The following is a 57,671-nucleotide window of genomic DNA, read 5'->3' as shown; positions in this document are numbered from 1 at the left end:
AAAGTCCATTCACACCTAAACAATCACTTTCTGCCGCAGAAGCATACTCACCATACCCACGTCGAAGTGCACTTTTCACCTTAGCCATGACAATATCTAAATGGAATGGCTTTGTAATGTAATCATCTCCGCCATTTTCAATTGCCATTACTTGATCCATTTCCCCTGTTCTTGCAGAAACAAAAATAATCGGCGCATTCGATACAGTGCGGATTTGACGACACCAATAGAAACCATCAAAATATGGTAAATTGATATCCAGTAATACGAGATGTGGATTCACTTTTACGAATTCATCTTTTATATGACGTAAATCAATTGCTCTAAATGATTGATAGCCATACCTTTCTAAATGCTCCTCTAATATTCCCGCAATTTTCTCATCGTCTTCTACAATTAATATTTTATACATGTTATCTTTCTCCCCATAAATATTCTTCTAAAATTACTTCTTTTTCTATTATAAATTGAAAATTTAATTAGTGGGGATTTTTTCCTATCTTCGTAATTTTTAACTAGCAGCCTGATTCACACCTAACTTCTTTGCTTCAGCTGAATTTTGAGGCGGGAATCTTACTACTTGCAAATAGCAGAATAAAAAAAAAGACCGCCATACTTTGGCAGTCTTAATCGATAAATTCAAATTCATATTCAAGAATTTTTACAATATCTCCGTCTTTTGCACCACGTGCACGAAGCGCTTCATCAATACCCATTCCGCGCATTTGGCGAGCGAAACGACGTATAGATTCATCACGTGAGAAGTCAGTCATTTTGAATGTCTTCTCGATATCATAACCAGAAATAACAAACGTGCCGTCACTTTCACGTGTAATTTCAAATTTAAGACTTTCAGCATCAAATTTATACATTACACTTGCTTCAGACTCTTCAACAACATCGTACATTGGGAATTCTGGTGTTGTTTCTAATAAGTTCGCTACTTCAAATAGTAAATCACGAACACCTTGTTTCGTTACAGCTGAGATTGGGAAGATTTTTACTTCGTCTCCCACTTTCTCTTTAAATGCTTGTAAGTTTTCTTCTGCATCCGGCATATCCATTTTGTTTGCTACAACAACTTGTGGACGCTCTGTTAAACGCATATTATATTCTTTTAATTCATTATTAATTGTGACATAATCTTCATATGGCTCACGGCCTTCTAAACCAGACATATCGATAACATGTACAATTACACGTGTACGTTCGATATGACGTAAGAATTGGTGTCCAAGTCCGACGCCAGCATGTGCGCCTTCAATTAGTCCAGGAAGGTCAGCCATAACGAAGCTGCGGTTATCACCAGTTTCAACAACACCAAGATTAGGAACGATTGTTGTAAAGTGATACTCTGCAATTTTCGGACGCGCTGATGATACAACAGATAATAATGTAGATTTACCTACACTTGGGAATCCAACAAGTCCAACGTCTGCTAGCACTTTAAGTTCTAGAATGACATCACGTTCTTGACCTGGTTCTCCGTTCTCAGCGATTTCAGGTGCTGGATTCGTAGCTGTTGCGAAACGCGAGTTACCACGGCCACCTCGGCCACCTCTTGCGATTACAGCTGTTTGTTCATGCGTTACTAAATCGGCAAGAATTTGACCTGTTTTTTCATCTTTTACTATTGTTCCTGGTGGAACCTTTACGATTAAATCTTCAGATTTACGTCCGTGCTGACCTTTACTCATTCCGTGCTGACCACGATCAGCTTTGAAATGACGTTGGTAGCGGAAGTCCATTAATGTACGTAAGCCTTCCTCAACAACGAAAACAACATCTGCGCCTTTACCACCGTCGCCACCTGCTGGGCCACCTTTTGGAACATACTTCTCGCGACGATACGCAACCATTCCGTTACCACCGTCGCCACCTTTTACATATATCTTGACCTGATCTACAAACATTATTTCACCACACTTTTTTCGATTGGTTGTAATATTACTGAGACTTCTTCGTCTCGTACTGTATAAGAAATGGAATACCATTTATTGTTTTGGTTCGCAAGCCAATTCTGTAGTTCTTCTACACTCGTTAGCTTACCACGAAAATCAAAAAAGAAACGAGCATTCTCCGCGTCACATTCAATTGTGATACAAACATAATTTTCAACATATACGTCTAAACTATGCTGAAGCATTGAGAAGAATTGATTCGCCCATATACATACAGTCTCATCTAAGTGAGATAAGTTATGTAATTCTCCTAATACTTCGTACTCCAATAAGCACGGCTGCTGTTTCCAATTATATGTTAAAATCCACTCTGAAAATAAAGGCATTGATAACCCCATCAGATTGGATTCTTGTCTCGCTTCTTGGACAAAACGATCGATGAGCCGATGAATCTCTTCCACTTTTCCAAGGGAAAGGTTTCCTTTAACCATCTGCATACGATTGAGCCAATCATGTCTTGAATGACGCAACGCATCTATAATTGTCCATTTTTCATTCATTTAGATACCCCTTAATATAGAAAAACTCTAACCTGCACTCAGGTTAGAGTTTTCCGTGAGTTCTTATGCTTCTTGAGCAACAGGATATACGCTCACTTGTTTGCGGTCACGGCCAAGACGCTCGAAGCGTACTACGCCGTCAACTTTCGCGTATAAAGTGTCATCGCCACCACGACCAACGTTAACACCTGGATAAATTTTTGTACCGCGTTGACGGTAAAGAATTGAACCACCTGAAACCGTTTGACCATCTGCGCGTTTAGCACCAAGACGTTTTGACTGAGAGTCACGACCGTTCTTTGTACTACCTACACCTTTCTTAGATGCGAAAAACTGAAGATCTAATCTTAACATACGTTACACCTCCTGCACTTTTTCTATTAAACGGATATACTTTCCGTAATCAAGTTCGATCGTCTTTAGCGAAACAACTAATCCTTCTAAAAGCGTTTGAGCTTTTTCTGCTGCATGAACGTCTAAATCATTAGGCAATTCATACGTTAAGAATCCACCATTACTTCCGAGTTCAATAGTTGCCTGCACATTACAAAGCTCTTCCACTGCATTTATAGAACCAAACACAACCGCTGTAGTTCCCGCACAGACAAGGTCTTGTCCATGTGGCGCATAATCGGCATGTCCAGTCATTTTAAATGATTGGATACTTCCTAATTTCGTGCGACTTATCGTAATTTTAATCATGTTAACCTGAATTAAGCGTTGATAGCTTCAACAACTAGCTTAGTGTAAGGTTGACGATGACCTTGTTTCTTACGATTGTTCTTTTTCGCTTTGTATTTGAAAACGATGATTTTCTTAGCGCGACCTTGTTTTTCAACTTTAGCAGTCACTGTTGCGCCTTCTACAACTGGGCTACCAACTTTAACGTTTTCGCCACCAACGAAAAGAACTTTGTCAAAAGTAACAGTTTCACCAGCTTCAACATCTAATTTTTCAATGTAGATTGCTTGACCAGCTTCAACTTTAATTTGTTTTCCACCTGTTTCGATAATTGCGTACATACTTGCACCTCCTCTTAATTACTAAGACTCGCCAAAAACGAGGTAGACATAAATGCCTTTAGGGAACCTGTCTTGTGCGGTTGTAGCATATAGCCGTTTAGGTGCTATAAACTATAACATAAAGATGTTATCATGAATCATAGACGGTTGTCAATAAATGTTCTGCTAACTATTTTTTCCGTTCTACAATTTCTTTTTTACTTCCAAATCTTATAATAGCGTACTTTTCGATAGTATCATCTTTGAAATAAATTTCAAATGGAATATTTTTTTGTAATTCTTTTTGTAAAAATTGTTTTTGCAGATCTTGAGGTGCAGCAATTAATACTGCTTCATCCTCTATATTGCCATATGTAATGAGTTCTCGCTCTAACTCATAAGCAATCGTTTCATACGACATTACATACCCCGTCGCCTTACACGGTACACACTCTTCTAGCAATACGTCACGTAAAGAATGTTTTTTACGTTTACGTGTCATCTCTAGAATCCCTAACTCAGTAAACCCAAGTACTCTTGTATAAGTGCGATCATTTTGCATAGCAGCTATGAGACGTTCTCTTACCTTTTCTTTATCTTCTCGTTTTTTCATATTAATAAAGTCGATTAATATCATTCCACCAATATCACGAAGTCTTAATTGGCGAGCGATTTCGTCAGCGGCCATTTCATTTGTACGAAGTACTGTATCTTGTAAATTTTGTTTTCCGGTAAACTTCCCCGTATTCACATCTATTACAGTCATCGTCTCCATTTGTTCCACAATTAAATAAGCACCGTTTTGGAGCCACACAATTTTTTGAAGTGCTTTTTCAATTTCTCGCTCTATTCCGAAATGATTAAACATCGAAGATTTTTCATTATAAAAAGATACTTTTTCTTTTCCGACCTTGTCTTCTAATTGTTTTACTACACTTCTTGTATCTACAACTATTTTTTCGATCGTTTCAATTGGATTCTCTTGAAATACACGATCTAAAAAAGTCGCTGGTCGATGAAGTAATAGCGGTGCCTTTCCTTGGCCTTCTTTTCTTTTTAACTCTTCATATAACTGCTGTAACCTTTGCATTTCAGTTTGTATTTCTTCAATTTCTCCTTTTTCAGAAGCGGAGCGGAAAATATACCCTCCTGTCCCTTCTACTTCAATTTCGAGTAACTGCTGTCTTCTTTTATTATTTTTTATTTTCCGAGAAACAGCGCGCATTTCATCATATGGCATATAAACGACATATTTCCCGGTAAATTCTATATTCGCTGTTAATTTCGGTCCTTTCGTATCAATTGCCTCTTTCACAACTTGTACGAGTACTGCTTGTCCTTCATGTATACGATAAGAAGACGGTACATCATCATATGAAAGGTACGCATGTTTTTCTAAACCGATGTTTACAAATGCTGCATTCATTCCAGCAATTGTTCTTACGATACGTCCAACGTAAATATGCCCAACAATCTCTTGTTCTTCATTACGTTTCCATAAAAATTCAACAATTTTGTTCTTCTCTTCAATTGCAACGCGCTTTTCCGATCCAGCATAGTTCATGTATAAGGTTTTCAAATTTCTTTCCTCACTTTATAATCTTCTTTGTTTTTACAATAATAAAAGGTTAGTGCTATCGTCAACACTAACCGATTAATTCTTCAACAGATGAAGTTGTTCGTTTTTCAGTAAAATACGCATAGAGTAATTCATTTTCATCCAATGTGTAATGCTCTTTATATTCTCCATGGACGATAATAGAATGCTTATATCCTCTACGAAATTTGGTGAAAATCGTATATAAACGATCTTCTGATTGCACCTCTATAGGTGCAATCTTTTCAATCCCTCTTTTATTTCCGTAATAACGCTCTAATAAAAAGCGCATAAACGCATAACGTCTTTGCTTCCATTCTTGATATAACGATATTGCTAAAAATATGAGTAGTACCCACATCATAATATTGTTACTATTCCAAAGTAACTGCCACCCTAATATGACACTAAAAAAAACACATGACAATTGCATCATTTTTTCATGTGCTTGTAAATAAGGAAAACGATATGATAATACATTAAACAACACTTTCCCGCCATCAAGTGGCCAAATAGGGAGTAAATTAAAGGCTAAAATAATTATATTATTCCACATAAAAAAATAATATAATTCCGCATTCAGCCAGCCAATCTCAAACAATATATACCCTACTAGCATCATCCAAATATGTTGAATAGGTCCTGCAATTACGACAACAAGTTCCTCTTTCAATGATTTATTTCCATGTTCCTCAAGCTCAGCCACACCACCAAACGGTAACAGTTGAATTTTTTTAATACGCCAATTATAATGCGCTGCTGCAAAAGCGTGACCGAGTTCATGAATGAGTACGATACAAAACAACAATAGTAACTCTTTAAAACGCGCCGTAAAAATACCAATAACTATAATAACCCAAAACAACGGATGCACTGAAATTTTCGTTAAAACTTCCTTATATTTAATCAAATGAAATCACCTGAATCGGATCAACAAATTTTTCATTCTTTTTTATTGCGAAATAAAATTTCCCATTTTTATTATTTGCATCATTACTCACCGTTCCAATTTTTTGTTTCTTTGAAACGTAATCATATAACTTTACTGACATATCATTTAAATTTGCATACCACGACTCCGTGCCATCTGCATGTTGAATTTGAACTGTATTTCCAAGTTCTTCTTTCTTACCCGCAAAAACAACTAATCCTTCATTTACTGACTCAACTGTTGCATTTGTAGCCGTTTGGACAAATACACCTTGGCCATTTTTTTGAAATCCTTGCATTACCTTTCCTGAAGCAGGAATTGCATAGTCTTTTTGCTGAATAGTCCCTTCCTTTTTCTCGTTAGGCGAATAGAAGACGAGAGGTTTTCCAAACTGTTTTTCATACCATTTCGCTACAGTAGCAAACTGAAACTCCTCTTTCATCACTTTTTCTGTAACAGCTTTAGCACCATCGAAAGAAGAAGGCGCATTCTTATACAAAATAGCAATTGAAAGAACTAAGATTGCTGATAATAAAACTTTGAAGAAAAAGACTTCCTTTCGAAACAAAGGATGAATTTCCTTTTCTCCCTCTTCAATAAATACCCCTTCACTATCAAAATTCCCCCCGGCAAAATACTGCTCTTCCTCCATTCTTTCTTGCTCTGCCTTCCTTTTCGCAATCCGCTTTTTAATTTCTTCTACACTTCTATTCTTCATACTGTCTCCCTTCTTTCGCTAACCTTATTTAAATAGAAACAGTTGTATACAGTTTGTACATATGTATGAGCTAGGAAAGAAAGATATTCGTATGAAGAAAAAAAGAAAGCACTTCGCATATGTGCGAAGTGCTCTTAACGGATGCCAAAGAAGTTTTTCATCTTTGTAAATACCGATACCTTTTCTTGTTCAAATGCTTGTAATGGTACATTCTCACCCAACAAGCGTCTTGCAATATTACGATAAGCTAACGCTGCTTTTCCACTAGGTTGCAACGCTACAGGTTCACCTGTATTTGTAGCACGAATAACTTCATCATCGTCTTCAACAACACCAAGAAGCTCGATTGATAATGTACGTACGATTTCATCAACATCTAACATATCCTGTTCATGAAGCATATGACTACGCACACGGTTAATAACAAGTTTCGGTGGTTCAATATCCTCTTTTTCTAAAAGCCCAATAATACGATCTGCATCACGCATTGAGGATACTTCTGGCGTCGTAACAACGATTGCTTTATCCGCACCAGCTACCGCATTTTTAAATCCCTGCTCAATCCCCGCAGGACAATCAATTAATATGTAATCATAATCTTGACGTAATACTTGTATTAATTCATCCATTTGTTCAGGTGTTACCGCTGATTTATCACTCGTTTGTGCTGCAGGTAATAAATAAAGATCATCAAAACGTTTATCTTTAATAAGAGCCTGAGGTAAACGACAACGCCCTTCAACGACATCAACAAGATCAAATACAATACGATTTTCCAGCCCCATTACTACGTCTAAATTTCGAAGACCAATATCTGTGTCAATTAAGCACACTTTCTTTCCAGATAAGGCTAGGGCTGTACCAATGTTCGCAGACGTTGTAGTTTTACCTACTCCGCCCTTTCCAGATGTAATTACTATTGCCTCTCCCACAGCTATACAATTCCCCTTTCTAACTTTGTTAAATTAGGTCTAAGATGAGTGAGAAGTTGCAGGCGATCGACAACAATGTGATTGTCCTCATTAATATACGCACATTCTGCCGTCTCCGCTCCGTCTTCTTTCTCTTCCGGAGCCCGCATTGCCACATCACTAATTCGAAGTTGCATCGGGTTCATAACAGATGCAGCGATTACAGCCTCTGAATCCCCATAATACCCAGCATGTGCAATCCCTCTTAATGATCCTACGACAAAAATATTCCCCCCAGCGATAACCGTTCCGCCTGGATTAACATCTCCAATTAACAATAAATTTCCTTTTACATGTAAAACTTGTCCAGAGCGAACAATTTTGGAAATAGGGACAATCTCTGTTTCTTCTTTCCATGCTATTGCTTCCGATTTAGTTATAACATCACTTTCAATTGAATCCACAACAAGATTCTTTTTATTACGAATTAACGTACGAAGCTCTTCTTGGTGGACTTCTGTTAAATAACGATTTCCCACTTTCACATGCACTTCAATTAAAGAACGCCCATCGCCATCATAGTAATGTGTAGATAGTTTTTCGTCCAATTCTTTCAGTAATTCAGAGAATGAACAGCAGTCATCTAAATGAAGCGTTATCCCGTCTTTTGTCCCTTTTATCGTTACATTTTGTTGCTTTTTTTCTTCCACTAAAGTTCACCCCACCGATTCAATTCGACATAAAATTAGAAAATCCTTTTTTCTTTTTCTTCCATCGCTCTTGAAAGACGCACTAAATATCGTCTCAGTGGGAAACAAACTATTAATATGAAAATTCCATTCAGCAATAAAGTAGAAAGGAGACGATCCGTGAAAAAGACATACGCCGACATATGAGTACGTCCTAACAAAGTTAAAAATCCATACACATAATATTCTAATGCTACAATGCTAGCTAATACGATAGACACAACAATGAATAAATTCAATTGTAGTACCTTCATCACACTATAAACTAAATAAGCTAAAATTGGATAAGCAAATATATATATACCGACAAGTTCTGTGTATACGGTATCAAATAAGAAACCAAATAATAGCCCGTAATAAATCCCTTGGACCGGACCATAGTACACAGTAACAAAACATAACACAATGATAAAGAAATGCGGCGCTGCTATACTGTCTTTCCAAAAAACTTCTGTTGGAACAATAGTAGCAAACATATTTTCAAACAGAAAAACAAAAAGGAGCAAAAGAGGAAGAGCTGCTCTTTTTAAAATCTTCATCATCTCTTCTCCTCCTCCTATTCTAATGGCGCTGATTTCATATCACGTTTAGCTACTATAATATGCTCTACGTCATTTAAATCAGCGGCAGGTTTTACATAAGCTGTTTTTGTTAAACCGTATGCATCTGGTTGAACATCAACGATTTCCCCAATCTCAAGACCTTTCGGGAAAATCTCCCCACCAAGTCCAGACGTTACAACCATTTGACCTTTAGCTACTGGTGCATCAGAGCCAATCTTTGTGAAAAGTAACAATTTTTTTTCTTTGTCATAACCTTCGATTAAACCGAAGATATTTTCATTTCCATGTACAACAGCAGAAACACGATTTGTTCGACTCATAGAACTTAACAACTCTACTGATGCTGTAAATTGAGATACACTTTTCACGCGTCCAACTAAACCTTTTGAAGTCATAACAGCCATATCCTTTTTAATCCCTTGCTGTGCTCCTTTATCAATTCCAATTAAATCGTACCATTTATCTGGATTGCGAGAAACAACAGTAGCTGGAATTTCAGAAAAATCGCTCGGCAACTCTTTTTTTTCAGTTAGCTGTCTTAATTTATTGTTGTCTTCCTCTAATTGCTTCACTTTAACTGATAAACTCGCATAGTTATCTATTTTTGCTTTTAATTCTTTATTCTCTTCATACGTGCGCTTTACATCCTCTACATTTTCAAAGAATCCAGCTACATATTTCGCTGGCTTTTGGAATACACGTTCTACAACACCGACAGTGTCTTTAACAAACTGCTCTGGCCATGTTAAACTGTTCCGTTCTTTCAATGAGATTCCAATCAATGCCACGAGAAGAATAATACTAACTAACAAAACAATTAATCTTTTGTTTAAGAAAAACTGTGGCACGTTCACACCCTCTTAATTCCATTGATTTTTATTTTGCAATATTATCGAGCAGCCGTTTTGAAAAGATCGATATTATCTAATGCTTTTCCTGTTCCAATTGCTACGCAATCTAATGGATCTTCTGCAACAAGAACTGGCATATTTGTTTCTTCACTAATCACTTTATCTAAGTTACGTAGTAATGCACCACCGCCTGTTAATACAATACCGCGGTCCATAATATCTGCCGCTAATTCAGGTGGAGTTTTTTCCAACGTATTTTTAACTGATTCTACAATTGCATCTACTGTATCTTTTAATGCATCCGCAATTTCTTCTGGTTGAATTAGTACTGTTTTTGGTAAACCACTTACTAAATCACGACCACGAATTTCCATAGGCTCGATACCTTCTGGCTCGCCTGCAGAACCGATTTCTAATTTTAATGCCTCTGCTGTTCTTTCACCAATCATTAAGTTATAGCTTTTCTTAATGTACTGAATGATTGAATCATCCATATCATCACCAGCAACACGAACTGATTGACTTGTTACGATACCACCTAATGAGATGATTGCAACTTCTGTTGTACCACCACCGATATCAACAACCATACTACCAGTTGGTTCCCAAACAGGTAAGTTCGCACCAATTGCTGCTGCAAATGGTTCTTCGATTGGATATGCATCACGAGCACCCGCTTGACGAGTCGCATCAATTACTGCACGTCTTTCAACAGCTGTAATACCAGACGGTACACATACCATTACATACGGTTTACGTGAGAAGAAGCCGTTTGATTTTTGAGCTTGTTGAATGTAATATTTCATCATTGTTGCTGTTGTTTCGTAATCAGCAATTACACCGTCTTTCATCGGACGAAGTGCTACTACGTTTCCTGGTGTACGACCAATCATTTGTTTTGCATCACTACCTACAGCAACGATTTGTTTCGTATCAGTTTGTAATGCTACTACTGAAGGTTCACGTAAAACTACACCTTTTCCTTTTACATATACAAGCGTGTTCGCAGTTCCTAAATCTATTCCAAGATCGCGAGTAAAGCCACCAAATCCAAACATATTTTTTATCTTCCTTTCTTGTTTTCACGGACTCATTTTTTTCTTATTTTATATTATAAAAACAGTACGTTTTTTATATCTATATCCTTTTTGCAGATAATTTTCTACAAAAAACTCATAAATCACATTATAAAACAAAATAAGTAAAAAGCATAGTCTTAAATATGACCTTTTTCCTTTAAACTCACGAATTTATGGTCACCTATTATAATATGATCAAGCACTTCAATTCCGATAATCTGGCCGCATTCTACTAAACGTTTTGTTACTTCAATATCTTCTCGGCTCGGCGTAGGATCTCCTGAGGGATGGTTATGAAGACATATGATAGAGGCTGCTGCACGGCGGAACGCTTCTTTAAAGACTTCCCTTGGGTGTACAATTGACGTGTTTAAACTTCCAATGAATATCGTTTGCCTATGTATAACTTGATTTTTTGTATTTAAATATAAACAAACAAAATGCTCTTGTTGTAAAAAGCGCAGTTCTTCCATCATGTATTTCGCACAATCTTCTGGGCTTCGAATGCTATATCGATTTTGATACTCTAAACGTACCATTCTTCTACCTAGTTCAAAAGCAGCCATAAGCTGAGATGCCTTTGCAATCCCAACACCATGAATACTGATTAACTCTTCTAACGTTGCATCTTTCAACATACGTAAACCATCAAAGTGATGTAAAATTTTATCTGACAACTTTAAAACTGTCTCTTCTTTAGAACCTGTTCTGAGTAACACTGCAAGAAGCTCCCGATTTGATAAACTCCCTGTTCCTTCTAATAATAAACGCTCCCGTGGCTGTTCTTCTCTGACAACATCACGAATACCGTTCATCTCTCCACCCCTTTTACCTGTTCTCTCAAAGAAAACCCCATGCAATTTTACGCATGGGTTACATCAATATCAAATTGTTTTAATTCCCGAACAAGACGTGCAATTGGTAAGCCGACTACACTGTAGTAATCTCCTTGAATATGTTGAACAAAAATAGACCCTTTTCCTTGGATACCATAACTTCCTGCTTTATCAAGAGGTTCTTTCGATGCAACATATACGTCAATTTCCTCTTCTGTTAATTCCCAAAACGTAACTTCTGTACGCTCATAAAAAGTGACCGTTTTTTCTTTCGATATAATTGCCACACCTGTATACACTTCGTGTGTTTTTCCTGATAATAATTGTAACATTTCTTTCGCCTCAGCCTCATTAGAAGGCTTTCCAAGAATACGCGACTCATATGTAACGATTGTGTCTGCACCTAACACAATGTGATCACTATTATTTTCTGCTACCGCAGATGCTTTTTGCAGGGCAAGGGACATAACAATATCAGGAGGTGATGAATACGCACCAATCGTTTCTTCCACTTCACTTACAACGATTTCAAATGGTACGCCAGCTAACTCCAGCAATTCCTTCCTCCGAGGTGATCCTGAAGCTAAAATAATTTTTCTCATATTTTCTCCTTCCTTTCTCACATGAAGCAGAACAATTTACATCAATCGTATCAAAGGAATAGTTTATCCACAAATGAAAGAAATATTATTTTCTCTAAACAAAATAATATTTCTTTACTGCATACGATTATATTCCAGCCATAGAGAAAGCACTTTGCTCTAAATTTAAAAGAAAAGAAAGAAGTATCTATACTTCTTTCTTCGTCATTTCATTATCTTATCATTTCACTTTTTGCGAAACAATTTTTTCATACGAAAGTATACCATCAATAACAACTTGATTTAATTTCGCCAAAGATTCTTTATCGCCCTTTCCGTCCTTCACTGTTTGCACAGCTATTGACGTATACATATACAGTTTTTTTACCTCCTCCTGCTTCATACTTTTCCCTACTTTTTCAATCGCTTTCCATTCTTTCTCAATTACTTCTATATCTTTTGCATTACTTTTCCCACCAGCTTGTACGCTAGAAGCATATTTTGCTAAATGAGTATATAATGGCTGTACTTTTGTTAAGAATGCTCCTATTTCTTTATCATCTTTAAGCAACGCTTTATCCGTAATATCCCAGTTCTTTTTTAAAACGGAGACACCATCATTTTTATACTGCGTCATTAATTGATTTATAGCCTGTTCATCGCTAGCAATACCAACAATTAGTGCATACTTATCACCGCTCGGTTTCAAAGCAGCAACCCCTCCGTTACCTTTCCATTCTTCAAGAGCGGCCTGTCCCGTTTCTTTGGAAGAATAAAGCCCACCTTGAACAAAAAATAATTTCATTGGCTCTAATGACGTTCCTGTCTGCGCTTTTTGTTTTTCCTCTTTTGATGCTGGTGTTTGTTCTGCCGTTCCATCCACTTTTGATTCTTCATTTCCAGTCTGCTTCGAAGCCGTTACCGTACTTTCCCCTGTTGTCCCTTGTCCTGTGAGTAACTGCAGCATTCCCATTCCAAACGCCGTACCAATTATAATTGCAGTTGTAACAATTACAATTAATGTATTACTCCACTTCTTTCTGTATTTTTCCATGGACGCTGATTTCTTTTTTTGAAACGGAACAACGTTTTTCGGTCTTTCACTTTCCACTACCATCCATTCAAACTCATCTTTCTTCTTTTCTTCATACTTCGCTTCTGTTCCATTTACTTTCACCGAGATCGTTCGTGATTGCTTGTCCATACACTCACACCTCACCTCTTGTCGTTGTCCGCATCATATCATATTCATTTCACAAAAAAACGAGATATTTGTCAGAGAAATTCGCCAAATAACCCTATATAATTATCTTATATGTATGAATTTGACTTCATTTGTAGAACAAAAAAACTAGATAGCAAAGGCTATCTAGTTTTTCTCGCGAATATATTTTCTAACTTCAGAAATGAAATATAGAGAACCCGTTATGATAAAGACATCATTTCCCCCTATCATTTCAACCTTTGTATCAATTGCCTCTTTCCAATTTTCAAAGACTAATTTTGTTTTTTTTTGCGAATGCGCTGCAAGTTTGTCAGCGGAAATGGCACGATCAAAGGCGAATGTTGTAAAAATAATTTCATCGGCAATTGTTTCTAATTGACCTACCATATTATGCAACTGTTTATCACCAAGCGCAGTAAATAAAACTATTATATTTTTATCTTTATAATGTGCCTCTACTGTTTTCACAAGACTCTCAATACCTTCTGGATTGTGAGCACCATCTATTATAATATCAGGATTATTTTTCAGCTTTTCAAATCGGCCAATCCAATACGCTTCATGTAATCCAGCTCTTATTTCCTCTTCCTCAATTAAAAATGATACATATGTTTTTAAATACATAATTGCCATAAGTGCTAGTGAGGCATTTCCTACTTGGTGAACACCTTTCATTGACATTCGAACATCTTCAAAAGATGCGAAAGGACAAGCAAAATCAAAACGTTCCCCATCTTCGTTAGACTGTTTATGTAACGCTGTAAAATGTTTGCCCAGTTCATATAAGTTTGCATGATTTTCCTTTGCAACCTTTTGAATGACCTGCAATGCTTCATCATCTTGCACGCCTGTAATAACCGGAACACCCGACTTAATAATTCCTGCCTTCTCATACGCAATTTCTCCTAGTGTATCCCCTAAAATATGCATATGATCGTGACCGATATTTGTAATAATTGTGAGAACAGGATGAATAACATTCGTAGAGTCAAAGCGCCCTCCAAGCCCTGTTTCAAATAAAACAACATCACAGAAATTGATTTTACCGAAATAACAAATTGCCATAACAGTAATAATCTCAAACTCAGTCGCTTCCCCTAAATCCGTCTCGTCTAGTTTTTCAACGACTGGCTTTACCATGTTTACAAGTTCCGCAATCTCTTCATCTGCAATTGGCGTTCCGTTCACACTAATACGCTCATTAAATGTTTCAATGTAAGGAGAGGTAAATGTTCCAACCTTATATTTTGCGCCTTCTAGCATGTAGCGCATATACGTTAAAGTTGAACCTTTTCCATTTGTACCAGCAAGATGAACACATTTTATATGACGCTCTGGATTTCCGAGTTCTTCTAGCATCCAGCTCATTCTTTCTAATCCTGGTTTAATACCAAACTTCAATCGACTATGAATCCACCCTATCGCTTCTTCGTATGTATGTATCACGTATGTTTTCCCCTTTCAAAAGACAACCTTCATCATTCTATTATACGCAAAGAAAAGAGACTCACCAATATAGTGAGTCTCTAAAATACACTTTATTTCTCAAGATCTGCTAGACGTTGGCGAACTGCTTCGCGTTTTTCTAGGTAATCTTGCTCTTTCGCACGCTCTCCGTCAATAACTGCCGCAGGAGCTTTCGCTACGAAGCCTTGGTTTGAAAGTTTCTTCTGTACACGTTCTACCTCTTTATCGAACTTCTCAAGTTCTTTTTCAAGACGTGCTCTCTCTTCGTCAAGGTTGATAAGATCAGCTAACGGTAAGAATAACTCTGCACCTGATACGATTGCAGTCATCGCTTTTTCTGGCGCTTGTAAATTCGTTTGAATTGTTAATTCACTTGGGTTACAGAAACGCTCAATGTAAGAGCTGTTTTTCGTAAGTTGAGCAAGGATAGCCTCATCTTTTGCTTTAATTTGCATTTGAACTTTTTTGCTCATTGGCGTATTTACTTCTGCACGGATGTTACGAACAGAGCGAATGATATCAACTAGAAGGTGCATTTCTGCTGCCGCTTCTTTATCTTGTAAATCTTCGCGAACTGTTGGCCAAGCCGCTACTGTAATAGACTCGCCTTCATGCGGTAAATGTTGCCAAATCTTCTCTGTTACGAACGGCATGAATGGGTGTAATAGACGCATCGTTTGGTCTAATACGTAAGCTAAAATAGAACGAGTTGTTTTCTTAGCTGCTTCATCTTCACCGTATAGTGGAAGTTTCGCCATCTCAATGTACCAGTCACAGAAATCATCCCAAATGAAGTTGTATAATGAACGACCAGCTTCACCGAACTCATATTTATCCATGTTACGTGTTACACTTTCAATCGTTTCGTTTAAGCGAGTTAAAATCCACTTATCTGCAACTGATTTTTCACCAGTTAAATCGATTTCTTCATACTTCATATCATCCATGTTCATTAATACGAAACGTGATGCGTTCCAAATTTTATTAATGAAGTTCCAAGTAGATTCTACTTTTTCCATGCTGAAACGTAAATCTTGGCCTGGTGCACTTCCTGTTGATAAGAAGTAACGCATTGCATCTGCACCGTACTTCTCGATAACATCCATCGGGTCGATACCGTTACCAAGAGATTTACTCATTTTACGTCCCTGTTCATCACGAACTAAACCATGAATTAATACATCTTTAAATGGACGCTCTCCTGTAAACTCTAAACCTTGGAAAATCATACGAGATACCCAGAAGAAGATGATGTCATAACCAGTTACTAAAGCATCTGTTGAATAGAACTTTTTAAAGTCTACTGCCTCTTCATTTGGCCAACCAAGTGTTGAGAACGGCCATAACGCTGAGCTAAACCATGTATCAAGTACGTCGTTATCTTGATTCCAGTTTTCAATATCCGCTGGCGCTTCAGTACCTACGTATACTTCACCAGTTTCTTTATGATACCAAGCTGGAATTCGGTGTCCCCACCATAATTGACGAGAAATACACCAGTCATGAATGTTTTCCATCCAGCGTAAGTATGTGTTTTCAAAACGCTCTGGTACGAACGTTACTTTTTCTTCTTCTTTTTGTTGAAGTGCTACTGCTTTTTCTGCAAGTGGAGCCATTTTTACGAACCATTGTGTTGATAAATAAGGCTCAACAACTGCACCGCTACGCTCACTATGACCTACTGAATGCATATGAGGCTCAATTTCTACTAATACGCCCGCTTCTTGTAAGTCTTTCACTAACGCTTTACGGCATTCGAAACGGTCCATACCGTTATACTTACCAGCTTTTTCGTTCATCGTTCCATCTTCGTTCATTACTAAGATGCGTGGTAAGTCATGACGGTTACCTACTTCAAAGTCATTCGGGTCATGAGCTGGTGTAATTTTTACAACGCCTGTTCCAAAGTCTTTTTCTACGTACTCATCGGCAATAATCGGAATCTCACGGCCTACGATCGGAAGGGTAACTGTTTTTCCGATTAAATGTTTGTAACGATCGTCTTCTGGATGAACTGCTACAGCTGTATCACCAAGCATCGTTTCTGGACGAGTAGTTGCAAGACGAATGTGACCAGAACCATCTGTTAACGGATAGTTCATATGGTAGAATGCACCTTGAACCTCTTTATGAATTACTTCGATATCAGAAAGAGCTGTACGTGTTGCTGGGTCCCAGTTGATAATATATTCACCGCGGTAAATTAAGCCTTTTTCGTATAATTGAACGAATACTTTATTAACTGCATCAGATAAACCTTCGTCTAATGTGAAACGTTCACGAGAATAGTCTAGTCCTAAACCAACTTTCCCCCATTGTTGACGAATGTGAGAAGCGTACTCTTCTTTCCACTCCCAAGCTTTTTCAAGGAATTTCTCACGGCCAAGATCGTAACGTGAAATACCTTCTTCACGAAGTTTTCCTTCTACTTTCGCTTGTGTTGCGATACCCGCATGGTCCATTCCTGGAAGCCATAATACATCGTATCCTTGCATACGCTTCGTACGAGTTAAAATATCTTGAAGAGTTGTATCCCAAGCATGACCTAAGTGTAACTTACCAGTTACGTTCGGAGGTGGAATTACAATTGTATACGGTTGTTTCTTCTCGTCTCCTGTTGCTTCGAAATATTTGCCTTCAAGCCACCATTGATAAAGGCCTTCTTCAACGGACATATGATCATATTTAGTTGGTAAATTCTTTTCCGTGTTTGACATTATTTTCCCTCCTTAAAATAAAAAATGCCCCTCATCCAAAAAAGGACGAGGGACATCGCGGTACCACCTTTATTTACAAACAAATTCAGAATTTGCTTATACTCTTAATTTGATAACGGACAAATCCGTCTTTTCCTAATGAGAACTATTCCGTTCAGAAAAGATGCTCCAGGGCTACCTTCTAACATAACTATCTAGAGAATCTCCCAGCTAATGATTCTCCTCTCTGAAGACGTTTCATGTTATACTCTTCCCCTTCAAGGCATTTATATGATTGTTAATTATTATATACAATAGTGTAAAAAACGAAACCTTATTCGTCAAGATAAATTTAAGACTATCACTTTCCGGGCGAATATAAAAAAGATAAGTAGCATCCTCCACTTATCTTTTTTACTCCTCTATTTACGGGCGGTAAGACCCCCACCACTGATTAAAGTTTCACTTTATCCGTTCCCTTGCTGGGCAGCTTGTAATTGTGACAGGAAATATTCTACATTGCTAACGAGCCAATGTGATTGTTGCAAGCTCTTTACTCCGCGAATCTCATTTTCCTTATTGCGACTCTGCCTTCTTTTTTTATAAGACTCAATTTGCCGAATAAATTGCGATGGATAGGTCATGTAAGCATACATAAGCAGTTGCTCTTCTTTCGTAAACGGGAAGTTTTTTTGGTACATTTGATACCATTCAAAACGATCACTTCGCGCAATTGGATATGTGTTTAAAGACCGCGAATAAAACCCTACAATATCTTGCACAGGCGTTGCAAATTTCGATTTTTCTAAACTAATAAAATAGCCATTCCGTTCATAGTCAAATAAAAAATGATTAAGTGACACGTTACCATGCACAAAAGTAATGCGTGTTTTATCTTTTTCTTTCATCGCATCGTTCCACTCATTTAATTGCTTCGTTGCAAATTCACGCGCCCTCATTACATGATGATAGTACGTACAATATTGTAATTCAAACGGAGACATATACCACTTCGCTTCAGATTCTACAAGAAACTCTTCTAACATCTCACCATCATTTTCCCAACGATCGGATATACTTGTGTAATGTTTTTCTAAATCCTCTTCTGTATATGTTTCTTCTTTCACCGTTTTTTGGTGCAACGTTCCAAGTGTTTGAAACATTTTATGGTATTGATCATTATCCTCGCCGTTTCCTTCCGCGCGTTCTAACCAAGGCATTAAATAATAATTATAAGTCCCGTCACTTAAAATATAATTCCCATCCGTCGCATGGTATATAGGTACATAATTTGAAAAACCTTTCTCCTTCAAATATTGAATATGATGTAGAAAGTTATTCCGCTCTAACTTTCTATCTTCTATTTTCTTTAGCGCATATGGACCTTGATTCGTGTAAATTTTCGTTACACTTCCGTGCTCTTCCATATGCTGCGTATCCAATCTATATTGCCTTACAATGGGTTCATAGCGATTTCGTAATTCAATATCCATACGAATAACCCTTTCTATTCAAAACATAGCCTCTAGGACAATAGGGGAGCGAAAGCACTCCCCCCCTTATTTCGCCTTTGCTTTTGAAACGGGAATATAAATAATTTGTCCCGTAGTTAAATATATATCTTCTGTTTGATTAACACGGTATAAGTTTTGTACAGACGTGTCATAACGTTCTGCAACAGATTCGATTGTATCCCCTTCTTGCACGAAATACATTCTTAACTTCGTAAATTCTTCTTCCGGTTCTTTCGTAAATAATTGTGTTAAATAAAGCGCATTTTCATCTCGCTGTGAGTATGCTTCTTCTTGCTCTTCCTGCTTTTTCGCCTTTTCTTTTTGATAATCTTTTCGTCCAAACAATTCAAATTGCAGCGTCGTTTCTTGCTCCTCTTCACGCTCCGCAAATTCATGTTCTGCCAATTCCTCTTCCGCTTCTTCTTGCTCTTTTCTTTCTTCTAGCTGGAACGGTTCAAATGCGTAATCTTCCCATTCATCCGATTCTTTATAGGTTGGTTCCGCTACATGCGGCGCGGGTCTATTTTCATCCTCTTCAGCTGAATCATCTTCTAACTCAGCATACGCCGTTTCTTCCTCTTCATCCTCGATTCTTTCCTCATCACATAAACCTGTAATAGATATATCCGCTAATAATTGTAAGCAACCATTTTCCTTCAATTCATAATCAAATTCCTCAATTGATACATATAATTCTTCAATTACTTTCACTCGATTTCTTGGAATTGATATTTCAAGTGGAAAGGAATGAACAAGTTCATTCACCCCATCTTCCCTTGTTTCTACATAATCAATTGACTTTGCTGGCGATAGTTCTCTTAATGAATAGGCCGAATCATCTTGCCTTGCAACATACTCCCCTGTTAAATCTAACTGCCCTCTCACGATAACTTCATGATCAAGCTCTTCTATCTCAACGTCTGGATCTAACGAAATTGACAAAAGTTCTTCGACTTCCTGTCCTTTTTGGAACCAAACAGATTCTTTTAATGAAAATCGTAACGAATGATCTGTTGTCACTTCTTTTCCCCCTCCCAAACTATATGTCATTACAGTTTTATGTATGTAAAGCCCACTTTATGAATAAAAAAAATCGCTCCCCTTATGGAGAGCAATTTTCTCTAATATATTATGCTTGTAACTTTGACATTGCAATTTCAGCCGCTGCAATCGTCGCTTCAATATCTGCATCACTATGCGCTGTCGATAAGAACAAACCTTCAAATTGAGATGGTGGCAAGAATACACCTTGTTCTACCATTTCACGATAGTAAGCCGCGAAGAATTCTAAGTTTGAAGATTTCGCTGTATCGTAATTAATAACCGGCTCATCTGTAAAGAAAATACCAATCATAGAGCCTGCACGGTTAATATGATGAGGAATACCATATTTTTCAGCCGCCTTACGTAGTCCCGCTTCTAACATTTCTGCTTTACGCTCAAACTCTACATATGATTCTGGCGTTAATTGTACTAACGTTTCATAACCTGCTGCCATTGCAAGTGGGTTACCTGATAAAGTACCAGCTTGATAAATCGGCCCGCTCGGCGCAACTTGACGCATAATTTCTGCTTTACCACCGTACGCCCCTACTGGTAAGCCACCACCGATTACTTTACCTAAACAAGTTAAATCAGGTGTTACACCGTAGTAACCTTGTCCACAGTTATAAGCAACACGGAATCCTGTCATTACTTCATCAAAAATAAGCAGTGCACCGTTTTGTTCTGTTACTTCACGAAGCCCTTCTAAAAATCCTGGTTGCGGAGGAACAACCCCCATATTCCCTGCTACTGGTTCTACAATTACACAAGCAATATCATCACCGAATTGTTCAAAAGCGTACTTCACACTTTCTAAATCATTATAAGCTACTGTAATCGTATTTTTCGCTACACCTTCTGGTACGCCAGGGCTATCTGGTAAACCTAGAGTCGCCACACCAGAACCAGCTTTAATTAATAACGAATCACCATGACCGTGGTAACAACCAATAAATTTTAAAATTTTGTTACGGCCTGTATAACCACGAGCTAAACGTAGTGCACTCATTGTCGCTTCTGTTCCAGAGTTAACCATGCGGACAATTTCAATCGATGGTACACGCTCAATAACAAGTTTCGCTAATTTATTTTCGATTTCTGTCGGCGCACCGAAGCTTGTACCTCTTTCAGCAACAGATTTTAACGCTTCAACAACACGATCATTTGCATGACCATGAATTAAAGGACCCCATGATAATACGTAATCGATGTATTCATTTCCATCAATATCATATACTTTAGAGCCTTTTCCACGCTCCATAAACAATGGATTCATACCAACAGATTTAAAGGCACGAACAGGGCTATTTACGCCACCAGGCATTAAGTCTTGTGCCTCTTCAAACGCCGCAATCGATTTATCAAACTTTTTCATTATTTAGCGCCTCCTTCTTGTAACCATTTTGCTGCATCTTTCGCATGATACGTAATAATTAAGTCTGCTCCTGCACGTTTCATGCTAATTAATTTTTCAAGCACAACTTCTTTTTCATTAATCCAACCATTTTGCGCTGCCGCTTTAATCATTGAATATTCACCACTTACGTTGTAAGCAACGATTGGTAAATTAAAGTTATTTTTCACATCACGAATGATATCTAAGTAAGAAAGAGCTGGCTTTACAATTAAGAAATCAGCACCTTCGACTACATCTGATTCTGCTTCACGGAATGCCTCCATACGGTTCGCTGGGTCCATTTGATATGTTTTACGGTCACCAAATTGCGGCGCGCCGTGTGCAGCATCACGGAACGGTCCATAAAATGCTGATGAATATTTCACAGCGTACGACATAACTGGTACGTGTCCAAAACCATTCTCATCTAACGCATGGCGAATTGCTGTTACGAATCCGTCCATCATGTTTGATGGCGCAATAATGTCCGCTCCTGCTTTCGCTTGGCTTACAGCTGTTTTCGCAAGTACTGCAAGAGACTCGTCATTTAAAATAATACCATCTTCAATTACACCGCAATGACCATGGCTTGTGAATTGACATAAACATGTATCTGCAACTACTACTAACTCAGGGAACTCATCTTTAATTTGCTTAATGGTACGCTGTACAATTCCATGATCACAATATGCTGATGATCCAACTTCATCCTTTTCAGCAGGTAAACCAAATACAATAACAGAACGAATACCTAAATCAACAACCTCTTGCATTTCAGCTTGCAATAAATCTAAAGAGATTTGATATACACCCGGCATAGAAGGAACTTCATTACGAACATTCTCTCCTTCTAATACAAAAATAGGGTAAATAAAATCTTCCGTATGTAAAAACGTTTCACGCACAAGCGCACGCATGCCCCCGCTTTGTCTTAAGCGACGATGACGATTAAATTGTAAAGAGTTCATAAATTTCTATCCCCATTCTTTTATTTTGTCCCGCGTTAACGGGCAGTAAGACTCCCATCTCAAAATTCGGCTAGAGCAAAGAAGTTAGATGGGAAATCAACTGCCCATAAACGCCCAATTGGTGAGGGCTAATAATTAGTGGGGAATGAACCTCCCACTAATTAAAGTTTCACTTTATAGATTCACAAATGCATTGTAGTAATGCTTCTACAGTGTACTCTTTCGGCACAATAACATGCGGAAAATAAAGGTTCGCTTCTTTTTCCGTAATAGGCCCTATACAAGCAATTGTACATTTTTTTGTCCATTCTCTCCAGTTTGTGCCCTCCAGTAAACGAACAAAACTATCAACAGTTGAAGGACTCGTAAATGTAATAACATTTACTTTCCTTACTTTCAATGCTGTTATAAGTTCTTGTTTTTTCTCTACATTTACTTTCGTACCGTATACGATTAGCTCATCTAGAGAAACACCAATTCCCCGAAGTTTAACTGGAATTACATCTCTCGCTAAATTCCCTTTCGGAAATAAAATACGCTCGTTTCCACTTAATTCTTTTAGAAACTCTTCGGCAAACACTTCTGCAACAAATGAGGTTGGAACAAAATGAACTTGATAGCCCCTTTTTTCTAACTCTAATTTTGTTTTCACGCCTACCGCAGCGATTTTAATAGTTAATGGTAGTTTCTTTTCTAAACCATCTAGAAAAAAAGTTACACCATTTTTACTCGTAAAAATAACCCAGTCATACGAATGTAGCTGCCTTGCTGTATGGTGAATTCGCCTATGAGATGTGCCTTCCATACGCAAAAGCGGAATTTCCAATGGAATTCCGCTCCGTTCTTTCACTGCTACACTCATTTGTTTCGCTTGATGCTGGGCACGTGTAATCAATACTGTTTTGCCAGCAAGAGCATTCATATTTATCGTTGTCCCTTATTTGCAGCAAGAATGAGTTCTTTTGCGCCTTGTTTAATTAAACGGTCCGCAGCCTCTAGCCCTACTTCCTTTGGTTCAACGCCTACCACTGTCTCTTTTAATAAAACAGAGCCGTCCATAGAACCGACAAGAGCTGTTAATTCGATTGCATCATCCTTTGTAAGAGTTGCATATCCAGCGATCGGAACTTGACATCCACCTTCAAGTTTATGAAGAAATACTCGCTCCGCTGCCACTGTTCTCTCTGTTACAGCATCATTCATATGCGATAACAACTGTAATAAATCGTTATCGTCCTCACGACATTCAATCGCTAATGCACCTTGTCCTACAGCTGGTACACATAACGTTTCATCTAAATGTTCTGTAATCACTTCATCATCCCAGCCCATTCTTTGTAATCCAGCTGTCGCCAAAATAATTGCATCATAATCTTCTTCTTTTAATTTACGTAAACGTGTATCGATATTTCCGCGAATCCATTTCACTTGTAAATCTGGTCTCGCAGCTAATAACTGTGCACTACGTCTTAAACTACTCGTTCCTAAAATCGCACCTTCTGCTAAATCTTTAAATAATTCTCCGCTTTTAGAAATAAAAGCATCACGAGGGTCAACACGCTTTGGTGTACAGCCAATCATTAATCCTTCTGGAAGTACGGCTGGCATATCTTTCATACTATGTACAGCCATATCAATTTCTTTCGTAAGTAACGCATGTTCAATTTCTTTAACGAACAAACCTTTTCCGCCTACTTTTGAAAGAGTAACATCTAAAATCACATCACCTTTAGTGACAATTTCTTTCACTTCAAATTCATATGGTAAACCAAGTGCTTTTAACTGATCAATAAACCAGTTTGTTTGCGTCAATGCTAGCTTACTCTTTCGTGAACCTACAATAATTTTGCGCATAATTCTCTCTCCTCATTATAAATACCAAAAGTGGAAATTAGATAAACTACTTAATAGAAAAATGTTAACTAGCATTACGAGAAAGGCCCCTACATTCCACAGTACAATTTTCTTCCCTTGCAACACATCTGCCGCTCGTAAATACAAGCCCGTACAATATACAAATAGAACGACAAACGAACCGATTACTTTCGTATCATACCAATGAAAATTGTCCAATTTTGTATATCCCCATATGCATCCTAATAAAATTGCTAGTAAGAAAAATGGAACAGAAAATAAATTTAACCCGTAAGACGTAGATTCAAGCTTCGGCAAATTCCCTAACCTTCTTAATCTCGCATTCCACTTTTTCTTTTTTAATAGGCGATATTGCAGTAAATACATAATAGAAAAAATAAACGATACCGTAAACGTTGCATAAGAAATAATCGCCATTCCAACATGCACGTATACAAGTTCTGAAACTAATTGCTCTGCAAGTACTGGCGACATCTTTCCGAGCGGTGTAAAAATAGAAAAGGCGCTTACGCCAAATGCTACAACATTTGTAAAGAAGACTAAAAAGTCAACGCGCATAAATCGATTTATGACTAACGACATCGTAATCAATAACCAAACATAAAAATAAATCCCTGATAATAAAGTTAAAATGGGATTCGTTTCTGAATCTGTCGCCCTAAGCAACATAAAAATAGACTGCAATACCCATACAATCGAAAGTAACCAAAAAGCAAATCGGTTCGCCTTTCGGTTACTTTGGAAATAATCTATAAAATATAAACTAATGCTACAAGCATATAAAATAATTGCAATATGATAAATAATACTGTTATTTAAAAAACTCATCCGATCATCCTTCCAAATTATAAAGATGGAACGGATGGTGTCCACACTCTTTTATGTTCTACTTCTTCCGCACGACTCTCTACTTCTTCCGTTTCTAAATCAAAAATCTTTGCAAATAACGCTAATTTTTCGCCCGCCCCCTCTTCAGCAGCTATTTCTTTTGCTACTAAAATTGGGTCTTTTAATAATTGGTTAATAATACTTTTCGTATGCTTACTAATTACTTTTTTCTCACGATCACTAAGATTTGGTATTTTTCGTTCAAGACTTTCCATCGTTTCGCTTTGAATTACAAGTGCCTTATCACGAAGAGCTGCTATTAACGGAACAACACCAAGTGTACTTAACCACGTTTTAAATAGAACAATTTCCTCTTCAATCATAAATTGAATTTTCTCTGCTTCTTTCAAACGCTCAGCACGATTTGCTTCCACTACTCCTTGCAGATCATCAATGTCATATAAGAAAGAACCTTCTAACTCATCAATTGCTGGATCAATATCACGTGGCACTGCAATATCAACCATAAATAAAGGACGACCAGAGCGCATTTTCTCTACCTTTGTCATCATCTCTTTCGTAATGACATACTCTGATGCACCAGTGGAACTAATTAAAATGTCCGCTTCTAATAATGCACATTGTAATTCACTTAAAGATTTTGCATGTCCCATATATTTCTCAGCCATTACTTCCGCTTTTGAAAGCGTTCTATTCATAACGGTTACTTTACGAGCACCGCTTCCGTATAAATTTTGTAATGCAAGTTCTCCCATTTTACCAGCACCAAGAATAAGTACATGACAATCTGTTAACTCACCAAATATTTTCTTTCCAAGTTCAACAGCAGCATAACTAACAGACATTGCACTCTCACCAATTGTTGTTTCTGAGTGAGCACGTTTTGCTAACGTAATGACTTGCTTAAACAATTCGTTAAAAATTGTACCTGTCGCTTTTACTTGTTGCGCTTCTAAAAAGCTATCTTTTATTTGACCTAAAATCTGCGTTTCTCCAACTACCATAGAATCTAAACCGCATGTTACGCGGAATAAATGATCTATTGCACCATCTTGTTCAAAAATAGTTAAATATGGTGCGACTTCTTCTATTTCAAGCTGAAACCAATCAGCTAAAAACTTCTTAATATAATACCGTCCCGTGTGTAATTGATCGACAACAGCATAAATCTCAGTGCGATTACAAGTTGATACAATGACATTTTCTAACACGCTCTTTTGACTTTGTAATGTAGTCATTGCTTGTTCTAGCTCTGCTGCCTGAAATGTGAGTTTCTCACGAAATTCTACAGGGGCTGTTCGATAATTTACACTAACAACAAGAATATGCACGCAGCATGTCCCCCTTCACCCGTTTTATCACTTTATCTACTATCATAATACAACTTTCCTCTTATGAATCTGACAATCGTGTGAACAACCGATTATTTTTTATATATTCTCCGTATGTAATAAAGGAGATTCAGTAAAACTAATAAAAAGCTCCCTACTTTATAATGATTATAAATTAATAACTCTATTTGTACGTTACCAAAAAAAGTCCTCATAATCAAGTGATGGAAACTATTCCATATAAATTATAACATCATCTTTCCTATCTTCTTTCATCATGAAGGAAAATATGTATGATTGTTCCAAAATGTAGCACACACTTTCTCAATACAATGTATTTGACATTGTATTTATTTTTCGTTATATTGGTTTTATAAAATTAAATTGTGCACAACTTAAAAAGAAAGGAGTTATTCATGATAGAAGATTCTTTGCATCTAGATAACCAACTTTGTTTTTCTATTTACGCCTGTTCTAGAGAGGTTACACGTTTTTATCGACCGTATTTAGACGAAATGGGTATTACGTACCCTCAGTACATTACTTTACTCGTACTATGGGAACAAGACGGACTAACAGTAAAAGAAATTGGAGAACGTCTATTTCTAGATTCCGGCACGTTAACACCTATGTTAAAACGGATGGAATCATTAAACCTTGTAAAACGTGTTCGTTCAAAAGAAGATGAGCGAAAAGTTTGTATTGAATTAACAGAACAAGGTAAAGATTTAAAAGAAAAGGCTTGTTCATTACCGAAAACGATGGCTACAAATTTAGGAATTACAGAGCAAGAGTATCGTTCTTTATTAATCCAATTAAATAAACTAATTGAAACAATGAAAACAATAAATGATAGAAAAGGGGAATAAACATGGATAAATTATATACTGCTTCAGTAACAGCAACAGGTGGAAGAAACGGGAAAGTAGTTTCAGATGATGGCATATTAAATCTTGATGTAAAAATGCCGAAAGCATTAGGTGGTGCTGGCGGGGAAGCAACAAACCCTGAGCAACTATTTGCCGCTGGTTATGCCGCTTGTTTTGATAGTGCATTGCAACTTGTCATTCGTACAAAACGAGTGAAAGTGGAAAGTACAGAAGTAACTGCTCACGTTTCTATCGGAAAAGATACAGATGGTGGTTTCGGACTATCTGCTGTACTTGACGTACATGTCGCTGGCGTTTCTCATGCCGAAGCACAAGAACTTGTAGAAGCCGCTCACGGTGTATGCCCGTACTCTAAAGCAACACGAGGGAATATTGAAGTAACATTAAACGTACGCTAAAAATTTATACAAACAAAAAACGCGCGACATTCGTCACGCGTTTTTTGTTTTTGTCATTTTATGAATTGCCTTCCACGCTTCTTCTTTTCCAAGTCCTGTTTCAGAAGAGAATAGAACGATTTCATCGCCAATTTCAACAGCAAGCGTTTCTTTTACAACTTTTAAATGCTTTTGCCATTTCCCTTTCGGAATTTTATCGGCTTTCGTCGCAATAATAATTGTTGGAATTTCATAATGCTTTAAGAAATCATACATCATCACATCATCGTTTGTTGGTTGGTGACGTAAATCTACTACTAATACAGCTGCATCTAATTGCTCACGTGTTGTAAAGTACGTTTCAATCATCTTGCCCCATGCTGCACGTTCCGTTTTAGATACTTTCGCATATCCATAACCTGGAACGTCAACAAAATGCATCATTTCATTGATTAAGAAAAAGTTCAGCGTTTGCGTTTTTCCTGGTTTAGAAGAAATACGTACTAACTTTTTACGATTTAAAATTTTATTAATAAAGGAAGACTTCCCGACATTTGAACGACCTGCTAATGCAATTTCTGGTAAATCACTGTCTGGATATTGTTCTGGTTTAACAGCACTAATTACAATATCTGCTTTTGTTACTTTCATTGTTTCACTCCTACTAATGCGTGCTCCAATACTTCGTCTAAATGAGATGCAAGCACAAACGTAAGATTTTCTTTTACGCTTTCTGGAATATCATCTAAATCTTTCTCGTTCTCTGCTGGCAAAATAATTTTTGTTAAGCCTGCGCGATGAGCACTTAATGTTTTTTCTTTCAATCCACCAATTGGTAATACACGGCCACGAAGTGTAATTTCACCTGTCATACCAACTTCTTTACTTACAGGAATACCTGTTAGTGCAGAAATAAGTGCCGTTGCCATCGTAATACCTGCTGACGGTCCATCTTTTGGAACTGCTCCTTCTGGAACGTGAATATGAATATCATTTTTCTCATGGAAATTTGGATCGATATGAAGCTCTTCGGCACGAGAACGAATATAGCTAAACGCAGCTTGTGCTGATTCTTTCATAACATCCCCAAGTTTCCCTGTTAAAATTAATTTCCCTTTACCTGGCGCTACGGACACTTCAATTGCAAGTGTATCGCCGCCCGCTGCTGTATAAGCTAACCCGGTTGCCATTCCGACTTGGTCTGTTTTCTCTGCTTGCCCATAACGGAATATGTGTTTACCAAGTAAATCTACAATATTTTTCTCTGTCACAACAATACGTTTACGTTCCGCTGTAACGATAATTTTCGCTGCTTTACGACAAACTTTTGCAATTTGGCGCTCTAGCGTACGAACACCAGCCTCACGTGTATAATAACGAATAATTTCAAGAAGCGCTTCATCACGTACTTGTAAATTACCTTTTCGTAAGCCATGCTCTTTTAATTGTTTCGGCAATAAATGCTCTCGAGCAATGTGCACCTTTTCCAGTTCTGTATACCCAGCAATCGAAATAATTTCCATACGGTCAAGTAATGGACCCGGAATACTTGAAAGTGTATTAGCGGTTGCTACAAACATAACTTTCGATAGATCATATGGTTCTTCAATGTAATGATCACTGAAGTTATGATTTTGTTCTGGATCTAACACTTCAAGTAATGCTGCTGATGGATCACCACGGAAATCGTTAGACATTTTATCAATCTCATCTAATAAGAAGACTGGATTAACTGTTTTCGCCTTTTTCATACCTTGAATAATGCGTCCCGGCATTGCTCCAACGTATGTACGACGGTGACCACGAATTTCAGATTCATCACGCACACCACCAAGGGATACACGGACAAAATTACGATTTAATGATGTCGCAATTGAACGAGCTAACGAAGTTTTCCCGACCCCTGGAGGGCCTACTAAACAAAGGATAGGTCCTTTTAATGAGTTCGTCAATTTTTGTACAGCTAAATATTCAAGCACTCGCTCTTTTACTTTTTCAAGACCGTAATGATCTTTGTTTAAAATCTCTTCAGAATGAACAAGATCAATCATATCCTCTGTCGCTTCTGTCCACGGAAGTGCTAATAACCAATCAATATAATTGCGAATAACACCGCTCTCCGCAGAACTTGCTGGTAGCTTTTCATAACGATCTAATTCTTTCAGTGCAGCCTTCGTTGTTTCTTCAGGCATTCCTGACTGTTCAATTTTCTCACGAAGTTCTTCTACTTCCCCGCCCTTACCTTCTTTATCGCCAAGTTCAGTTTGAATCGCCTTCATTTGCTCACGTAAGAAATATTCTTTTTGCGTGCGTTCCATTGAACGTTTCACTTTTTGTCCAATTTTCTTTTCTAAACTAAGTAACTCTTGTTCATCTTGAATAATTGAAATAAGTGTATGTAATCGTTCTTTCACAGATACAATCTCTAAAATTTCTTGTTTCTGTTTCGTTTTAATTGGCAAGTGAGAAGCAATTAAATCAGCTAGTCTTCCTGGTTCTTCTACATCAGCTACCGTTGCAAATGTTTCATTTGATACTTTTTTCGAAACTTTAATATATTGTTCGAAATGCTCCAGTAACGTACGCATAAGAGCTTTCTCTTCTAAATCATCTTCCACTTCTTCAGTTACCGTTTTAATAGAAACTTGTACTACATTTTCTTCCTCGATAAACTCTACTACTTCTGCTCTATGTAAACCTTCTACAAGGACACGAAGCGTACCGTTCGGCAATTTTAACATTTGCTTCACTTTCGCCACTGTACCTACACTATATATGTCATCTTCTTTCGGATCATCGATATTCATTTCTTTTTGCATCGCTAAAAAGATGATATTTTCATCCATTGCCGCCTGCTCTAGTGCCTGTATCGATTTATCACGTCCTACATCAAGATGCAGAACCATCGTTGGATATACGAGAACGCCTCTTAATGGTAGGAGGGGTACGATTCTTTCATTCGTATTCATACTAGACATAGCACCTCCATAATAAATTAAACTCCTGTTCAACTATTTTATATTACAATACATCTAGATGCAATTGCAGAGATTCTGAGCAATTATAAATCCCTTGTTTTTTCTCCCTTATGAAAAGAAAAAAAGACTCCGCTTAAGCATACAAACTTAAACGAAGTCTGGCAAATTTTATTATCATTCATTCTCACATGGATTGTGCATCTGTTTCGTCTACAGTAGTATGTACATCAAGCTCTCGATGCATATTTTCCTGCATAAATGTTAGCTCAAATACTTCTTTTAACTTACGAACAGGAATGATTTCAATTCCCTTTATTGTGTACAAAAACGGTTGCATGTTTTCAGCAGGAATAATGACTTTCTTAGCTCCTGCTTTTTTCGCAGCCTTTATTTTTGCGTACACACCACCAATAGGCTTCACTTCTCCATGTATACTTATTTCACCTGTCATCGCCACTTCATTATTCACATATGTACGATGCACGGCTGAGTAAACACCCGTTGCCATAGCAATCCCTGCAGAAGGACCATCGATTGGGATACCACCTGGAAAATTAATATGTATATCGTACCCTTCTGGCAACACATCTAAAGAACGAAGTACTGTTAATACATTATCTACAGAACCTTTCGCCATACTTTTACGACGAATTGATTTCGTTTGGCTACCAATACTTTCCTCTTCTACAATACCGGTAACATTTACCGACCCTTTATCTTTCGCCGTGATTGCTGTTACTTCTATTTCTAATAACGCTCCTGTATTCGGTCCGTATACAGCAAGTCCGTTTACAAGACCGATCCTCGGAATAGGGTAAATACGTTTTTCATATTTCGGTGCAAGCTGACTAGAATGAACAACCCACTCTATATCTTCATCTTTAATGAAAGAACGTTCTTCATTTATCGCCATACCAGCAGAGATTTGCACGAGATTAATTGCTTCTCGTCCATTCCTTGCATACATACCAATCATTTCAATACCGTTCTCACCGATTTGCATTTCCACTTTGTCGGCTGCATTCTTCGCTACTTTTTGAATCTCTTCTGTATCTAGCTCACGGAAAAATACCTCTAAGCAACGAGACCGAATAGCAGGTGGAATTTCCTCTGGTGAACGTGTTGTCGCTCCAACTAAGCGGAAATCCGCTGGTAAACCTTTTTGAAAAATATCATGTATATACGTTGGAATCATCGTATTCTCTTCACTATAGTACGCACTTTCTAAAAATACTTTTCGATCTTCTAACACCTTTAACATTTTGTTCATTTGAATCGGATGTAGTTCACCAATTTCATCAATAAACAAAATACCACCATGTGCATCTGTTACTGCGCCTTTTTTCGGTTGTGGAATACCTGCTTGCCCCATCGCACCAGCACCTTGATAAATCGGATCATGAACCGAGCCAATTAAAGGATCTGCAATACCACGTTCATCAAACCGAGCTGTCGTCGCATCAAGTTCGATAAATGTTGCATTCGTACGAAATGGAGATTTCGGATTTCGTTTCGCCTCTTCTAATACAAGACGCGCTGCCGCTGTCTTTCCGACACCTGGCGGGCCATATATGATTACATGTTGCGGATTCGGACCACAAAGAGCCGCTTTTAACGACTTAATCCCGTCTTCTTGCCCTACAATATCTAAAAAGGATGTAGGGCGCACCTTTTCCGCAAGCGGCTCTGTTAGAGAAATCTCACGCATTTTACGAAGCTGTTCTAATTCTTTTTTTGATTCTCGATCAATTGAAACTTTTTGTGTTCGCTGATTTCGAAGTAAGTGCCAAAAATATAATCCGACAATTACACCAAAAACAAGTTGAACAAGTAAAAATATATTTGTCCAGCTCATCATTTATTTCCTCCCGCAATGTTTTATCATTTAGTATTTCCGCGGAAGAACGTAGCTAAACATAAAGAAAAACAGCAATTATAAAAATTGCTGTTTCTCTTTCGCATTATGCAGATGTTTTTGTATCAAGTACAGTACCGTCTTGTAGCACCAATTTCGGTGGCTCATTATCAGCTACTGTTTCTTTCGTAAGAATACACTTCTCGATATCTTTGCGAGATGGAAGTTCAAACATTACATCAAGCATTAAGCCTTCAATAATAGAACGAAGTCCACGAGCACCTGTTTTACGTTCAATTGCTTTTTTCGCAATCTCAATCAGTGCGCCTTCTTCAAACTCTAACTCAACATCGTCAAGCTCCAACAGTTTTTGGAATTGCTTAACAAGTGCATTTTTCGGTTTCGTTAAAATATCAACAAGAGCATCTTCATCAAGTGGCTCTAGGTTCGCAATAACTGGAAGACGACCGATAAACTCTGGAATTAAACCAAATCTTAAAAGGTCCTCTGGTAATACGTGAGATAGAACATGCTTTTCATTTACATCAGCATTTTTCTTCTCTGAACCAAATCCAATTACTTTTTCACCAAGGCGACGTTTAATAATTGGCTCAATGCCATCAAACGCTCCACCACAAATGAATAGGATATTCGTTGTATCAATTTGAATGAATTCTTGATGCGGATGCTTACGACCACCTTGAGGTGGAACGCTTGCTACAGTACCTTCTAAAATTTTCAGAAGTGCCTGCTGTACACCTTCACCAGATACATCACGTGTAATTGATGGATTTTCGGACTTACGTGCCACTTTATCAATCTCATCAATATAAATAATTCCTTTTTCCGCTTTTTCTACATCATAATCAGCCGCTTGAATTAGTTTTAGTAAAATGTTTTCTACATCTTCCCCAACGTATCCAGCTTCTGTTAAAGATGTTGCGTCCGCGATTGCAAATGGAACATTTAAAATACGCGCTAATGTTTGTGCCAATAATGTTTTACCACTACCTGTTGGCCCAATAAGTGAAATATTACTCTTCGCTAATTCTACATCATCAATTTTGCTGTTAGAATTAATACGTTTGTAATGGTTATATACCGCTACCGCTAGTGCTTTTTTCGCGTTATCTTGTCCGATGACATACTCATCTAAGATTTCACGAATTTCTACCGGTTTCGGTACATCTTTGAATTCTACTTCTTCGTCCTTCGCAAGCTCCTCTTGTACAATTTCAGTACAAAGCTCGATACACTCGTCACAAATGTAAACACCTGGACCTGCAACTAACTTTCGAACTTGCGTTTGTGTTTTACCACAGAAAGAACATTTTAATTGCCCTTTTTCATCATTAAATTTAAACATATTTTCACACCCCTTACAAAGTGCTAACCTCTTGCCTTCGTATGTACACGATAAATGTATCGTATGTAAATACATATTATGTCACTACGTAGCGAGAAATACAAATAATATGACTAGTTATGTACAAATAAAAAGTTTTTAAAACTTTTGAAATATGTATATTCGACTTATAAAGGAACTTTTCCTTCTTCATCGAAAAGTTTTATAAATATATTTCTATATTTATAAAACAAGGCACGATTAAAATCGCGCCTTGTTATTTTATTATGCAGCGTTTTCTACTAAGAAGTCTACAGCTTTACGCACTTTAAGATCTTCAGATAAAGCGTCTGCGCTTCCAAGAGCTTGCTTGATAGCGTCTACTGGCATACCGTACATTTCAGCCATTTTTTCAACTTCTGCAGTTACTTCTTCTTCAGTAACTTCGATGTTTTCAGCTTCAATGATAGCTTCAAGAACAAGATTGATTCTTACACGTTTTTGTGCATCCTCTTTCATTTGCTCTTTTAATTTGTCAGCATCAGTACCTGTGAATTGGTAGTAAAGCTCAAGGTTCATACCTTGTTGGCTTAAACGTTGCTCGAATTCACGAACCATACGATCTAACTCAGTGTCGATCATAGCTTCTGGAATATCGATTTCAGCGTTAGCAGCAGCTAATTCTACTACTTCGTCACGTACTTTGTGCTCAGCTTCGTGCTTTTTGCCTTCTTCTAAGTTTGTACGAAGTTTTGTTTTTAATTCATCAAGAGTTGCAACTTCTTCGTCAGCCTCTTTAGCGAACTCGTCGTTTAACTCAGGAAGTTCTTTTGTTTTGATTTCGTGAATTGTTACTTTGAATGTTGCTGGTTTGCCAGCTAATTCAGCAGCATGGTACTCTTCTGGGAATGATACTTCAACGTCTTTAGACTCACCAGATTTAAGACCAATTACTTGCTCTTCGAAACCTGGGATGAAAGTACCAGAACCGATTGCAAGAGAATAGTTTTCGCCTTTTCCGCCTTCAAATGCTTCGCCATCAACGAAACCTTCGAAGTCGATTACAGCTGTATCACCATTTTCAATAGTTCCTTCTTCTTTAACAACTAGTTCAGCTTGACGCTCTTGTAAAGCTTTTACTTCATTCTCTACATCTTCGTCAGTTACAGTTGTTTCAACCTTTTCTACTGCTAAACCTTTGTACTCACCTAATTTAACTTCAGGTTTCACTGTAACTTTTGCAGTGAAGATAAGGTTAGCATTTTTTTCGAACTTCTCAATATCGATTTCAGGATGAGCAACTGGGAAGATACCAGCTTCATCGATTGCTTCACCGTATGCTTTTGGTAAGATGATATCTAAAGCATCTTGGTATAAAGATTCGATACCAAAGCGTTGTTCGAATAACGGACGAGGCATTTTTCCTTTACGGAAACCTGGTACGTTGATTGTTTTTACTACTTTTTTGAACGCAGCGTCGATAGAGTTGTTTACTTCTTTAGCATCAACTTCAATTGTTAAAACGCCTACGTTACCTTCTAATTTTTCCCATTTTGCAGCCATTTATTCTTTCCCTCCAACTATAATAATGTATGCACATACCTCTATAGATCAAAATATTCATTATCTCTCTTTCGAAATAATAAATGTACAAATAATCCTCTAGCAAATGCTTTCAGATATAATGTTCCAATCTACTAGTTGTCTAAAAGACAACTACGGTATATTTTGTTCGAGACTAATATGAAACATATTAAGTAAGAGAATTACACTTCTCTTCTCTTACAAACAGGCAGATTTCTGCCTTTTGCAACCCTTACATTATAACATAGAATATGCTCGTTTCAAGAACTGAACGATTCTTTTTCATAATTATACGGGCAAATATCCTTCTCTTTCAACACGCAATAACCATTGATAGGCAATATGAAACTCTTCTAATTCAATATTATATGCTGTCATAAGTTCTTCTTCATCAATAGCCAATCCGAAACGTTTTCTTCCAATTCTCTCTAAAACAGCAGCCCAAATCTCTACTTTATCCATTAATAGTGCAAATGGGAAAACGCTAATTTGTAATTCTTTCCAATATGCAACCATCGCACTAAATATATCGGGATAATTTTGCTCCAATCGGCTTGATAATGTATGTATAATGTTATCGGATTGCTCCTCATTATGACCTGTAAATGCTGGAATCACTTTAACCCTATTTCCAAACTTTTCTACTTCTATCTCTTCTTCTACTTGATTTTCTATCATTTTATACAAAATAGAAGTTTTCAAATAAGGATGTTGCTTTTCGTCTATTAAAAATTTCTTTAAAACAGGTAATGCGAGATCCAAGTCTTTTAACGAAATCTGTTGAATCGCTCTCAGCTTTTGCCCAAAGTTTTCTCCAAAAATCTCCTTAGTAAATTCATCTAATTCGAAATTTGAATCAATTAGCGACGTGTCTTCTTCATTTAGCATACCTTCTGCAAATAAAGCGAGTTGTGCTAATTTTTCCTTTTGCTCATTCATTATATCTTTCGTTCGCAAAACTTTTTCAACAGTTTCAATAACACCTTCATAATCATTTGTTTGAACTAAAATCGTCACATACGTTTCAAGAATATCACCAAATAAGACAGCTCCTGTTTCAAGCAGCTGTTCACATTTGTCTTTCGCTTCTTCCATACGTTTTAATTCCAGCAAACAAATAACGGAAGCTAATTCCGTTTGTTCCGTTTCTGCATTATACTGACGTAATATTTCAAAGCAGCGCAATGCATCTTCGAATTCCCGCTCTTTCAGTGCTAAAAAACCTTCATCAATATAGCGTTCTGATAGTTGCGGAAACAATACGACCGTATTTTCTTTTTTATCCATACGTCCGCCTCTTTTTCTAGATTTTAATGATCTTCAAAGTAAATATATCAAATGCGTAATAAGAACACAACAATCTAAAACCTTTTGTTTGAAATATAAAAATATTCTATTTTTATATTTCAATACAGCTAAATCTTTATTAAAAAATCAAAATTATACAAATAAAAATCCTCAGCAACAGACGCAGAGGATTCATCATTAATGGAAAGCTTTTATAATTGTGGGGTATATTACAAGGGTAATAATTTGGAGAACAATAATTGCCATAACAATCATGCTAAAATAGAAGATTGGCTTACTTCGCTTCATTAAAAACATAATAATAAGCATCGTGCAAGCAAACAAACTTAAGAAAAACAAACTCGTTGTCGAACTAAGTATACCACTCGGGACAAAGAACAATAACACTACACTACAAGTACCTATAATTCCAAATAACCATTCCATTCATTCACTCATTCCCTTTCCCTCTCATGGTAGTTTTTTTACTAAGCGATTAAATGTTTTACAACATCAACTACATACGTTAATTTCTCATACGCTACAAATCCAAAAGCAACTGTTAAGCCTGTTACAACTAATCCCTTCATCATTTCTTCCTCCTCGTTTTATCGTTGTTACCTTCATTATAAAAGATTAGCAATTTCTTACCATCGAACTACCTTACAGTTACCTTACAGAATTGTAAGATTTCAAAAGGGTTAGAAAAACACCTCCTATCGCTTGAGGTGCTTTCATGGAATTTCTCTATAATCACTTGCAATATTAACTTTTTCTCTTGATAATTTTTCGGAGAATCAACTCTCAAACTAATGGATTTATTAAGTAATTTAGGATCGAAATAATATTCGTTATTTTTCTTAACTTACCTTCAAATATTTTCGCCTTACAAGAAAACATTTTGTTAAAATCATGTTAATATATTTTTGTATAATTAAGAATTTAAAAGGGGGATTATATATGTTTAAAAAAATGGCTGCAGATGTATTAGGACTAAGCGATGTAGGGTCTGTCATTACACCGAAAGATTACGATAAGGTTGATGCTGATGATTACGTGATGCATGAAGATGGAGAGAAAATTTATTTTCTAATTAAATCAAAATCAGATGAATATTGTTTCACAAACAAAGGATTAATCCACCTAGATGGCACAAGCGCAACAAGTAAAAAACGTACACTACGCCGCTTTAGCTATAGTAAATATCAAATTAAAAACGTAGCACTTGAAACTGCCGGAACGATTGATTTAGATGTAGAAATTAAGTTTCAAATGGGAGATGAGCATTATTCAATTGATGTTCATAAAAAACACATTGAAGAATTAAAAGATTTATATAAGGCTTTACTTAAAATAGAAGAAATTTCATACGACAACGATATTACATTGCAGTATGCACATAAAAGTCTAGATATGGCATCTAACGCTTTTAGCCGTATCTCAAATGCACAAGTAAATTTAGCAGAGCAATTTAAAGAGATGAATGAAATCGCCTTTAACTGGCTCGTTGATACGAAAAAACAATATAATGTGAAAGATTATGGTTTTGTCTTTGAGAAGTTTATTAATAACTAAACAAAAAACCTTGTTATCAAAAAATAACAAGGTTTTCTTAGCGTCCCAGGAGAGATTCGAACTCTCGGTCCGCTCATTTCCGTACTATTTTATATATTTTGATCGCAGTCTTAATATATCTTCCTCTTCGCGAATGCCTGCCGATCCCTTCCTCACATTTTTTACGACAGTCCAATTCGGGTTAGTTTCATCACCGATGTTCTGTATTGTAAAGTTACCGTCACCATATTTCCGTTGACCTTCTGCCAATTTCTCCGTTAAATCATTCTCTTTTGCTCTCGCCATCTTTGCGCCATCTCCCTTTTTTATACAACCTTCTTAAACTGTCCAACCAATCATACGTCCAGTCAATTGGAGATTCTCGTTTTCCGCTTCTATTAATTGTAACACACTGTCGGGGATAAGTTTCGATAACGGGTGCTCAATCGTACTAGAATGATAAAAAGTTTTATAACACTCTAAGTGAACAATTGGGATAATATAGATATGGATTTAAGTTCCATCATAAGCCTATTGATTCTTTAAATTAAACAAGAGAAATAGAGCGCATAAATGGCGCTCTTTTCTTAATGCACTTTAATCTGTTGTATATAATAATTATTATATGTTACGTTATATTTTTTACACCTCTTGCACATACATCAATTTTTAGACAAACAAAAAACCTTATTATCAAAAGATAACAAGGTTTTCTTAGCGTCCCAGGAGAGATTCGAACTCCCGACCGTACGCTTAGAAGGCGTATGCTCTATCCGGCTGAGCTACTGGGACATGGAGCGGGTGAAGAGAATCGAACTCTCGACCAGAGCTTGGAAGGCTCTTGTTTTACCACTAAACTACACCCGCATATGTTATTTTATTTTTCTTCGTTAGCGCTGTTGCCCTATCGACAATATTTATTATATGTATATCCATACATAAAGTCAACACCTTTTTTAAAAGAGGATAATTTTTCTTATCCTCTTTTAAAAACTGCTTGTTCAACTAGTTGTCCGTCTAATGTTTCAAAGCGAACATCTATATGTTTTTCATTCATTTCTAATAAGGCAAATGTCTTTTCTACACGCTGACGTGGTAATAAAATACTTCCTGGATTGATAAATAAAACTCCATCAATAAATTCCGCACCTAATACGTGAGAATGTCCGAAGCATGCAACTTGTGCCCCCACTTCTTCTGCATAGTACGCTAACGTTTGTAAAGTCATTTTCACGTTATGACGATGTCCATGCACAACTAAGAAGCGAATGCCATCTACGTCAGTTACAATTTCATCTTGAAAGTTAGCATAATCACAATTTCCTTTTACAACATGGAAACCTTGCAGTTCTTCATGAGCAGGCGTTAACTCCGAATCACCACAATGGATCATGACATCTACTTTCCCTTCATATTTCTCTTTTAACTGCTGTAATTCCTTCACAGAGCTATGACTATCGCTTACGATTAAAGCTTTCATCAATCTCTCTCCCTCATTCTCCTAAAAACCATTCCGGAATTTTTTCTTCTAACTTACGAAGAGCACGTCCGCGGTGACTAATGGCATTTTTCTCATCTGAACTTAGTTCTGCCATCGCTTTTTTATATTCTTCTACATAAAAGATTGGATCATATCCAAAGCCGTTTTCCCCGCGGCGCTGTTCTAAAATGTACCCTTCACACGTTCCATTCACAATGACCGGTTCTTTATCCGCTTCTGGGAATGCAACTGCTAATGCACAGTAGAAACGCGCTTTACGTTTTTCAAAGTCAATTCCATTTAATTCTTGTAACACTTTATCCATGTTCGCTTGATCGTCTTTCGGCTCTCCTGCAAACCGGGCTGAATACACGCCTGGTTTTCCGTTTAGAGCATCTACGATCAGACCTGAATCATCCGCAATTACGATAGAATCCAACTGTCTACTCAAACTATCCGCTTTTAAGATTGCATTTTCTTCAAACGTTTCACCAGTTTCTTCGACTTCTTCAATATGAGGAAAATCGTGTAATGATTTCACTTCTAAATCAAAGCGCTCAAATAACTCAGCAAACTCACGCACTTTCCCCATATTTTTTGTCGCAACAACAACTTGTTTCATATTTTCCACCTCTACTCTATATGAGATACGATGTCACCTAACGCTTCTTTTTGCATGTCAATTAGTTGGAAAATGCCTTGTTCCGCAGCATCAAGTAGTTCATTTAACTGTGTTCTGCTAAACGTCGCTTCTTCTCCAGTTCCTTGCACTTCGACAAACTGACCTTTTCCAGTCATAATCACGTTCATATCAACGTCCGCTTTAGAATCTTCTGCATAGTTTAAATCTAAAACAACACCTTGCTCTTCCACAATTCCTACTGACGTTGCTGCTAAATAATCTTTTACTGGAATTTTAGATACTTTTTCTGCTTGTAATAACTTCTCAAACGCTAATACCATCGCTACATATGCACCTGTAATAGAAGCTGTTCTCGTTCCACCATCTGCTTGAATAACATCACAGTCAATCCAAACTGTTCTCTCGCCAAGTGCTTCTAAGTCAACTACCGCACGTAATGCTCGTCCAATTAAACGCTGGATTTCCATTGTACGTCCAGTTACTTTCCCTTTACTTGACTCCCTGATTGTACGTTGTTCTGTTGCACGCGGAATCATCGCGTATTCAGCTGTTACCCAGCCCTTTCCTTCCCCGCGCATAAACGGTGGGACACGCTCTTCAATTGTCGCTGAGCAAATTACCTTTGTATCCCCAACTTCAATTAATACTGATCCTTCTGGGTGTTTTAAATAATTCGTATGAATATGTATATGGCGTAATTCTGTTTTCTCTCTACCATCTACTCGCATAAAAATAACCTCCTCATAACTACTTGTTAGTATAGCCAAATTTAAATGTATGATATGTATACAATAAAAGAAGGGGAACCCAAAAAGCAATTCCCCTTTCTTACTTAAGTATATCAAATTATCCACGATTAAAAACTACCTGTATTCACGTTTTCTGGACGATCTACAGGTTTTATTAACTTTCCGCCCTTTTCATCTATAAGATTTGCTTTACCATTTACCTCAATAGAAACACTTTTTACGCCTTTCTTTTCTGTTAAAGATAAAACTAACGACTTCAATACGTAATTTGAAACCATATTTTTATCTGGGTTTACAAATATATTTTCATTAAAGTTTAATGTAAGATTTCCGTCTTGCAATTTCGGATTCGTAATAAGCTTAACTCCTGGGTTAAAATCATTCAGGAGCGATTGATGAATCGGTCCTTTTACAAGTTCATCTATAATGGTTGCATAATCATTTTCTTTTCCCTCTACAACGCGGCGTGTTACCGGTACATAATATTGCTGCTTATCATTATTTTGCGCCATAAAGTAAAGCGTAACTGGTTTTGTATTTGTTACATCTGCTACTTGTTCATCATCAAAGTTAATACCATTCGCACGACTCACCCCTTCTCCAAGCGGTGTACCCGCGACAGGCATCTTCACTAACTTTTCACCATTTATCTGAAACTGCACTTGTTTTATTTCTTTAAATTGAGTCAAAGTCCACGCTACTGACTCAACAATTTGACGCTCTTCTTCTTTTGCATAGTTTTTCATTTCTTTAGAGAAATCAATTACTGCTGTCCCATCTTTTTTCAAATCTAGAGTCATCGATGTATTTGCTGGAATGACTGCACGGAACCCATTCGGTAATAAATCAGTTACCGGCCCATCTTTCACAAGGTATTCTAGCGTTTGCTGTATTACTTCATTCGCTTTCGGAGTAGGCATTGCGATTGTTTGCGGTACAACATATCCATTTTTATCAACTAAGTATATTTCTCTATTTATCGTTTGCCCTTGTTTATTTTTAGCCGTCCCTTTCTTTTCACCATCTGTATACGTAACTTTTTTTGGTGGATCAATTTGTTCGGTCGCTTTCTCCTGATTTATGAAGCCGCACCCTGTTAATAAAACAGCACTTACCGTAGCACCAATAACCCATTTAAAAGTGGATTTAGGCATGCCTTTCCCCCCTAAAAACTAAGTTTGTACTATTATGTATACGAGCTATTTCACGTTTTAGAACAAGCTGTGCTTCTTATAAAGTGAAACTTTAATCAGTAGGGTCTTACTGCCCGGCAAATAGCGGGATAAACAAAAAACCCCTAATTTCTCAGGGGTTCACTTATATGAATTCTATTATTATTCTTCTAAATGAATATGCTTCACATTTTCAATCGGCTGACCGAACCATTTTGATGCAATTTCTTTAAATAGGCCTATTTTCCCTGTTGTTAAGAAGAGATGATCACTTTGTTCCTCTCCCTCATTCAACATTTTACTATGATATAAAATTGTACTTACTTCACGCGCTGTTTCATCACCAGAACTAATTAGTTGCACTTTATCTCCCATTACCTTTTTAATAACAGGACCTAAAATTGGATAATGTGTACAACCTAAAATAAGTGTATCAATATCGGTATTTTTCAGCGGTTGCAATGTTTCTCTTACAACTTCATACGCCATTTCACTTTCGAAATTCCCACTTTCTACAAGTTCGACGAAAGGCGGACATGCTAAACTTTCTACCATAACACGGTTATTAATAGACTTTAACGCTTCTTCGTATGCACCACTTTTCACCGTTCCAATCGTACCAATAATCCCAACATGATACGTATTTGTCACTTTTAAAGCTGTACGTGATCCTGGGTGAATAACTCCCACTACCGGAATTGGTAATTGTTTCTGCATTTCTTCTAATACAACCGCAGTTGCTGTATTACACGCAATAACTAACATCTTGATATTTAAATCTAGTAAATGCTCCGTCATTTCCCACGTAAATTGACGCACTTCTTCTCGAGAACGTGGACCATAAGGGCAACGCGCTGTATCCCCTAAATATATAATACGCTCTTTCGGCAACTGACGAATTAATTCCTTCGCTACAGTTAAACCACCAACTCCTGAATCGATAACACCGATTGCTCTATTCAACTTCATCACCCGTTTTCTCATTCATCATCTTATTTTATCATTATATTTTACACACTTTAAGTTCGCTCACTTAAACTGCTTCTGTATGAAAATTTTCATTTGTACCTGTATAGACTAGGACCTTTTTTATTTTGCTCCTTTTTTTCATAATTTGCAAGACAGAAAAATAACCGACCTTCTATACGAAAGTCGGTTTCTTCTATATAAATTGCATATTTACCTCGCTATTTGCCGGGCAGTAAGACCCCCACTAATTAAAGTTTCACTTTATTGCTCCATCTTTTTTTTGGAAAGAAGACATTCCTATTAATAAGAAGAAATGAGCAGAAATTAAAATGACGATTAAACTAAAATTCAAACGATAACTATTTGTAGACTCCATAATTTTGCTCGCTACAGCTGGTCCAAATGCCATACCGAAAAAGTTAATTAAATTATATAAACCAAGTCCCAATCCAACTTTAGCTGGATGTAATGTTTTCGGTATAAATGTGTTTAATGATACTTGAATAGCTGAATAACTCATAAATGTTAAAATAATCGCTACTAAAATAACAATAAAGCTCCCTTTCGGAATAAGCCCTAAAATTAAAAAACCAACGATCATAACTACAGACGCTACATTAATCAGTCTCACATTCCCAAACGAAGGAACAATCTTTCCGGTAACAAAACTAGATACAATACCAAAGAGAGATGCAACAAACAATACAATCCCGATAACGAACGGAGATAAACTATGCTCTCTCCCTAGCAGTAATGGTAATAATAACAAACTAGCACATAGCGCCACATTAATTATAAATCCAACCGCAATTAAACGCAGAAATGGTTTATTCGTAAATAACTCAATATCAATAAAGGGATTCTCCGCGTTCTTCATACGAACCGTGAATAAAAATAAGAAAGCAGCAGATAGCACAAATAGCCAACTATTCATATTTACACCTAATAAAACGGTCGTAATCAATACAAATAATAAAACTGCTCCAATGAAATCAAAGCGGAACACTTCATCGGTATGTTGCACCTCTTCTGGCATAAATTTTACAAGCAAGAAAATACCAATCATTGAAATAACCATAAATAAAAATAAATACGGCCATCCTAACGTATTCGTAATTGCTCCACCAACTAAAGGACCGATACCAACTGCTAATGCAATAGAAGAACTAATCATTGCTAGCACACCCGCTTTCTTAGCAGGATTAACTAATTTTTCCACCGCAATCATACTAAGCGCAATAAACGCCGCTCCCCCACTCGCCTGCACTAATCTTGCGAAAATGACAATCGCATAAGATTGATTTACAAATCCAATAATTGAACCAGCTACAAATATGATAATGGAAGTTATTAATAGTTTTTTTACACTGTAACGGTCCGCCAGTTTCCCATATATTATCGAACCAATACCGACAACTAAGGAATACCCTACTACAACCCAACTGACTTTCGATTGGCTAATCGACAAATCACTAGCAATATCTTCTAACGCTACATTAAATAAAACCGCGTTCATCGGTCCTAATAAAACGATAAAACATAATGTGAAAACAAACCATTTTGAATGGTTACTTATATCTTCCCCCATGTGTAACACCTCTCCTGATTGTAGTAACTGCAAATGAAAAAATACAGTTATTTAGCTCCTCTACCACCACTAAACAACTTCATTAAATGTATAAATTTATCGCGCGACAAATTGAATTCGAAACGAAACATGTATGTTGTTCGATATTCATGGAACTATCATAGTTTCAGCATTACAGTTTGTCAATGAAAAATATACAAAGTAAACTAATTTAGTGTTTTTAGTTTACTTTGTTCAAAAATTGTTATACACTAATTTCGAATCCGATATAAGGAGGACTGACATGGTTATTCAAATTTGCAATTTCTAACTTAATAAAATGAAGTAAATAAAGAACTTTTATATAGAAGAAACATTACAGGAGGATTATGATGAAGAAAAAAATGTTAGTTGTGTTGACGAGCGTAGAAAAATATCCAAATTTAAATCGAGCTACTGGGCTTTGGCTTGGTGAAGCCGTCCATTTCGTTAAAAAAGTTGAAGAAGCTGGTTACGAAGTAGATTATGTCAGCCCACAAGGTGGTTATACACCGATTGATCCGCACAGTTTAGCAATGGCGGAGAGCATCGATTGGGAATGGTATCAAAAGAAAGAGTTTATGAATCGTCTCGGTTCTACAATGAAACCGAGTGAAGTGAATCCAGAAGACTACGCTGTTATTTATTACGCAGGCGGTCACGGTGTGATTTGGGACTTCCCAGAAAATAAAGAACTTCAAATGATTAGCCGCAACATTTATGAAAATGGCGGAATTGTTTCCTCTGTTTGTCACGGAGCTGCTGGTTTATTTCATATCACATTAAGTAATGGGGAACGTTTAATTAGCGGTAAAAAAGTAACAGGATTCTCAAATGAAGAAGAAAAACTAGCTGGATTGGATCAATTTGTTCCATTTTTAACAGAAGATGAACTCATTAAAAATGGAGGGCTTTACGAAAAAGCTACGCAGCCTTGGGAAGCTTACGCTGTAGAAGATAATCGTGTTATCACTGGTCAAAATCCGGCTTCAGGTGGCCCAGTAGCTGAATTCGTATTACAACACGTAAAAAATAACATGTAATAAAAAAAGCAGGTTTTCCATTCGTATAGGAAAACCTGCTTTTTTACGAAATCATTTGCAAAATAGCAATAATTTCTTTTTCAATTTCAGAATCATCAATTGCTTCTATATACTCCGGCTTAAAAAGTTGATACTTCTTTAATTGATAAAAATCCAGTATCGCTTTCTTTAACGTAATATCGTATTGAATACAAAAAGAATGATCTATAATACGCCTTAACATCACATCATCTTGTACCATAAATAATTGCGCATTCATTTTATTAAAGTATCCTTGTCCCATACCCGACTCAAAAAACATTTGTAAATTACGATTACGATTTTGTTGTGCAGCGACTAACTGATCTGACAAATGCGGATACGCTTCTTTCAAATCTTGCAAAAAGATATCCGAAATATACGTCACACATTTTAAAGAATGGATAAACGTCTTTTGGAAACGTTCTGCAAAGGACAGACTTTCATCTTGATTATCCGCATCACCTTCAAGAAGATAGTTTATGAAATCCTCTACTACCGCTTCAATAATCTCACCTTTCGAAGAAAAACGTTTATATAAAGTAGCTTTACTAATATCCATATATTTCGCGATTTCATCTATTTTTAATTGGCTAAAACTCGTTTTTCGAATAATAGGCTTTATTTTATTAATATAAGTATTTGCACACGCAACTTTTCTCATTTAAAAGAGCCTCCCCTTTTGTTCATACAAAATAGTATAGCAAATTCATGAATGATTATAAATGAAGTTATTATACTCATTATGTCTTTTTAGTTTATTGTATTTTCAATCTACACTATACAAAAAATATTCCTTTCGCAATAAAATACCCACTCCCTTTATTAGTAGCGGGTATTTTTTCTATAATTTATTTACAGCTCTTCTTATAGCTTTACCTATTTCCACACTAGACTGCGGATTTTGCCCTGTAATTAAACGACCATCCACTACAACATGTAGCGTAAAATTAGGTGCTACATAAAACAAAGCCCCTTCTTCTTTCAATTTACTTTCTAGCAAAAATGGAACTCGCTTTTCTAAATGTACAGCTTTTTCTTCATCGTTTGTATAACCTGTTATACTCTTACCGGCAACAAAAAACGAACCATCTTTATTTTTCACACCAACTAAAGAACTTACCCCGTGACAAACAGCCGCTACAATCCGGTTATTGTTATACATATTCTCAATTAAATTTGCTACATATGGATTACCTGGAAAATCTACAATCGCCCCGTGTCCACCACCAAATAATACCGCATCATACTCTGAAGAATGGACAGTTGAAATCGCCCTCGTATTTTGCAATAAAGAAGCGACATGCTTAAATTCACGAGGTATGCCATTCGGAATAGATACTCTATCAATCGGCACTCTTCCGCCTTTTATAGAAACAATATCAACATCGAACTTAGCTTTTTTAAATAAAAGATAAGGAGCTGCGAGCTCTTCCAGCCACAAACCAGTCGGGTGTCCATTCATATCATGAGCACTTGTTGAAACTAACAGTATCCTTTTCAACATATCCCCTCCTTATTACCTATTTATGTATGAAACGTTTTTATCATTCATATAGCACGTGAAACAAACAGAAAAATAGCCGACCTTTCATATAAAAGTCGGCTGCTTTCTTATAGTTCGAGCTCTCCCATGCGAAGAAGCTCAACAACTGCTTGTGAACGTCCTTTAACCCCTAGCTTTTGCATTGCGTTAGAGATGTGGTTGCGAACTGTCTTTTCACTTATAAAAAGTTCACCTGCAATTTCTTTCGTTGTTTTATCTTGAACCAGTAATTCAAATACTTCTCTCTCTCTCTTTGTGAGTAAAGGTTTAGATTGATACGCTTTTTCCTTCAACTGGTATAACCCTCCTTGCTTAAGCCAGAGCTGTGTATGTGTAAGTTGGGTGTTTATTTAGTCAAGATATTGTATGAACGAAATGTGCAGGTGGTGAATAAAAATGGGCTTTATTTCCTATGTTATTTTAGACTTTTATACAGTGCGGACACTCTTTTTATCCACTTACTTTCCAGTACGCCATATTTGTTCTAGCAATATACTTACAACTGTACCTACAAATAAACCATTCCCGAATATATATTGCATAACAGACGGCAATGATTGGAGTGCTCCAGACGGTAAAAACATAACGCCGCTGCCAAATAATACTGCAACGCCTAAAATCGTTATATTCCTTTCACTCATCGGCACTTGTTTTATATTATTAAATCCAATTCCAATTAACTGTACGAACGAAGCCATTAAAACCGCAGATGCAACAGCAGATGGTAAAGATGCTAAGTAACGAATAATACTTGGAAAAAGTGACATTACGACTAGTAACGCACATGCCATTAAGAACGATCGTATATATTTTTGCTTTGTTAAGCGTATAAATCCTGCCGTTGCTGGTAATGGAACGACACCTACAGTTGAAAATACAGAAGAAATGATATGTGAAATCCCTCCAACCCATGTACCATCTTTCAACTGTTTTTGTTCAATAGTCGCTTTATGAATCGTAGCTTGATTAATCGCTATAATAGCTGCCACTGTATTTGAAACTAAAATACATACCATAACGAAACTCGATACAGCCATCCCTGTATTCCACTTTGGAAGACCCCAAGCAAATATATGTGGAAGTTGTACAAAATGAGTTACTTGAGATGGGATTGTCACTTTCCCTGCAATGAGAAAAATAATCCACCCACTAATTAATCCTATTAAAACGGCATAACTTTTAACGAAACCTTTTCCAAAATTAGATAGTATAATAACGAACAGAAATATACTAAACGCGATTATCGCTGTAAATCCATCAATTTGAGAAATAGTAGCTGTAATTCCTAGCATTCCTTTTAAAAATACACCACTTAATTGTAAACATAATAAAAGTAAAAATGTCCCTGTCACAACCGGCGTAAATAAAAATACAATACGTCCAATAAAACCAGTTACTCCTAATCCTATTAAAATAACACCGGAAATGATCATTCCTAATTCCAAAATTTGCAGTGTACTATGTAATTGATCCTGCCCGACGGTTGCATAAGCAAGTACGGTAAATACACCAACCCAAGATCCAGCTGGCCCATCCGCAATTGGTAGTCTATGTCCAATCCATCCTTGTAAAAAAGAAGATATACCAACTACAAAAAACGTACGCTGCATTAAATAAAATATTTCTTCCGTCGTAAGATGAAATAACCCTCCAACGACAATTGGTAGTGCGATTGAATTCGCTAATAAAAATATAAACCATTGCAAAGTTCCCATAATATGATTTTGGTTATGTTGATTGTCCAAATTTTTCATCCCTTCTAGCTTTCCTATACGAAATATATTGTAAGAATAAAAAAGAAGAGTTCTATATTCTCAATTAGAACCCTCCTCAAATTATTTAAACGATTCTTCTACACAAGATTATTTAATTCCACCTCATTTAAACTTCCAACAACAATATCCCCTTTAAACACGACTAAACGCTTTTCTGTTTGACGCGCTACCGCTTCAGCAGTACATGTTGCATTCGTTAAAACAAAGCTCGCTTCATCTCCTACATTTGGCCAAGCTCGTTTCCCTTCCTTGTTTAACGTTTCTTTTCCTCCCGTAATAAAGCGAAGTGCTTTTCCTAAAGACCTTTCGTCACTCCACCCAAAACGCTCTGCTAATCGATTTGCCTTTTGAAGCATATCGCCAGTTCCAAACGGCGACCAATGATCTGTAATACTATCATTTCCTAATGAAACTTTAACACCTTTTTTATCTAATAATGGAATTGGAATTACTTGTTTACCAATTGGCACCGTTGAAGTAATATCAATACTTAAAGCTGCTAGTCTTTCTGCCACTTCTTCAGCTTCTTTATCAGTAACACCACCAAGTCCAAGCGCATGACTAATTGTTACACGACCTTGCCACCCTGCTTCTTCTGTTAAGCTTGCCAACCTCTTCATCGTAAACGTTCCTAGATTATTCGCATCATGCAAATGAATATCAACATCTGCATTAAATTCTACTGCGATATCCATAATCGTATGTAATGATTTTTCGATATCATTATCCACTGTAGCTGGATCCACTCCACCGACTAGATTCGCACCCATACGCATCGCATCTTTCACAAGTTGTACAGAATTACTGCGCAATAATCCATGTTGCGGAAAAGCAACGATTCTACCAGACATCCGATTTTTATATGTTTCTAATGCAGCTAACGTCGCCTCCAAATTATGAAGTCCAATAATTGGATCAACATTACAATGCGTTCTAATATTCGTTGTACCATTTCGAAGTAGTAACTCTAGCATATTTTCCGCCCTGTCTTGAGCAGTTGTTAATTGCTTTGGCAAAATCTTCTCTTCCTCATTAAAACGTGTAAAAATACTGTCTGCTGGCATACAAGCTTTCCAAGGCCCACTATAATATGTTTTATCAATATGAATATGCATCTCTTCGAAAGACGGCAAAATTAATAAGCGATTCGCATCAAGAGTTACTATCCCTTCCTCTTGAACAATCCCTTCTATAATTTTTTTAATTCGTCCATCTTCAATGAGTAAACTACATAATTCTGTTTCTGTTCGTGAAATTGCCCCTTCTTCATATGTATACCTTGATTCAAGCATTACATTAGTCAACCAATATACTGTCATTTCTATTTCCCCACCCTTTATTAAAAATCGCCTCATACCTCTTACTATAAGTTTAATATCCGCTGAAAATTAAGACAATTAATATGATCGTTTCACTAAAAAAATGTAATACAACCTCATAGTCTTCTCATAAATTTCCATATAGAATAGAAGTATATAGCTTCATATAAAAAAGGAGTTGATCGTTATATGTCAAAAAAATTATGTAAATCCGAAACTGATAAAATGCTATTTGGTATATGTGGTGGTTTAGGAGAATATTTTGATATTAGTTCTACTCTCATTCGTATCCTTTGGGTCATTGCTATTTTATGTTTTGGAACGGGATTTTTAGTTTACTTTATTTGTTTATTACTTATGCCACGTTCGTACTAATGGCATCACTTCCTATACTTAAGAAGAGCATATAAAAAATCACCTATAGAATTCTATAGGTGATTTTTTCATGAAGAGTATTTCATCGTTAAATGTAATACAGCCACTTCATCTTCTTCATTTTTATAGCTATGTTTCTTATTCGCTTCAAATTGAATGGAGTCAAACTCGTTTAATTCGTATACATCATTCTCCACTTGAATGGATACTTTCCCTTTCATTACCGTTACAAGCTCAATAGCACCTTCATGATGAGCTTCCGGTTCATATATACTATTCGCTCTTAAACAAGCACGGTGCATTTCCATCCCTGTTTCTTTCGTGTAACGGAACATCGTTTCTAAATGCCATGCTTGTCCTACATCTACTGCAAATCCTTCTCCGCAGCGCGCAACAGCTACAGGTTCTCCCACAACCATTAATCTCGATAAAGGTATCGATAACCCTTTCGTTATTTTCCAAATGACAGCTAACGTTGGATTCGTTTCACCTCTCTCAATTTTCCCTAATGTTAATTTACTAACTCCTGTTTTTTGGGCTAATTCTTCTAAACTTAATTTTTGTTCATTTCGAATTTGTCTTAATAGCTGACCTACTTGCTGAATGACTTCTTTCGTTTGCATATCTTCATGTTCTTTCATCTATAAAACCACCTTAAAGTATAAAATAGTTTACTTTTATTATATTAAAGTATATTATACTATACATAATTATTTATTTCCAAAAGGAGTGTTATATTTCATGCGTGCAATATTATTAGGCCTCTTATCATCAGCCTTTTTTTCTGCAACTTTTATTATTAATAGAGCAATGAATGTATCTGGAACGAGCTGGGCTTGGACAGCTTCCTTCCGCTTTTTATTCGCTCTCCCTATTTTATTCCTTATCGTTTTATTTCGCAAAAACTTAGGTGGGTTATGGGCAGAGTTAAAAAAACATCCATTCGCATGGATCGGATGGGGTTCCGTTGCAGGGATTGGTTTCTATTCTTTATTAAGTTTCGCAGCTGTCTTCTCTCCGGCTTGGCTCGTTGCCGGAACTTGGCAAGTTACGATATTAGCAGGTTTACTTTTATCACCACTATTTTTCGTAAAAATAGAAACGAAGTCAGGTACAAAACTTGTACGCGGAAAAATTCCGCTTCGTAGTTTATATGTAGCATTATTTATTTTACTAGGTGTAATTTGTATGCAAACAACTGCAGCTGGACACATTACAATAACTCAGTTCATTTCAGGGTTTTTACCTGTCGTATTAGCTGCTTTTTTATATCCGTTCGGCAACCGAAAAATGATGGAACTTGTGGGGGGACGTCTTGATACATTCCAGCGTGTATTAGGAATGGCAATAGGCAGTCTTCCTATTACAATTTTACTTGGTATATACGGATTTTCTACTACTGGTATTCCAACATCTAGCCAAATGCTGCAAGGATTTTTGTTAGCTTTATGTTCCGGCGTTATTGCGACGATGACATTTTTCTTTGCCACTGACTTAGCAAAAGACAACCTCGCTTTACTTGGTGCCGTTGAAGCAACACAAGCTGGAACGATGGTCTTTACAGTACTTGGTGAAATTGTGTTCTTGAACGGTTCATTCCCTGGTGGCCTTTCCCTATTTGGAATGATTATTATTATGTTAGGAATGGTTGCAAATAGTATTTTAAACCGTTCTGTTCCAGTCATTAAACAGAAAAAGTCAGCATAAAAAAAGATATGGTTCTTCTTCATAGAACCATATCTTTTTTATTGTCCCCCTATTTCGCCTTATCAGAATAGTATTTCATTGGCTGTTTATACTAAAACCTATGTTATAATACGTTTCATGCGCATTAATAGGAGGTAAATTATGTTAAAAAAAGCAATAGCTGAATTTATTGGTACATTTGTACTTGTATTATTCGGAACTGGAGTAGCTGTCACTGGCGGCGGAATTGAAGGAATTGGAACATTAGGAATCGCTATGGCTTTCGGTCTATCTATTGTAGCTATGGCATATAGCATTGGAACAATTTCTGGATGTCACATTAACCCAGCAGTATCGGTAGCTATGTTCATTAACAAAAGAATGAACGCTATGGAACTTTGTTATTATGTATTAGCTCAAATTTTAGGTGGTTTATTAGGAACTGCAACGTTAGTAACGATTTTACGCTCTGCTAAAACACCTTTAGATAATTTAGGACAAAATGGTTTCGGAACTCTTGGTTTATCTGGAGCATTTTTAGTTGAGTTCGTTTTAACTTTCGTATTTATTTTAGTTATCATGGCTGTAACAGGTAAAAAAGGAAGTTCTTCTTTAGCGGGACTAGTAATTGGTTTCACATTAGTTTTAATTCACTTATTAGGAATTCCTTTAACTGGAACATCTGTTAACCCTGCTCGTAGTATCGCACCAGCTTTATTTGTTGGTGGAGAAGCACTTTCTCAACTATGGGTATTCATCGTAGCACCAATTCTTGGTGGTATCGTAGCAGCTATCGTAGGTAAATTCATTTTAAATACTGAAAAATAGAATTTTCAATATTTCTGAATAAAAAAAGGCGAGCCCTCATTATGAGGAAGCTCGCTTTTTTATTCTTTTATTTTAGACTTTAAATTTGTAACTAATTGCTCTACCGTTACATTTGCAAGTACGTTTTCCATCGCTTCTTGCGCTTGCATTAAAATAATTTCTAATACTGATTGAATATTAGCTCCTACTGGACATTCAATGTTGGGATTTTCATGGAAGGAAAATAGATGACCTTCTTCTACAACTTCCACTGCTTTATATACATCAAGTAATGTAATTTCTTCTAAATCGCGAGCAAGTGTCGTACCACCTTTACCGGCTTGTACATCAACAAGTCCTGCTCTCTTCAACATTCCTGTAATGCGACGAATCACAACTGGATTTGTATTCACACTACCAGCAATCCATTCAGAGGTACAGCGAGAGTTTCGATCTATCGCAAGTAAAGTCAACATATGAACACCTACTGTAAAACGACTACTAATTCCCATCTGCACACCCTCCTTTGTATTCATTCTATTAAAAGACAACTCTTACTATTATATACTATTTTTAATTTATACATAAAGAAAAAGCATGATTTCAATAGAAAATCATGCTTTTCTCTCATTATTGACGCTTAATAAATTTTGCTAAATCTTTAAATTTCACTTTGTCTGAGTAATTCATTACACCATTTACATAGATACGACTTGTAACAGCGTTTAATATACCAATCGTCGCCAATAAGACTACTAATGTTATCGTAATTTCTAACATGCCTGCTTCACCGGCTACAATACGTGAGAAGGTAACCATCGGTGTAAAGAACGGAACGTAAGAACTTACAACAACGATAGTACTATTCGGATCACTTAATGATTTAATACTAATGAAGAATGCAGCCATAATTAAAATCATTATCGGGAAAGATACAGCTTGTAAATCCTCCGTCTTAGAAACAACAGCGCCAGCTGCAGCGTACATCATCGCATAAAGTAAATATCCCGTAATGAAATAAACAAGGAACATACTTATAACTTTTGCATCTAATTTTGTAAAGTCAATTGGAATTCCAAATAATGAGGCGTTTTCTAAATCGACCCACCCTAACAAATAAGGGATAAGATAACCGCACGCTAATATGACCAGTTGTAATAAAGCTGTTGAAACAACTGCTAATATTTTCGCATACATCATCGTAAGCGGTTTTACTTTCGGCAGCATGACTTCCATTACACGTGACGCCTTTTCTGATGCAATATTCATTGCAATTGTATTTCCGAACGCGACAATAAACATATATAAAGCAAATGTAAAGAAATAGGCAATTCCGAAAGAAGAAGAGCGATCTTTTATTGCTTCTTGTTTCACTGAAATTTCAGTTTGCAATTGCTGTGCAATTTCTGGTGAAACATTATGCTTTGCAATTGTCACCATTGTATATTGTTGTTTGAAATAACTTGCCATGATTGCAGAAGTTGCTTGGCTAGGAAATCCATTATACATATACGTAACCTCTGGAGCTCCATTCTTTTCTATTACATGAAACAAACCATCCAGCTCACCGTCTTCTACTTGTTTATGCAGTTTATCAAAATCTGCTTTTGAACCAACCGTTATTTTTGCTGATGGTAATAGCTTAGTTAACCCTTCTTTTTGTACGTTGTATGTGGAACTTTCTGTTACAACTGCAATTTTATCTTTATCCTTACTTTTATCATTCCCTGAAGTAAAATGATTAAATGCAAAAATCCCAAATACAACTAAAAATAATATCGCACTCGTAATTAATGATTTTTTAGATAAAAACGCTTCTCTAAAATAAAATGAAAATACATGAGAAAATTTACGCATCGTTATTTCGCCCTCTCTACAAAGATTTCATTTAACGTCGGCTCTAACATTTTAAATTGGCGCAAGGTAACACCTTGTTCTTGCAATTGTTGTAAAATCTTTAGAGCTTCTGCATCGTCTTGTACTTTTATATAAAGAAGGCCTTGTTGTTTTTCATATGAAACATGTATAGCTTCTAATCCCTTTTCATTCTCTGCTGTATCTTCAATCGTTAAATTACGGAAACCATATTCTTTCTTAATATCACTTAACTGTCCTTTGACAACTGCTTCGCCTTTTTTCAAAATACATACATGTTGGCAAAAAGCTTCTACTTGTTCCATACGATGACTGGATAAAATAATTGTCTTCCCGCTCTGTACTTGTTCTTCAATAATGCTAGCTAACATCCCAGCATTGACTGGGTCAAGTCCGCTAAACGGTTCATCTAAGATGAGAAGTTCAGGATTATGAAGAAGAGCAGCAATTAATTGAATTTTTTGCTGATTCCCTTTTGAAAGCTCTCCTGCCGTTTTAAATTTGTATTCTGGAATTGCTAATCGCTCTAACCAGTGGTCAATGGCAAGATCTACTTCTTTTTTCGTCATTCCTTCTAATCTACCAAAATATCGCAGCTGGTCTATTACTCTACTTTTTGTATATAAACCTCTTTCTTCTGGTAAATAACCAATCGTTACCCCACTAGTCCCAAATGATTTTCCATCCCATGTAATAGAGCCTTCATTAGGCGTTAATAATCCGAGAAGCATTTTGATTGTAGTTGTTTTCCCTGCACCATTTCGTCCAAGTAATCCTAGCACTTCACCTTTTGGTAACGAAATTTGCAAACCGTTAACTGCTTTTGATTCCCCAAATAGTTTCGTTAAGTTTTGAATTTGTAAACTCAAAGTATAAAGCCTCCCCTTTATTATCATTCGTACTCTCTTTCAAAGATTATGTTTATTTAGGATAAAATATAGCACTACGCTTCATCCTCTTATATATAACATTACCTTTAATCCATCATTTGTTCTATTTAGTTAAAATTGTAAATAACAAAGGTTTATTTGTCAATTATAATTGTCATTACGACAATAAAACCTGTCAAAATGACTATCATTATTTTGCTCATCTTTCTAATATAGGACACACTACTATATATACAAAAGACAATATGCAAATGTTCATAAAAAATTTTTATATTTTAATATATAATATAAGATGATTTTCTAACATCAAGGAGGATACATATGAAGATGAAGAGGGGCATTACCACTTTATTATCTGTAGCGGTTCTATCTACATCGCTTGTAGCATGTTCAGGAACGACAGAGAAAACAGCGGCCAAAGAAGAAAAAGTAAAATTAACAGAACAGCAATTAATGGCTGATTTATGGTATCAAACAGCTGGTGAAACGAAAGCACTTTACTACCAAGGGTACAATATCGGTCAATTGAAGCTGGATGCAGCTCTTGCAAAAGGGACAGCAAAAAAACCTGCTATCGTACTTGATTTAGATGAAACTGTTTTAGACAACAGTCCTCATCAAGCAATGAGTGTAAAGACAGGAAAAGGCTATCCTTACAAATGGGATGATTGGATTAATAAGGCTGAAGCTGAGGCCCTTCCAGGCGCAATTGATTTCTTAAAATATACAGAGTCTAAAGGTGTAGATATTTACTACATCTCAAATCGTAAAACGAACCAACTAGATGCAACTATTAAAAATCTTGAGCGCGTAGGTGCTCCTCAAGCAACGAAAGAACATATATTATTACAAGATCCGAAAGAAAAAGGGAAAGAGAAACGCCGTGAACTCGTTTCTCAAACACATGATATTGTCTTATTCTTCGGTGATAACTTATCTGATTTCACTGGTTTTGATGGTAAATCGGTAAAAGATCGCAATCAAACAGTTGCAGATTCAAAAGCACAATTTGGTGAGAAATTCATCATTTTCCCTAATCCAATGTACGGCGATTGGGAAGGCGCTTTGTATGACTATGATTTCAAAAAATCAGATACGGAAAAAGATAAAGTCCGTCGTGACAACTTAAAATCATTTGAAGCAAAATAAAAGAGGATGGCATTTGCCATCCTCTTTCTTTATTGCATATTTCTCGTTAAAGGTAA

General features: G+C 36.6%; 59 protein-coding genes, 2 tRNA genes, 1 pseudogene and 2 other annotated features (2 of these 64 only partly in view). Of the genes and pseudogenes, 8 read left to right on the top strand and 54 right to left on the bottom strand.

The genetic code is table 11. The annotated features are described in order from the left end of the window. From ACS2MN_RS18075 to hemA, 27 genes are all read right to left on the bottom strand, one after another. A protein-coding gene (locus ACS2MN_RS18075; RefSeq protein ID WP_000276708.1) for a response regulator transcription factor crosses the window boundary here: on the bottom strand, nucleotides 1-412 show its 5' portion. The gene continues 296 nt to the left of window position 1, outside the view; only the first 412 of its 708 coding nucleotides appear in the window; the start codon lies at nucleotides 410-412; its stop codon lies beyond the left edge, outside the window. A 214-nt stretch (nucleotides 413-626) separates the two neighbouring features. Beyond that, nucleotides 627-1,913 carry a GTPase ObgE gene (obgE, locus tag ACS2MN_RS18070; protein WP_000497121.1) on the bottom strand — a complete coding sequence of 429 codons (1,287 nt, stop codon included), beginning with the start codon at nucleotides 1,911-1,913 and terminating at the stop codon, nucleotides 627-629. After that, on the bottom strand, nucleotides 1,913-2,461 hold the full coding sequence (locus tag ACS2MN_RS18065) for a sporulation initiation phosphotransferase B (protein WP_001003571.1): 549 nt from the start codon (nucleotides 2,459-2,461) through the stop codon (nucleotides 1,913-1,915). The genes obgE and ACS2MN_RS18065 overlap by 1 nt, the downstream gene beginning before the upstream one ends. Nucleotides 2,462-2,524: 63 nt before the next feature. Then, nucleotides 2,525-2,815 carry a 50S ribosomal protein L27 gene (gene rpmA, locus ACS2MN_RS18060; RefSeq protein WP_000944957.1) on the bottom strand — a complete coding sequence of 97 codons (291 nt, stop codon included), beginning with the start codon at nucleotides 2,813-2,815 and terminating at the stop codon, nucleotides 2,525-2,527. Between the two features lie 3 nt (nucleotides 2,816-2,818). Continuing rightward, entirely contained in the window at nucleotides 2,819-3,163 is a 345-nt protein-coding gene (locus tag ACS2MN_RS18055; protein ID WP_098805674.1) for a ribosomal-processing cysteine protease Prp, read from the bottom strand. Between the two features lie 11 nt (nucleotides 3,164-3,174). Next, complete coding sequence (gene rplU, locus ACS2MN_RS18050; protein WP_000270907.1) at nucleotides 3,175-3,483, bottom strand: 50S ribosomal protein L21; 309 nt, start codon at nucleotides 3,481-3,483, stop codon at nucleotides 3,175-3,177. Nucleotides 3,484-3,497: 14 nt separating this feature from the next. Then, nucleotides 3,498-3,575 (bottom strand) — a sequence feature (ribosomal protein L21 leader region). Between the two features lie 77 nt (nucleotides 3,576-3,652). Then, nucleotides 3,653-5,041 (bottom strand): Rne/Rng family ribonuclease, encoded by a 1,389-nt coding sequence (locus tag ACS2MN_RS18045; protein ID WP_000855445.1) that lies wholly within the window; start codon nucleotides 5,039-5,041, stop codon nucleotides 3,653-3,655. A gap of 67 nt (nucleotides 5,042-5,108) precedes the next feature. Continuing rightward, complete coding sequence (gene spoIVFB, locus ACS2MN_RS18040; RefSeq protein WP_000598976.1) at nucleotides 5,109-5,969, bottom strand: stage IV sporulation intramembrane metalloprotease SpoIVFB; 861 nt, start codon at nucleotides 5,967-5,969, stop codon at nucleotides 5,109-5,111. After that, nucleotides 5,962-6,708 (bottom strand): stage IV sporulation protein SpoIVFA, encoded by a 747-nt coding sequence (gene spoIVFA, locus ACS2MN_RS18035; protein WP_000797540.1) that lies wholly within the window; start codon nucleotides 6,706-6,708, stop codon nucleotides 5,962-5,964. The genes spoIVFB and spoIVFA overlap by 8 nt, the downstream gene beginning before the upstream one ends. A 134-nt stretch (nucleotides 6,709-6,842) precedes the next feature. Next, the gene (minD, locus tag ACS2MN_RS18030) at nucleotides 6,843-7,640 is read right to left on the bottom strand and encodes a septum site-determining protein MinD (RefSeq protein WP_000503310.1); all 798 of its coding nucleotides are present in this window, start codon (nucleotides 7,638-7,640) and stop codon (nucleotides 6,843-6,845) included. A gap of 2 nt (nucleotides 7,641-7,642) precedes the next feature. After that, nucleotides 7,643-8,329, bottom strand: coding sequence for a septum site-determining protein MinC (minC, locus tag ACS2MN_RS18025; protein WP_000391516.1), 687 nt, complete (start codon nucleotides 8,327-8,329; stop codon nucleotides 7,643-7,645). Between the two features lie 35 nt (nucleotides 8,330-8,364). Next, nucleotides 8,365-8,910 (bottom strand): rod shape-determining protein MreD, encoded by a 546-nt coding sequence (mreD, locus tag ACS2MN_RS18020; RefSeq protein WP_000975760.1) that lies wholly within the window; start codon nucleotides 8,908-8,910, stop codon nucleotides 8,365-8,367. A 14-nt stretch (nucleotides 8,911-8,924) separates the two neighbouring features. Next, nucleotides 8,925-9,779 (bottom strand): rod shape-determining protein MreC, encoded by an 855-nt coding sequence (gene mreC / locus ACS2MN_RS18015; RefSeq protein ID WP_001135475.1) that lies wholly within the window; start codon nucleotides 9,777-9,779, stop codon nucleotides 8,925-8,927. 41 nt (nucleotides 9,780-9,820) lie between these two features. After that, entirely contained in the window at nucleotides 9,821-10,840 is a 1,020-nt protein-coding gene (gene mreB, locus ACS2MN_RS18010; RefSeq protein ID WP_000466737.1) for a cell shape-determining protein MreB, read from the bottom strand. Nucleotides 10,841-10,998: 158 nt separating this feature from the next. Beyond that, on the bottom strand, nucleotides 10,999-11,676 hold the full coding sequence (gene radC, locus ACS2MN_RS18005; RefSeq protein WP_001013401.1) for a DNA repair protein RadC: 678 nt from the start codon (nucleotides 11,674-11,676) through the stop codon (nucleotides 10,999-11,001). A gap of 47 nt (nucleotides 11,677-11,723) precedes the next feature. Continuing rightward, on the bottom strand, nucleotides 11,724-12,299 hold the full coding sequence (locus ACS2MN_RS18000) for a Maf family protein (protein WP_001226281.1): 576 nt from the start codon (nucleotides 12,297-12,299) through the stop codon (nucleotides 11,724-11,726). 220 nt (nucleotides 12,300-12,519) lie between these two features. Next, nucleotides 12,520-13,482, bottom strand: coding sequence for a hypothetical protein (locus tag ACS2MN_RS17995; RefSeq protein WP_000361024.1), 963 nt, complete (start codon nucleotides 13,480-13,482; stop codon nucleotides 12,520-12,522). A 165-nt stretch (nucleotides 13,483-13,647) separates the two neighbouring features. Continuing rightward, on the bottom strand, nucleotides 13,648-14,949 hold the full coding sequence (locus ACS2MN_RS17990) for a bifunctional folylpolyglutamate synthase/dihydrofolate synthase (RefSeq protein ID WP_000582091.1): 1,302 nt from the start codon (nucleotides 14,947-14,949) through the stop codon (nucleotides 13,648-13,650). A gap of 92 nt (nucleotides 14,950-15,041) precedes the next feature. After that, complete coding sequence (locus tag ACS2MN_RS17985) at nucleotides 15,042-17,687, bottom strand: valine--tRNA ligase (protein WP_000072230.1); 2,646 nt, start codon at nucleotides 17,685-17,687, stop codon at nucleotides 15,042-15,044. A 38-nt stretch (nucleotides 17,688-17,725) separates the two neighbouring features. Next, nucleotides 17,726-17,957: a binding site (T-box leader), on the bottom strand. A gap of 176 nt (nucleotides 17,958-18,133) precedes the next feature. Beyond that, nucleotides 18,134-19,159 (bottom strand): spore coat protein YsxE, encoded by a 1,026-nt coding sequence (gene ysxE / locus ACS2MN_RS17980; RefSeq protein ID WP_000350668.1) that lies wholly within the window; start codon nucleotides 19,157-19,159, stop codon nucleotides 18,134-18,136. Between the two features lie 66 nt (nucleotides 19,160-19,225). Beyond that, nucleotides 19,226-20,230, bottom strand: a complete 1,005-nt coding sequence (gene spoVID, locus ACS2MN_RS17975) for a stage VI sporulation protein D (RefSeq protein WP_002045157.1) — start codon at nucleotides 20,228-20,230, stop codon at nucleotides 19,226-19,228. Between the two features lie 79 nt (nucleotides 20,231-20,309). After that, nucleotides 20,310-21,599, bottom strand: a complete 1,290-nt coding sequence (hemL, locus tag ACS2MN_RS17970; protein ID WP_016109134.1) for a glutamate-1-semialdehyde 2,1-aminomutase — start codon at nucleotides 21,597-21,599, stop codon at nucleotides 20,310-20,312. Further along, a complete protein-coding gene (hemB, locus tag ACS2MN_RS17965) occupies nucleotides 21,599-22,588 on the bottom strand; it encodes a porphobilinogen synthase (protein ID WP_001087061.1) in 990 nt (329 codons plus the stop codon). Before hemB ends, hemL begins: the two co-directional genes overlap by 1 nt. Before the next feature lie 169 nt (nucleotides 22,589-22,757). Further along, nucleotides 22,758-23,510, bottom strand: coding sequence for a uroporphyrinogen-III synthase (gene hemD / locus ACS2MN_RS17960; RefSeq protein ID WP_000992364.1), 753 nt, complete (start codon nucleotides 23,508-23,510; stop codon nucleotides 22,758-22,760). A gap of 2 nt (nucleotides 23,511-23,512) precedes the next feature. Beyond that, nucleotides 23,513-24,442 (bottom strand): hydroxymethylbilane synthase, encoded by a 930-nt coding sequence (hemC, locus tag ACS2MN_RS17955; RefSeq protein ID WP_001226431.1) that lies wholly within the window; start codon nucleotides 24,440-24,442, stop codon nucleotides 23,513-23,515. 15 nt (nucleotides 24,443-24,457) lie between these two features. After that, nucleotides 24,458-25,291 carry a cytochrome c biogenesis protein gene (locus ACS2MN_RS17950; protein WP_000009003.1) on the bottom strand — a complete coding sequence of 278 codons (834 nt, stop codon included), beginning with the start codon at nucleotides 25,289-25,291 and terminating at the stop codon, nucleotides 24,458-24,460. A 17-nt stretch (nucleotides 25,292-25,308) separates the two neighbouring features. Further along, nucleotides 25,309-26,643, bottom strand: coding sequence for a glutamyl-tRNA reductase (gene hemA, locus ACS2MN_RS17945; RefSeq protein ID WP_000547854.1), 1,335 nt, complete (start codon nucleotides 26,641-26,643; stop codon nucleotides 25,309-25,311). Between the two features lie 416 nt (nucleotides 26,644-27,059). Here hemA and ACS2MN_RS17940 point away from each other — a divergent pair, with 416 nt between their 5' ends. Together ACS2MN_RS17940 and ACS2MN_RS17935 are read left to right on the top strand one after the other, a co-directional pair. Then, nucleotides 27,060-27,512 carry a MarR family winged helix-turn-helix transcriptional regulator gene (locus ACS2MN_RS17940; RefSeq protein WP_000568749.1) on the top strand — a complete coding sequence of 151 codons (453 nt, stop codon included), beginning with the start codon at nucleotides 27,060-27,062 and terminating at the stop codon, nucleotides 27,510-27,512. A gap of 2 nt (nucleotides 27,513-27,514) precedes the next feature. Continuing rightward, a complete protein-coding gene (locus ACS2MN_RS17935) occupies nucleotides 27,515-27,931 on the top strand; it encodes an organic hydroperoxide resistance protein (protein ID WP_000359777.1) in 417 nt (138 codons plus the stop codon). A 33-nt stretch (nucleotides 27,932-27,964) separates the two neighbouring features. On the opposite strand, the gene ysxC is transcribed toward ACS2MN_RS17935, so the two are convergent. From ysxC to ACS2MN_RS17895, 8 genes and pseudogenes are all read right to left on the bottom strand, one after another. Continuing rightward, nucleotides 27,965-28,561: a ribosome biogenesis GTP-binding protein YsxC gene (gene ysxC / locus ACS2MN_RS17930; protein WP_000869123.1), complete on the bottom strand. Its 597-nt coding sequence runs from the start codon at nucleotides 28,559-28,561 to the stop codon at nucleotides 27,965-27,967. Then, entirely contained in the window at nucleotides 28,558-30,888 is a 2,331-nt protein-coding gene (gene lon / locus ACS2MN_RS17925; protein ID WP_000097313.1) for an endopeptidase La, read from the bottom strand. Before lon ends, ysxC begins: the two co-directional genes overlap by 4 nt. A 184-nt stretch (nucleotides 30,889-31,072) precedes the next feature. Further along, nucleotides 31,073-32,743, bottom strand: a complete 1,671-nt coding sequence (gene lonB / locus ACS2MN_RS17920; RefSeq protein ID WP_033657339.1) for an ATP-dependent protease LonB — start codon at nucleotides 32,741-32,743, stop codon at nucleotides 31,073-31,075. Nucleotides 32,744-32,849: 106 nt separating this feature from the next. Next, a complete protein-coding gene (clpX, locus tag ACS2MN_RS17915) occupies nucleotides 32,850-34,109 on the bottom strand; it encodes an ATP-dependent protease ATP-binding subunit ClpX (RefSeq protein ID WP_000472286.1) in 1,260 nt (419 codons plus the stop codon). A 264-nt stretch (nucleotides 34,110-34,373) separates the two neighbouring features. Further along, nucleotides 34,374-35,651 carry a trigger factor gene (gene tig, locus ACS2MN_RS17910; protein ID WP_000729257.1) on the bottom strand — a complete coding sequence of 426 codons (1,278 nt, stop codon included), beginning with the start codon at nucleotides 35,649-35,651 and terminating at the stop codon, nucleotides 34,374-34,376. A gap of 309 nt (nucleotides 35,652-35,960) precedes the next feature. Then, complete coding sequence (locus ACS2MN_RS17905) at nucleotides 35,961-36,959, bottom strand: hypothetical protein (RefSeq protein ID WP_000358249.1); 999 nt, start codon at nucleotides 36,957-36,959, stop codon at nucleotides 35,961-35,963. A 198-nt stretch (nucleotides 36,960-37,157) separates the two neighbouring features. Next, nucleotides 37,158-37,406 carry a hypothetical protein gene (locus tag ACS2MN_RS17900; protein ID WP_001983650.1) on the bottom strand — a complete coding sequence of 83 codons (249 nt, stop codon included), beginning with the start codon at nucleotides 37,404-37,406 and terminating at the stop codon, nucleotides 37,158-37,160. A 287-nt stretch (nucleotides 37,407-37,693) separates the two neighbouring features. Then, a pseudogene (locus ACS2MN_RS17895) lies at nucleotides 37,694-37,806 on the bottom strand (group I intron-associated PD-(D/E)XK endonuclease); the annotation flags it as partial. A gap of 113 nt (nucleotides 37,807-37,919) precedes the next feature. On the opposite strand from ACS2MN_RS17895, the gene ACS2MN_RS17890 reads away from it, so the two are divergent. Then, nucleotides 37,920-38,534: a PH domain-containing protein gene (locus ACS2MN_RS17890; protein ID WP_000473869.1), complete on the top strand. Its 615-nt coding sequence runs from the start codon at nucleotides 37,920-37,922 to the stop codon at nucleotides 38,532-38,534. Between the two features lie 84 nt (nucleotides 38,535-38,618). Here the strand turns inward: ACS2MN_RS17890 and ACS2MN_RS17885 are convergent, their stop codons facing one another. The 9 genes from ACS2MN_RS17885 to ACS2MN_RS17845 all read right to left on the bottom strand — a co-directional run bounded on the left by ACS2MN_RS17885 (nucleotide 38,619) and on the right by ACS2MN_RS17845 (nucleotide 45,114). After that, nucleotides 38,619-38,819, bottom strand: a complete 201-nt coding sequence (locus tag ACS2MN_RS17885) for a hypothetical protein (RefSeq protein ID WP_000090056.1) — start codon at nucleotides 38,817-38,819, stop codon at nucleotides 38,619-38,621. Between the two features lie 412 nt (nucleotides 38,820-39,231). Then, a tRNA-Arg gene (locus tag ACS2MN_RS17880) sits at nucleotides 39,232-39,305 on the bottom strand. A 1-nt stretch (nucleotide 39,306) separates the two neighbouring features. Beyond that, nucleotides 39,307-39,380: transfer RNA gene (locus tag ACS2MN_RS17875), tRNA-Gly, on the bottom strand. Between the two features lie 109 nt (nucleotides 39,381-39,489). Continuing rightward, nucleotides 39,490-39,993 carry a metallophosphoesterase gene (locus tag ACS2MN_RS17870; RefSeq protein WP_000645514.1) on the bottom strand — a complete coding sequence of 168 codons (504 nt, stop codon included), beginning with the start codon at nucleotides 39,991-39,993 and terminating at the stop codon, nucleotides 39,490-39,492. A 13-nt stretch (nucleotides 39,994-40,006) separates the two neighbouring features. Beyond that, nucleotides 40,007-40,615 carry an XTP/dITP diphosphatase gene (locus ACS2MN_RS17865; RefSeq protein ID WP_000815932.1) on the bottom strand — a complete coding sequence of 203 codons (609 nt, stop codon included), beginning with the start codon at nucleotides 40,613-40,615 and terminating at the stop codon, nucleotides 40,007-40,009. 11 nt (nucleotides 40,616-40,626) lie between these two features. After that, complete coding sequence (gene rph, locus ACS2MN_RS17860; protein ID WP_001261767.1) at nucleotides 40,627-41,364, bottom strand: ribonuclease PH; 738 nt, start codon at nucleotides 41,362-41,364, stop codon at nucleotides 40,627-40,629. Between the two features lie 128 nt (nucleotides 41,365-41,492). Then, entirely contained in the window at nucleotides 41,493-42,539 is a 1,047-nt protein-coding gene (locus ACS2MN_RS17855; RefSeq protein ID WP_001126733.1) for a GerMN domain-containing protein, read from the bottom strand. A gap of 180 nt (nucleotides 42,540-42,719) precedes the next feature. Further along, nucleotides 42,720-43,526, bottom strand: a complete 807-nt coding sequence (gene racE / locus ACS2MN_RS17850) for a glutamate racemase (RefSeq protein WP_000773999.1) — start codon at nucleotides 43,524-43,526, stop codon at nucleotides 42,720-42,722. Nucleotides 43,527-43,782: 256 nt separating this feature from the next. Beyond that, nucleotides 43,783-45,114 carry an MFS transporter gene (locus ACS2MN_RS17845; protein WP_000503390.1) on the bottom strand — a complete coding sequence of 444 codons (1,332 nt, stop codon included), beginning with the start codon at nucleotides 45,112-45,114 and terminating at the stop codon, nucleotides 43,783-43,785. A 371-nt stretch (nucleotides 45,115-45,485) separates the two neighbouring features. Between ACS2MN_RS17845 and ACS2MN_RS17840 the strand changes: the two genes are divergently transcribed. Further along, nucleotides 45,486-46,175, top strand: coding sequence for a type 1 glutamine amidotransferase domain-containing protein (locus ACS2MN_RS17840; protein WP_088055303.1), 690 nt, complete (start codon nucleotides 45,486-45,488; stop codon nucleotides 46,173-46,175). A 43-nt stretch (nucleotides 46,176-46,218) separates the two neighbouring features. Here the strand turns inward: ACS2MN_RS17840 and ACS2MN_RS17835 are convergent, their stop codons facing one another. The 5 genes from ACS2MN_RS17835 to ACS2MN_RS17815 form a co-directional block, all read right to left on the bottom strand. Next, entirely contained in the window at nucleotides 46,219-46,857 is a 639-nt protein-coding gene (locus ACS2MN_RS17835; RefSeq protein WP_087949478.1) for a TetR/AcrR family transcriptional regulator, read from the bottom strand. 180 nt (nucleotides 46,858-47,037) lie between these two features. Then, a complete protein-coding gene (locus ACS2MN_RS17830) occupies nucleotides 47,038-47,700 on the bottom strand; it encodes a type 1 glutamine amidotransferase domain-containing protein (RefSeq protein WP_087949477.1) in 663 nt (220 codons plus the stop codon). Nucleotides 47,701-47,807: 107 nt separating this feature from the next. Then, nucleotides 47,808-48,032, bottom strand: a complete 225-nt coding sequence (gerE, locus tag ACS2MN_RS17825; protein ID WP_000659484.1) for a spore germination transcription factor GerE — start codon at nucleotides 48,030-48,032, stop codon at nucleotides 47,808-47,810. A gap of 165 nt (nucleotides 48,033-48,197) precedes the next feature. Next, entirely contained in the window at nucleotides 48,198-49,493 is a 1,296-nt protein-coding gene (locus ACS2MN_RS17820; RefSeq protein WP_088055305.1) for a purine/pyrimidine permease, read from the bottom strand. A gap of 98 nt (nucleotides 49,494-49,591) precedes the next feature. Next, nucleotides 49,592-50,833: an amidohydrolase family protein gene (locus ACS2MN_RS17815; protein ID WP_098709794.1), complete on the bottom strand. Its 1,242-nt coding sequence runs from the start codon at nucleotides 50,831-50,833 to the stop codon at nucleotides 49,592-49,594. A 189-nt stretch (nucleotides 50,834-51,022) separates the two neighbouring features. Between ACS2MN_RS17815 and ACS2MN_RS17810 the strand changes: the two genes are divergently transcribed. Further along, entirely contained in the window at nucleotides 51,023-51,208 is a 186-nt protein-coding gene (locus ACS2MN_RS17810) for a PspC domain-containing protein (RefSeq protein WP_000038412.1), read from the top strand. Nucleotides 51,209-51,276: 68 nt separating this feature from the next. Here the strand turns inward: ACS2MN_RS17810 and ACS2MN_RS17805 are convergent, their stop codons facing one another. Beyond that, entirely contained in the window at nucleotides 51,277-51,849 is a 573-nt protein-coding gene (locus ACS2MN_RS17805) for a helix-turn-helix domain-containing protein (RefSeq protein WP_000658048.1), read from the bottom strand. A gap of 100 nt (nucleotides 51,850-51,949) precedes the next feature. Between ACS2MN_RS17805 and ACS2MN_RS17800 the strand changes: the two genes are divergently transcribed. Then, the gene (locus ACS2MN_RS17800; protein ID WP_001201643.1) at nucleotides 51,950-52,915 is read left to right on the top strand and encodes a DMT family transporter; all 966 of its coding nucleotides are present in this window, start codon (nucleotides 51,950-51,952) and stop codon (nucleotides 52,913-52,915) included. Nucleotides 52,916-53,056: 141 nt separating this feature from the next. Next, the gene (locus ACS2MN_RS17795) at nucleotides 53,057-53,722 is read left to right on the top strand and encodes an aquaporin (protein WP_000913214.1); all 666 of its coding nucleotides are present in this window, start codon (nucleotides 53,057-53,059) and stop codon (nucleotides 53,720-53,722) included. A 59-nt stretch (nucleotides 53,723-53,781) separates the two neighbouring features. Here the strand turns inward: ACS2MN_RS17795 and ACS2MN_RS17790 are convergent, their stop codons facing one another. From ACS2MN_RS17790 to ACS2MN_RS17780, 3 genes are all read right to left on the bottom strand, one after another. After that, entirely contained in the window at nucleotides 53,782-54,213 is a 432-nt protein-coding gene (locus ACS2MN_RS17790; RefSeq protein ID WP_000512996.1) for an Rrf2 family transcriptional regulator, read from the bottom strand. 118 nt (nucleotides 54,214-54,331) lie between these two features. After that, a complete protein-coding gene (locus ACS2MN_RS17785) occupies nucleotides 54,332-55,558 on the bottom strand; it encodes an ABC transporter permease (RefSeq protein ID WP_001224995.1) in 1,227 nt (408 codons plus the stop codon). A 2-nt stretch (nucleotides 55,559-55,560) separates the two neighbouring features. After that, nucleotides 55,561-56,445: an ABC transporter ATP-binding protein gene (locus ACS2MN_RS17780; RefSeq protein ID WP_000058105.1), complete on the bottom strand. Its 885-nt coding sequence runs from the start codon at nucleotides 56,443-56,445 to the stop codon at nucleotides 55,561-55,563. A 342-nt stretch (nucleotides 56,446-56,787) separates the two neighbouring features. On the opposite strand from ACS2MN_RS17780, the gene ACS2MN_RS17775 reads away from it, so the two are divergent. Continuing rightward, complete coding sequence (locus ACS2MN_RS17775; RefSeq protein ID WP_000782780.1) at nucleotides 56,788-57,615, top strand: 5'-nucleotidase, lipoprotein e(P4) family; 828 nt, start codon at nucleotides 56,788-56,790, stop codon at nucleotides 57,613-57,615. Nucleotides 57,616-57,644: 29 nt separating this feature from the next. Here the strand turns inward: ACS2MN_RS17775 and motB are convergent, their stop codons facing one another. Next, on the bottom strand, nucleotides 57,645-57,671 hold the 3' portion of the coding sequence (gene motB / locus ACS2MN_RS17770; RefSeq protein WP_001256738.1) for a flagellar motor protein MotB. It continues 759 nt past the right edge of the window; the window shows 27 of its 786 coding nt (coding positions 760-786); the start codon falls outside the window, past its right edge; it ends in the stop codon at nucleotides 57,645-57,647.

Origin of the sequence: Bacillus cereus group sp. BceL062, from assembly GCF_051780025.1 — a bacterium.
GTDB classification, from domain to species: domain Bacteria; phylum Bacillota; class Bacilli; order Bacillales; family Bacillaceae_G; genus Bacillus_A; species Bacillus_A toyonensis.
Note: the sequence above shows the minus strand (reverse complement) of the source record. Positions and strands in the feature narration are given on the sequence as shown.

Coding starts and splice junctions, on each gene's coding strand:
- ACS2MN_RS17835 (WP_087949478.1), bottom strand. CDS start 46,857: ATGAGAAAAGTTGCGTGTGCAAATACTTATATTAATAAAATAAAGCCT.
- spoVID (WP_002045157.1), bottom strand. CDS start 20,230: ATGACATATAGTTTGGGAGGGGGAAAAGAAGTGACAACAGATCATTCG.
- lon (WP_000097313.1), bottom strand. CDS start 30,888: ATGTCTAGTATGAATACGAATGAAAGAATCGTACCCCTCCTACCATTA.
- clpX (WP_000472286.1), bottom strand. CDS start 34,109: ATGTTTAAATTTAATGATGAAAAAGGGCAATTAAAATGTTCTTTCTGT.
- ACS2MN_RS18055 (WP_098805674.1), bottom strand. CDS start 3,163: ATGATTAAAATTACGATAAGTCGCACGAAATTAGGAAGTATCCAATCA.
- ACS2MN_RS17845 (WP_000503390.1), bottom strand. CDS start 45,114: ATGGGGGAAGATATAAGTAACCATTCAAAATGGTTTGTTTTCACATTA.
- rpmA (WP_000944957.1), bottom strand. CDS start 2,815: ATGTTAAGATTAGATCTTCAGTTTTTCGCATCTAAGAAAGGTGTAGGT.
- ACS2MN_RS17900 (WP_001983650.1), bottom strand. CDS start 37,406: ATGGAATGGTTATTTGGAATTATAGGTACTTGTAGTGTAGTGTTATTG.
- racE (WP_000773999.1), bottom strand. CDS start 43,526: ATGAAGTTGAATAGAGCAATCGGTGTTATCGATTCAGGAGTTGGTGGT.
- spoIVFA (WP_000797540.1), bottom strand. CDS start 6,708: ATGAAGAATAGAAGTGTAGAAGAAATTAAAAAGCGGATTGCGAAAAGG.
- ACS2MN_RS17830 (WP_087949477.1), bottom strand. CDS start 47,700: ATGTTGAAAAGGATACTGTTAGTTTCAACAAGTGCTCATGATATGAAT.
- rplU (WP_000270907.1), bottom strand. CDS start 3,483: ATGTACGCAATTATCGAAACAGGTGGAAAACAAATTAAAGTTGAAGCT.
- ysxE (WP_000350668.1), bottom strand. CDS start 19,159: ATGGATATTGAATTACGAAATCGCTATGAACCCATTGTAAGGCAATAT.
- ACS2MN_RS17840 (WP_088055303.1), top strand. CDS start 45,486: ATGAAGAAAAAAATGTTAGTTGTGTTGACGAGCGTAGAAAAATATCCA.
- hemL (WP_016109134.1), bottom strand. CDS start 21,599: ATGAAAAAGTTTGATAAATCGATTGCGGCGTTTGAAGAGGCACAAGAC.
- ACS2MN_RS17935 (WP_000359777.1), top strand. CDS start 27,515: ATGGATAAATTATATACTGCTTCAGTAACAGCAACAGGTGGAAGAAAC.
- ACS2MN_RS17805 (WP_000658048.1), bottom strand. CDS start 51,849: ATGAAAGAACATGAAGATATGCAAACGAAAGAAGTCATTCAGCAAGTA.
- ACS2MN_RS17785 (WP_001224995.1), bottom strand. CDS start 55,558: ATGCGTAAATTTTCTCATGTATTTTCATTTTATTTTAGAGAAGCGTTT.
- tig (WP_000729257.1), bottom strand. CDS start 35,651: ATGGCTGCAAAATGGGAAAAATTAGAAGGTAACGTAGGCGTTTTAACA.
- ACS2MN_RS17885 (WP_000090056.1), bottom strand. CDS start 38,819: ATGGCGAGAGCAAAAGAGAATGATTTAACGGAGAAATTGGCAGAAGGT.
- ACS2MN_RS17775 (WP_000782780.1), top strand. CDS start 56,788: ATGAAGATGAAGAGGGGCATTACCACTTTATTATCTGTAGCGGTTCTA.
- hemD (WP_000992364.1), bottom strand. CDS start 23,510: ATGAATGCTCTTGCTGGCAAAACAGTATTGATTACACGTGCCCAGCAT.
- rph (WP_001261767.1), bottom strand. CDS start 41,364: ATGCGAGTAGATGGTAGAGAGAAAACAGAATTACGCCATATACATATT.
- lonB (WP_033657339.1), bottom strand. CDS start 32,743: ATGAGCTGGACAAATATATTTTTACTTGTTCAACTTGTTTTTGGTGTA.
- ACS2MN_RS17810 (WP_000038412.1), top strand. CDS start 51,023: ATGTCAAAAAAATTATGTAAATCCGAAACTGATAAAATGCTATTTGGT.
- hemC (WP_001226431.1), bottom strand. CDS start 24,442: ATGCGCAAAATTATTGTAGGTTCACGAAAGAGTAAGCTAGCATTGACG.
- ACS2MN_RS17855 (WP_001126733.1), bottom strand. CDS start 42,539: ATGCCTAAATCCACTTTTAAATGGGTTATTGGTGCTACGGTAAGTGCT.
- ACS2MN_RS17950 (WP_000009003.1), bottom strand. CDS start 25,291: ATGAGTTTTTTAAATAACAGTATTATTTATCATATTGCAATTATTTTA.
- mreD (WP_000975760.1), bottom strand. CDS start 8,910: ATGATGAAGATTTTAAAAAGAGCAGCTCTTCCTCTTTTGCTCCTTTTT.
- ACS2MN_RS17995 (WP_000361024.1), bottom strand. CDS start 13,482: ATGGACAAGCAATCACGAACGATCTCGGTGAAAGTAAATGGAACAGAA.
- ACS2MN_RS17820 (WP_088055305.1), bottom strand. CDS start 49,493: ATGAAAAATTTGGACAATCAACATAACCAAAATCATATTATGGGAACT.
- ACS2MN_RS17985 (WP_000072230.1), bottom strand. CDS start 17,687: ATGTCAAACACGGAAAAGAATTTACCAACTAAATATGATCATATGTCC.
- ACS2MN_RS17905 (WP_000358249.1), bottom strand. CDS start 36,959: ATGGATAAAAAAGAAAATACGGTCGTATTGTTTCCGCAACTATCAGAA.
- ACS2MN_RS17870 (WP_000645514.1), bottom strand. CDS start 39,993: ATGAAAGCTTTAATCGTAAGCGATAGTCATAGCTCTGTGAAGGAATTA.
- ACS2MN_RS17890 (WP_000473869.1), top strand. CDS start 37,920: ATGTTTAAAAAAATGGCTGCAGATGTATTAGGACTAAGCGATGTAGGG.
- radC (WP_001013401.1), bottom strand. CDS start 11,676: ATGAACGGTATTCGTGATGTTGTCAGAGAAGAACAGCCACGGGAGCGT.
- ACS2MN_RS17815 (WP_098709794.1), bottom strand. CDS start 50,833: ATGACAGTATATTGGTTGACTAATGTAATGCTTGAATCAAGGTATACA.
- mreB (WP_000466737.1), bottom strand. CDS start 10,840: ATGTTTGGATTTGGTGGCTTTACTCGCGATCTTGGAATAGATTTAGGA.
- ACS2MN_RS18000 (WP_001226281.1), bottom strand. CDS start 12,299: ATGAGAAAAATTATTTTAGCTTCAGGATCACCTCGGAGGAAGGAATTG.
- ACS2MN_RS17940 (WP_000568749.1), top strand. CDS start 27,060: ATGATAGAAGATTCTTTGCATCTAGATAACCAACTTTGTTTTTCTATT.
- hemB (WP_001087061.1), bottom strand. CDS start 22,588: ATGAACTCTTTACAATTTAATCGTCATCGTCGCTTAAGACAAAGCGGG.
- ysxC (WP_000869123.1), bottom strand. CDS start 28,561: ATGAAAGTAACAAAAGCAGATATTGTAATTAGTGCTGTTAAACCAGAA.
- ACS2MN_RS17795 (WP_000913214.1), top strand. CDS start 53,057: ATGTTAAAAAAAGCAATAGCTGAATTTATTGGTACATTTGTACTTGTA.
- ACS2MN_RS17790 (WP_000512996.1), bottom strand. CDS start 54,213: ATGGGAATTAGTAGTCGTTTTACAGTAGGTGTTCATATGTTGACTTTA.
- obgE (WP_000497121.1), bottom strand. CDS start 1,913: ATGTTTGTAGATCAGGTCAAGATATATGTAAAAGGTGGCGACGGTGGT.
- ACS2MN_RS18065 (WP_001003571.1), bottom strand. CDS start 2,461: ATGAATGAAAAATGGACAATTATAGATGCGTTGCGTCATTCAAGACAT.
- ACS2MN_RS17865 (WP_000815932.1), bottom strand. CDS start 40,615: ATGAAACAAGTTGTTGTTGCGACAAAAAATATGGGGAAAGTGCGTGAG.
- ACS2MN_RS17800 (WP_001201643.1), top strand. CDS start 51,950: ATGCGTGCAATATTATTAGGCCTCTTATCATCAGCCTTTTTTTCTGCA.